At 34.9% G+C, this 57,671-nt stretch carries 68 protein-coding genes, 2 tRNA genes and 1 other annotated feature (1 of these 71 running past the window's edge); of the genes, 60 read left to right on the top strand and 10 right to left on the bottom strand.

Annotation, left to right across the window (positions count from 1 at the left end; genetic code table 11):
* Window positions 1-629: the 3' end of an APC family permease gene (locus FD33_RS12105; protein WP_056956005.1), read on the top strand. Its footprint begins 757 nt before the window's first position; only the last 629 of its 1,386 coding nucleotides appear in the window; the start codon falls outside the window, past its left edge; it ends in the stop codon at window positions 627-629.
* A gap of 71 nt (window positions 630-700) precedes the next feature.
* Here the strand turns inward: FD33_RS12105 and FD33_RS12100 are convergent, their stop codons facing one another.
* Together FD33_RS12100 and FD33_RS12095 are read right to left on the bottom strand one after the other, a co-directional pair.
* Window positions 701-2,026, bottom strand: a complete 1,326-nt coding sequence (locus tag FD33_RS12100; protein ID WP_056956004.1) for a hypothetical protein — start codon at window positions 2,024-2,026, stop codon at window positions 701-703.
* Between the two features lie 81 nt (window positions 2,027-2,107).
* Entirely contained in the window at window positions 2,108-2,548 is a 441-nt protein-coding gene (locus FD33_RS12095) for a MerR family transcriptional regulator (protein WP_025084490.1), read from the bottom strand.
* Between the two features lie 91 nt (window positions 2,549-2,639).
* Between FD33_RS12095 and FD33_RS12090 the strand changes: the two genes are divergently transcribed.
* The 17 genes from FD33_RS12090 (at window position 2,640) to FD33_RS12010 (ending at window position 16,002) form a co-directional block, all read left to right on the top strand.
* Window positions 2,640-3,659 carry an NAD-dependent epimerase/dehydratase family protein gene (locus FD33_RS12090; protein WP_025084491.1) on the top strand — a complete coding sequence of 340 codons (1,020 nt, stop codon included), beginning with the start codon at window positions 2,640-2,642 and terminating at the stop codon, window positions 3,657-3,659.
* A gap of 263 nt (window positions 3,660-3,922) precedes the next feature.
* Window positions 3,923-4,456, top strand: a complete 534-nt coding sequence (gene infC / locus FD33_RS12085; RefSeq protein ID WP_034543788.1) for a translation initiation factor IF-3 — start codon at window positions 3,923-3,925, stop codon at window positions 4,454-4,456.
* 13 nt (window positions 4,457-4,469) lie between these two features.
* The gene (gene rpmI, locus FD33_RS12080) at window positions 4,470-4,667 is read left to right on the top strand and encodes a 50S ribosomal protein L35 (protein WP_025084493.1); all 198 of its coding nucleotides are present in this window, start codon (window positions 4,470-4,472) and stop codon (window positions 4,665-4,667) included.
* 50 nt (window positions 4,668-4,717) lie between these two features.
* The gene (gene rplT / locus FD33_RS12075; RefSeq protein ID WP_025084494.1) at window positions 4,718-5,074 is read left to right on the top strand and encodes a 50S ribosomal protein L20; all 357 of its coding nucleotides are present in this window, start codon (window positions 4,718-4,720) and stop codon (window positions 5,072-5,074) included.
* 73 nt (window positions 5,075-5,147) lie between these two features.
* Entirely contained in the window at window positions 5,148-5,675 is a 528-nt protein-coding gene (locus FD33_RS12070; protein WP_025084495.1) for a YqeG family HAD IIIA-type phosphatase, read from the top strand.
* On the top strand, window positions 5,662-6,777 hold the full coding sequence (gene yqeH, locus FD33_RS12065) for a ribosome biogenesis GTPase YqeH (protein WP_025084496.1): 1,116 nt from the start codon (window positions 5,662-5,664) through the stop codon (window positions 6,775-6,777). The genes FD33_RS12070 and yqeH overlap by 14 nt, the downstream gene beginning before the upstream one ends.
* 10 nt (window positions 6,778-6,787) lie before the next feature.
* On the top strand, window positions 6,788-7,102 hold the full coding sequence (locus FD33_RS12060; RefSeq protein WP_025084497.1) for a YhbY family RNA-binding protein: 315 nt from the start codon (window positions 6,788-6,790) through the stop codon (window positions 7,100-7,102).
* A gap of 14 nt (window positions 7,103-7,116) precedes the next feature.
* Window positions 7,117-7,755 (top strand): nicotinate-nucleotide adenylyltransferase, encoded by a 639-nt coding sequence (locus FD33_RS12055; RefSeq protein ID WP_025084498.1) that lies wholly within the window; start codon window positions 7,117-7,119, stop codon window positions 7,753-7,755.
* Complete coding sequence (yqeK, locus tag FD33_RS12050; protein ID WP_025084499.1) at window positions 7,748-8,350, top strand: bis(5'-nucleosyl)-tetraphosphatase (symmetrical) YqeK; 603 nt, start codon at window positions 7,748-7,750, stop codon at window positions 8,348-8,350. Before FD33_RS12055 ends, yqeK begins: the two co-directional genes overlap by 8 nt.
* A 1-nt stretch (window position 8,351) precedes the next feature.
* The gene (rsfS, locus tag FD33_RS12045; protein WP_025084500.1) at window positions 8,352-8,708 is read left to right on the top strand and encodes a ribosome silencing factor; all 357 of its coding nucleotides are present in this window, start codon (window positions 8,352-8,354) and stop codon (window positions 8,706-8,708) included.
* The gene (locus FD33_RS12040) at window positions 8,708-9,439 is read left to right on the top strand and encodes a class I SAM-dependent DNA methyltransferase (protein WP_025084501.1); all 732 of its coding nucleotides are present in this window, start codon (window positions 8,708-8,710) and stop codon (window positions 9,437-9,439) included. The genes rsfS and FD33_RS12040 overlap by 1 nt, the downstream gene beginning before the upstream one ends.
* Before the next feature lie 8 nt (window positions 9,440-9,447).
* Window positions 9,448-10,548: a nucleotidyltransferase gene (locus tag FD33_RS12035; protein WP_056956003.1), complete on the top strand. Its 1,101-nt coding sequence runs from the start codon at window positions 9,448-9,450 to the stop codon at window positions 10,546-10,548.
* On the top strand, window positions 10,548-11,099 hold the full coding sequence (locus FD33_RS12030; protein WP_025084502.1) for a YceD family protein: 552 nt from the start codon (window positions 10,548-10,550) through the stop codon (window positions 11,097-11,099). The genes FD33_RS12035 and FD33_RS12030 overlap by 1 nt, the downstream gene beginning before the upstream one ends.
* 171 nt (window positions 11,100-11,270) lie before the next feature.
* Complete coding sequence (gndA, locus tag FD33_RS12025; protein ID WP_025084503.1) at window positions 11,271-12,695, top strand: NADP-dependent phosphogluconate dehydrogenase; 1,425 nt, start codon at window positions 11,271-11,273, stop codon at window positions 12,693-12,695.
* A gap of 474 nt (window positions 12,696-13,169) precedes the next feature.
* A complete protein-coding gene (locus FD33_RS12020) occupies window positions 13,170-13,856 on the top strand; it encodes a response regulator transcription factor (RefSeq protein ID WP_025084504.1) in 687 nt (228 codons plus the stop codon).
* Window positions 13,857-13,906: 50 nt separating this feature from the next.
* Entirely contained in the window at window positions 13,907-14,932 is a 1,026-nt protein-coding gene (locus FD33_RS12015) for a sensor histidine kinase (protein ID WP_235806964.1), read from the top strand.
* A gap of 128 nt (window positions 14,933-15,060) precedes the next feature.
* On the top strand, window positions 15,061-16,002 hold the full coding sequence (locus tag FD33_RS12010; RefSeq protein ID WP_025084505.1) for a hypothetical protein: 942 nt from the start codon (window positions 15,061-15,063) through the stop codon (window positions 16,000-16,002).
* 50 nt (window positions 16,003-16,052) lie between these two features.
* Here the strand turns inward: FD33_RS12010 and yidC are convergent, their stop codons facing one another.
* Both yidC and FD33_RS12000 read right to left on the bottom strand, forming a co-directional pair.
* The gene (gene yidC / locus FD33_RS12005; protein ID WP_025084506.1) at window positions 16,053-17,039 is read right to left on the bottom strand and encodes a membrane protein insertase YidC; all 987 of its coding nucleotides are present in this window, start codon (window positions 17,037-17,039) and stop codon (window positions 16,053-16,055) included.
* A 58-nt stretch (window positions 17,040-17,097) separates the two neighbouring features.
* Complete coding sequence (locus FD33_RS12000) at window positions 17,098-17,373, bottom strand: acylphosphatase (RefSeq protein WP_025084507.1); 276 nt, start codon at window positions 17,371-17,373, stop codon at window positions 17,098-17,100.
* 67 nt (window positions 17,374-17,440) lie between these two features.
* On the opposite strand from FD33_RS12000, the gene FD33_RS11995 reads away from it, so the two are divergent.
* From FD33_RS11995 to FD33_RS11940, 13 genes are all read left to right on the top strand, one after another.
* Window positions 17,441-18,202 (top strand): TrmH family RNA methyltransferase, encoded by a 762-nt coding sequence (locus FD33_RS11995; protein ID WP_025084508.1) that lies wholly within the window; start codon window positions 17,441-17,443, stop codon window positions 18,200-18,202.
* A 322-nt stretch (window positions 18,203-18,524) separates the two neighbouring features.
* Complete coding sequence (pheS, locus tag FD33_RS11990; protein WP_025084509.1) at window positions 18,525-19,571, top strand: phenylalanine--tRNA ligase subunit alpha; 1,047 nt, start codon at window positions 18,525-18,527, stop codon at window positions 19,569-19,571.
* A gap of 4 nt (window positions 19,572-19,575) precedes the next feature.
* On the top strand, window positions 19,576-21,981 hold the full coding sequence (gene pheT / locus FD33_RS11985) for a phenylalanine--tRNA ligase subunit beta (protein WP_025084510.1): 2,406 nt from the start codon (window positions 19,576-19,578) through the stop codon (window positions 21,979-21,981).
* Between the two features lie 53 nt (window positions 21,982-22,034).
* Window positions 22,035-23,183, top strand: coding sequence for an endolytic transglycosylase MltG (gene mltG / locus FD33_RS11980; RefSeq protein WP_025084511.1), 1,149 nt, complete (start codon window positions 22,035-22,037; stop codon window positions 23,181-23,183).
* A gap of 104 nt (window positions 23,184-23,287) precedes the next feature.
* The gene (gene greA / locus FD33_RS11975; RefSeq protein WP_025084512.1) at window positions 23,288-23,764 is read left to right on the top strand and encodes a transcription elongation factor GreA; all 477 of its coding nucleotides are present in this window, start codon (window positions 23,288-23,290) and stop codon (window positions 23,762-23,764) included.
* Window positions 23,765-23,814: 50 nt separating this feature from the next.
* The gene (locus FD33_RS11970; RefSeq protein ID WP_025084513.1) at window positions 23,815-24,111 is read left to right on the top strand and encodes a HesB/YadR/YfhF family protein; all 297 of its coding nucleotides are present in this window, start codon (window positions 23,815-23,817) and stop codon (window positions 24,109-24,111) included.
* Between the two features lie 24 nt (window positions 24,112-24,135).
* Entirely contained in the window at window positions 24,136-26,244 is a 2,109-nt protein-coding gene (locus FD33_RS11965) for a peptidoglycan D,D-transpeptidase FtsI family protein (protein WP_025084514.1), read from the top strand.
* Between the two features lie 89 nt (window positions 26,245-26,333).
* Entirely contained in the window at window positions 26,334-26,483 is a 150-nt protein-coding gene (gene rpmG, locus FD33_RS12545; protein WP_075887565.1) for a 50S ribosomal protein L33, read from the top strand.
* 53 nt (window positions 26,484-26,536) lie between these two features.
* The gene (locus tag FD33_RS11960) at window positions 26,537-27,109 is read left to right on the top strand and encodes a 5-formyltetrahydrofolate cyclo-ligase (protein WP_025084515.1); all 573 of its coding nucleotides are present in this window, start codon (window positions 26,537-26,539) and stop codon (window positions 27,107-27,109) included.
* Entirely contained in the window at window positions 27,102-27,773 is a 672-nt protein-coding gene (locus FD33_RS11955) for a rhomboid family intramembrane serine protease (protein ID WP_025084516.1), read from the top strand. Before FD33_RS11960 ends, FD33_RS11955 begins: the two co-directional genes overlap by 8 nt.
* Complete coding sequence (locus FD33_RS11950) at window positions 27,766-27,996, top strand: YqgQ family protein (RefSeq protein WP_025084517.1); 231 nt, start codon at window positions 27,766-27,768, stop codon at window positions 27,994-27,996. Before FD33_RS11955 ends, FD33_RS11950 begins: the two co-directional genes overlap by 8 nt.
* Window positions 27,993-28,955 carry an ROK family glucokinase gene (locus tag FD33_RS11945; protein ID WP_025084518.1) on the top strand — a complete coding sequence of 321 codons (963 nt, stop codon included), beginning with the start codon at window positions 27,993-27,995 and terminating at the stop codon, window positions 28,953-28,955. The genes FD33_RS11950 and FD33_RS11945 overlap by 4 nt, the downstream gene beginning before the upstream one ends.
* Window positions 28,956-28,967: 12 nt before the next feature.
* Entirely contained in the window at window positions 28,968-29,375 is a 408-nt protein-coding gene (locus tag FD33_RS11940; protein WP_034543791.1) for a rhodanese-like domain-containing protein, read from the top strand.
* Window positions 29,376-29,431: 56 nt separating this feature from the next.
* On the opposite strand, the gene FD33_RS11935 is transcribed toward FD33_RS11940, so the two are convergent.
* Entirely contained in the window at window positions 29,432-29,626 is a 195-nt protein-coding gene (locus FD33_RS11935; protein WP_025084520.1) for a DUF3042 family protein, read from the bottom strand.
* A gap of 86 nt (window positions 29,627-29,712) precedes the next feature.
* Here FD33_RS11935 and miaA point away from each other — a divergent pair, with 86 nt between their 5' ends.
* From miaA to FD33_RS11920, 4 genes are all read left to right on the top strand, one after another.
* Window positions 29,713-30,639: a tRNA (adenosine(37)-N6)-dimethylallyltransferase MiaA gene (miaA, locus tag FD33_RS11930; protein WP_025084521.1), complete on the top strand. Its 927-nt coding sequence runs from the start codon at window positions 29,713-29,715 to the stop codon at window positions 30,637-30,639.
* Window positions 30,632-31,885 carry a methionine gamma-lyase family protein gene (locus tag FD33_RS11925; protein ID WP_025084522.1) on the top strand — a complete coding sequence of 418 codons (1,254 nt, stop codon included), beginning with the start codon at window positions 30,632-30,634 and terminating at the stop codon, window positions 31,883-31,885. The genes miaA and FD33_RS11925 overlap by 8 nt, the downstream gene beginning before the upstream one ends.
* A gap of 91 nt (window positions 31,886-31,976) precedes the next feature.
* The gene (locus FD33_RS13065; protein ID WP_264372407.1) at window positions 31,977-32,108 is read left to right on the top strand and encodes a hypothetical protein; all 132 of its coding nucleotides are present in this window, start codon (window positions 31,977-31,979) and stop codon (window positions 32,106-32,108) included.
* 250 nt (window positions 32,109-32,358) lie between these two features.
* The gene (locus FD33_RS11920; RefSeq protein ID WP_056956001.1) at window positions 32,359-33,333 is read left to right on the top strand and encodes a cation diffusion facilitator family transporter; all 975 of its coding nucleotides are present in this window, start codon (window positions 32,359-32,361) and stop codon (window positions 33,331-33,333) included.
* A gap of 46 nt (window positions 33,334-33,379) precedes the next feature.
* Here the strand turns inward: FD33_RS11920 and FD33_RS11915 are convergent.
* The 4 genes from FD33_RS11915 to FD33_RS11905 all read right to left on the bottom strand — a co-directional run bounded on the left by FD33_RS11915 (window position 33,380) and on the right by FD33_RS11905 (window position 34,314).
* Window positions 33,380-33,453 (bottom strand) — tRNA-Arg (locus tag FD33_RS11915).
* 143 nt (window positions 33,454-33,596) lie between these two features.
* Window positions 33,597-33,670: transfer RNA gene (locus tag FD33_RS11910), tRNA-Arg, on the bottom strand.
* 134 nt (window positions 33,671-33,804) lie between these two features.
* A complete protein-coding gene (locus FD33_RS13060) occupies window positions 33,805-33,927 on the bottom strand; it encodes a hypothetical protein (protein WP_264372406.1) in 123 nt (40 codons plus the stop codon).
* A gap of 186 nt (window positions 33,928-34,113) precedes the next feature.
* Window positions 34,114-34,314, bottom strand: coding sequence for a hypothetical protein (locus tag FD33_RS11905; RefSeq protein WP_025084523.1), 201 nt, complete (start codon window positions 34,312-34,314; stop codon window positions 34,114-34,116).
* Between the two features lie 185 nt (window positions 34,315-34,499).
* Between FD33_RS11905 and FD33_RS11900 the strand changes: the two genes are divergently transcribed.
* From FD33_RS11900 to recN, 15 genes are all read left to right on the top strand, one after another.
* Window positions 34,500-35,903 carry a carboxylesterase family protein gene (locus FD33_RS11900; RefSeq protein ID WP_056956000.1) on the top strand — a complete coding sequence of 468 codons (1,404 nt, stop codon included), beginning with the start codon at window positions 34,500-34,502 and terminating at the stop codon, window positions 35,901-35,903.
* A gap of 21 nt (window positions 35,904-35,924) precedes the next feature.
* Entirely contained in the window at window positions 35,925-36,290 is a 366-nt protein-coding gene (locus tag FD33_RS11895) for a hypothetical protein (RefSeq protein WP_193322498.1), read from the top strand.
* 93 nt (window positions 36,291-36,383) lie between these two features.
* Complete coding sequence (locus FD33_RS11890; RefSeq protein ID WP_025085482.1) at window positions 36,384-37,952, top strand: glycosyltransferase family protein; 1,569 nt, start codon at window positions 36,384-36,386, stop codon at window positions 37,950-37,952.
* A 44-nt stretch (window positions 37,953-37,996) separates the two neighbouring features.
* Window positions 37,997-38,064: a sequence feature (ribosomal protein L21 leader region), on the top strand.
* Window positions 38,065-38,073: 9 nt separating this feature from the next.
* Window positions 38,074-38,385, top strand: a complete 312-nt coding sequence (gene rplU, locus FD33_RS11885; protein WP_025085481.1) for a 50S ribosomal protein L21 — start codon at window positions 38,074-38,076, stop codon at window positions 38,383-38,385.
* Between the two features lie 2 nt (window positions 38,386-38,387).
* The gene (locus FD33_RS11880) at window positions 38,388-38,732 is read left to right on the top strand and encodes a ribosomal-processing cysteine protease Prp (protein ID WP_025085480.1); all 345 of its coding nucleotides are present in this window, start codon (window positions 38,388-38,390) and stop codon (window positions 38,730-38,732) included.
* Window positions 38,733-38,744: 12 nt separating this feature from the next.
* The gene (rpmA, locus tag FD33_RS11875) at window positions 38,745-39,017 is read left to right on the top strand and encodes a 50S ribosomal protein L27 (protein ID WP_025085479.1); all 273 of its coding nucleotides are present in this window, start codon (window positions 38,745-38,747) and stop codon (window positions 39,015-39,017) included.
* Between the two features lie 137 nt (window positions 39,018-39,154).
* On the top strand, window positions 39,155-39,718 hold the full coding sequence (gene efp / locus FD33_RS11870) for an elongation factor P (protein ID WP_025085478.1): 564 nt from the start codon (window positions 39,155-39,157) through the stop codon (window positions 39,716-39,718).
* 23 nt (window positions 39,719-39,741) lie between these two features.
* Window positions 39,742-40,161: an Asp23/Gls24 family envelope stress response protein gene (locus FD33_RS11865; RefSeq protein WP_025085477.1), complete on the top strand. Its 420-nt coding sequence runs from the start codon at window positions 39,742-39,744 to the stop codon at window positions 40,159-40,161.
* Window positions 40,162-40,166: 5 nt separating this feature from the next.
* On the top strand, window positions 40,167-40,571 hold the full coding sequence (gene nusB, locus FD33_RS11860) for a transcription antitermination factor NusB (protein WP_025085476.1): 405 nt from the start codon (window positions 40,167-40,169) through the stop codon (window positions 40,569-40,571).
* Window positions 40,572-40,610: 39 nt separating this feature from the next.
* On the top strand, window positions 40,611-41,459 hold the full coding sequence (locus tag FD33_RS11855; protein WP_025085475.1) for a bifunctional 5,10-methylenetetrahydrofolate dehydrogenase/5,10-methenyltetrahydrofolate cyclohydrolase: 849 nt from the start codon (window positions 40,611-40,613) through the stop codon (window positions 41,457-41,459).
* A complete protein-coding gene (gene xseA, locus FD33_RS11850) occupies window positions 41,452-42,801 on the top strand; it encodes an exodeoxyribonuclease VII large subunit (protein WP_025085474.1) in 1,350 nt (449 codons plus the stop codon). The genes FD33_RS11855 and xseA overlap by 8 nt, the downstream gene beginning before the upstream one ends.
* A complete protein-coding gene (locus FD33_RS11845; RefSeq protein WP_025085473.1) occupies window positions 42,794-43,033 on the top strand; it encodes an exodeoxyribonuclease VII small subunit in 240 nt (79 codons plus the stop codon). Before xseA ends, FD33_RS11845 begins: the two co-directional genes overlap by 8 nt.
* A 2-nt stretch (window positions 43,034-43,035) precedes the next feature.
* The gene (locus FD33_RS11840; protein WP_025085472.1) at window positions 43,036-43,884 is read left to right on the top strand and encodes a polyprenyl synthetase family protein; all 849 of its coding nucleotides are present in this window, start codon (window positions 43,036-43,038) and stop codon (window positions 43,882-43,884) included.
* Between the two features lie 10 nt (window positions 43,885-43,894).
* On the top strand, window positions 43,895-44,719 hold the full coding sequence (locus FD33_RS11835; protein WP_025085471.1) for a TlyA family RNA methyltransferase: 825 nt from the start codon (window positions 43,895-43,897) through the stop codon (window positions 44,717-44,719).
* Between the two features lie 8 nt (window positions 44,720-44,727).
* Complete coding sequence (recN, locus tag FD33_RS11830) at window positions 44,728-46,425, top strand: DNA repair protein RecN (RefSeq protein WP_056955999.1); 1,698 nt, start codon at window positions 44,728-44,730, stop codon at window positions 46,423-46,425.
* Here the strand turns inward: recN and FD33_RS11825 are convergent.
* Window positions 46,417-46,737 carry a hypothetical protein gene (locus FD33_RS11825; protein WP_025085470.1) on the bottom strand — a complete coding sequence of 107 codons (321 nt, stop codon included), beginning with the start codon at window positions 46,735-46,737 and terminating at the stop codon, window positions 46,417-46,419. The two genes, recN and FD33_RS11825, sit on opposite strands and share 9 nt — an antisense overlap.
* Window positions 46,738-46,916: 179 nt before the next feature.
* Here FD33_RS11825 and gmk point away from each other — a divergent pair, with 179 nt between their 5' ends.
* The 10 genes from gmk to FD33_RS11775 all read left to right on the top strand — a co-directional run bounded on the left by gmk (window position 46,917) and on the right by FD33_RS11775 (window position 57,524).
* A complete protein-coding gene (gene gmk / locus FD33_RS11820) occupies window positions 46,917-47,528 on the top strand; it encodes a guanylate kinase (RefSeq protein ID WP_025085469.1) in 612 nt (203 codons plus the stop codon).
* Window positions 47,529-47,532: 4 nt separating this feature from the next.
* Window positions 47,533-47,790, top strand: coding sequence for a DNA-directed RNA polymerase subunit omega (rpoZ, locus tag FD33_RS11815; protein ID WP_025085468.1), 258 nt, complete (start codon window positions 47,533-47,535; stop codon window positions 47,788-47,790).
* A gap of 85 nt (window positions 47,791-47,875) precedes the next feature.
* Window positions 47,876-50,284 (top strand): primosomal protein N', encoded by a 2,409-nt coding sequence (priA, locus tag FD33_RS11810; protein ID WP_056955998.1) that lies wholly within the window; start codon window positions 47,876-47,878, stop codon window positions 50,282-50,284.
* A gap of 10 nt (window positions 50,285-50,294) precedes the next feature.
* Window positions 50,295-51,245, top strand: a complete 951-nt coding sequence (gene fmt / locus FD33_RS11805) for a methionyl-tRNA formyltransferase (protein WP_025085467.1) — start codon at window positions 50,295-50,297, stop codon at window positions 51,243-51,245.
* Entirely contained in the window at window positions 51,235-52,557 is a 1,323-nt protein-coding gene (gene rsmB, locus FD33_RS11800; RefSeq protein ID WP_025085466.1) for a 16S rRNA (cytosine(967)-C(5))-methyltransferase RsmB, read from the top strand. The genes fmt and rsmB overlap by 11 nt, the downstream gene beginning before the upstream one ends.
* Before the next feature lie 19 nt (window positions 52,558-52,576).
* Window positions 52,577-53,323: a Stp1/IreP family PP2C-type Ser/Thr phosphatase gene (locus tag FD33_RS11795; protein WP_025085465.1), complete on the top strand. Its 747-nt coding sequence runs from the start codon at window positions 52,577-52,579 to the stop codon at window positions 53,321-53,323.
* Window positions 53,324-55,291 (top strand): Stk1 family PASTA domain-containing Ser/Thr kinase, encoded by a 1,968-nt coding sequence (pknB, locus tag FD33_RS11790; RefSeq protein WP_056955997.1) that lies wholly within the window; start codon window positions 53,324-53,326, stop codon window positions 55,289-55,291.
* Between the two features lie 7 nt (window positions 55,292-55,298).
* Window positions 55,299-56,189: a ribosome small subunit-dependent GTPase A gene (rsgA, locus tag FD33_RS11785; RefSeq protein WP_025085464.1), complete on the top strand. Its 891-nt coding sequence runs from the start codon at window positions 55,299-55,301 to the stop codon at window positions 56,187-56,189.
* A gap of 13 nt (window positions 56,190-56,202) precedes the next feature.
* Window positions 56,203-56,874 (top strand): ribulose-phosphate 3-epimerase, encoded by a 672-nt coding sequence (gene rpe / locus FD33_RS11780; RefSeq protein ID WP_025085463.1) that lies wholly within the window; start codon window positions 56,203-56,205, stop codon window positions 56,872-56,874.
* The gene (locus tag FD33_RS11775; protein WP_025085462.1) at window positions 56,871-57,524 is read left to right on the top strand and encodes a thiamine diphosphokinase; all 654 of its coding nucleotides are present in this window, start codon (window positions 56,871-56,873) and stop codon (window positions 57,522-57,524) included. Before rpe ends, FD33_RS11775 begins: the two co-directional genes overlap by 4 nt.
* Window positions 57,525-57,671: the final 147 nt, after the last annotated feature.

The following is a 57,671-nucleotide window of genomic DNA, read 5'->3' as shown; positions in this document are numbered from 1 at the left end:
TGTATGTACTACCAATTAATCAAATTGCTGGTAATCTTAACGCCGCATCTGATGCATCCACGATGATTTTTGGCGACATGGGCAGTAAATTGGTCACAATTGGAATTCTGATTTCAGTTTATGGTGGTTTAAATGGTTATACAATGACAAGCATGCGTATCCCTTATATTATGGGAAAGGAACACAAATTACCATTTGGTGATACTTTTGCTAAATTGAATAAAGCGGGAATTCCATGGGCTGCCGGTGCAATTCAATTAATTATCGCTTGTTTGATGATGTTAACTGGTGAATTTGATGCCATTACTAATATGCTGATTTTTGTAATTTGGGTATTTTATGTCATGGCCTTCATTGCAGTTATCAAATTACGTCATACTCAACCAGAATTGGAAAGGCCTTATAAAGTTCCTTTATATCCAATTATTCCTATCATTGCTATTTTAGGTGGAGTATTCATTCTGGTATGTACTTTGTTGACCGAATTTGTTACTACGATTATTGGAATTGGTGTCACTGCTATAGGTGTTCCAATATACTTCTACTTAAAGAATAAGTGGAATTTAGATGGACAAAAGACTGATAATGATTCAAAAAAAATATCAAAACTAGAAGTTAATCCTGAATGAAATAATAAGGTCTAGAAATCAATTTCTGATTTCTAGACCTTATTTTGATGGTGCTAAATTTTTCCTACTATCTATATTGTAGTTTTATTATTCGTATCAGTAGAAAAATCAGTTGGCGTTTGGGCACCATCTTGGATATTCAAAGGTTCTGAACCTTCACCAGTAGCACTTACTTTACCCGTAATGGTCATCTTATTAACTAAGGCCTTGGACTCAACATTATAGCTAGCAACACCTTTACCTTTAGTCTGGATATTACCTTTAACAGTGATGCTTGAAACGACACCACCATCCTTGATACTTAAAGCATAGGCAGGAAGGTCAACAATAACACCTTTGACGAGTGAATTACCAATACTTCCGTGTGTGACAATACCACCATCAAAGGTTAAATGACCAACTTTCTTAGAAATTTGTACACCAATTGATCCGTCTCCAAAAGTCATAATGGAAGAAAAGTGACCTTCTTCGAGAGTACCATCATATTGATTGTAACCACGAGCCCCTAATCCAAAGGTCTCTATAGGTGCCTGAGCATTGAATGATTTGACTGTTCCAAAATTAACAAAGCCAATACCAGAAGGACCATATGAGGTAACCGATCCCATAACGTCCCATTCATCAACTTCGCCCCAAGCATCTAGAACCATATCGTTGACGCCATAAGTGGTAGTTTCCCCACGTTGAGTAATCTTTTTAGCATGAGCACCATTGACAATGAAAATAGCACCAGTAATTATATCAGCAACTCCTAAAGGAATCTTGCCAGTAGAATAAACATCATTAGTTGAAAAGTCGTCAATTTCGACACGTCCACCATTATCACCAAATCCAGCGATAAAAACACCTGAACCGATAACAGGAGAATTTTTTTGACCGATAGAGATTTTTTTTGCATTGACTGTGATCAAACTATTCTTATCAGGATTCAAATTATAAATAGTTAAGGCACCTTGAAGTACGTTGACACCATATTTTTGAGGTTGTTCTAGATAGCCTCTAGTATCAGCAGCAATGATGTTGATGTTTTTTAAATTTAAAAAAGTGTTATTTAATTTAGATTTAGATAGGAAAGAAAATTGACCATTCAATTCAAGATTTTCAAAGCCGAATGAACCAAGATCGGTTTCATAATTAGTATTAAAGATGGAACGATGATTGGCTGGAGTATGGATAATTAAGTTTTTAATAGTATTATTGGCTGTTAGACCGATTCCGTCACTATCTTGAAACATCAAAATAGGTAATGCTGAATCTTCCTGTGGTTTACCAGATAGTGAGGTGGCATTCGGTAAGGTGATGGAATGGGTCAGCATCATACTGCGAGTCAGGACGATGGATGCATCTTTTGCAGTAAGAGCTTGAATAAGTTCAGTAGGATTTTTAACTTCTATCATAAGAATCACTCCTTAATTTTGTTTAAACATGTTAACTAAATTAAAGAGCGTCTCGAATCATTTGTCCAAAGTTATGCTTAATTATTTAAATGGGTCCTCAAGGTTTAGAACCTTCTTTTCATTCTTAACAAATTTGATTTGACTTTTGATAATATTAACCGAATCATCACTAGCATAGCGTTGAATTTTGGTAGTGATTTCTTTTAGATTATCATGTAGCACTTGCTGTTGTTTCAAAACGTTTGTCTTATGTTGTTGTAGTAACTCTCCACGCTGTTGAATTGAAGTAGTTCCTTGCATACAAAGGTTAATGTAGGTTCTGATGTCTCGAATAGGCATTCCAGTATCTTTTAAACAACAAATTGTTTTGATAAAACCAAAATCGGATTTTGAGAAAACTCGATACCCGGCCGCATTTTTTGAGACAAAAGGAAGTAATCCCTTTTTATCATAGTAACGGATAGTTGAAATTGGTAATTGAAAATAATCAGCTACTTCTTTAATAGAATAAGTTTTTTTCATAAAATCTCCTTTATATGTTTGCTATGAACCATAGTTTAGGGTTTAAAGTGATAATAATCAATTAATAAAATAAGTATAAGGAAGTTCCTTTATGAAAAAAGTTTTAGTTACAGGTGGCACAGGATTCTTAGGTTTAAGATTAGTTATGCAATTGTTAAACGATGGTTACGATGTTAGAACGACTACTCGAAAACAAAGTGGTCAAACTCGTATAACAAAAGTTTTAGAAGCTTATGGAGTTAAAAATTTACAAAATCTATCTTTTATTGAGGCAGATTTATCCAATGACAATAATTGGTTAGAGGCCATGCAGGATCGGGAATATGTTTTTAGTGTTGCTTCACCAGTTTTCTTTGGCAAAATTAAAAATGAATCAGATGCTATAAAACCGGCTTTGGATGGTATTTTAAGGATTTTAAAGGCCGCCAATGCCAGTAACGTAAAGCGAGTCGTAATGACGTCTAATTTTGGAGCAATTGGATTTAGTAGGAAGCAGGGACTAACCACTGAAGCTGATTGGACTGATTCTAAGGAAAAAGGTTTGTCGATTTATGAGAAGTCTAAATTGTTAGCTGAACAGGCGGCTTGGAAATACGTTAATCAATCAGAAGTAAATTTAGAGTTTGTTACAGTCAATCCAGTTGCCATTTTTGGTCCATCACTAGATCGACATGTATCGGGCAGTTTCGATTTATTAAAGAATCTCTTGGCTGATACAACTAAAAGAATTCCTGATTTACCTTTGAATGTAGTAGATGTTAGGGATGTCGTTGATATTGAGATCAGGGCTATGGAAACACCGGATGCTAAATTTAAAAGATTTATTGCTAGTGCAGATGGACAGATCTCAATGAAGGAGATCGCTGAACTCGTAAAAACTCAGCGTAATTTTTTAAGGGGTAAAGTTACGGATAAAACTATACCTAATTGGCTTATTGATGTTGGAGCAGTGTTCAATTCTAGAGCTAGAGAAGGTAAATTGATGATGCATATGAATCGTAAAATCAGTAATCAACAAGCCAAAAATATTCTGGGCTGGACACCAATTTCTGATAATCAACAGGCCGTTTTAGCGGCAGTCGATAGTTTAGTCAAATATAATTTGATATAAGACTAAAAGCTTGCGCTAAATAAGTTAACGTGATAAATTATTTACATTGAAATTTTTCAGCTTTTCTATAACAAATTTATCGATGTTTATTGACATGTGGCATTTATATTGTTATAGTTTATAACTGTTGAGATTAAGCAGAAGCGCCCGCTTCTCACCTATGCATTCGCCTCTAGGTTAATACGATTACGTAGATAATATAGTGGGCATGCTTGTGCAGCCCGCTTTTTTTGTGGGTCAAATTACTCCGGAGGTGACTACTCATAGCAAGAGAATTATTATTAAATGATCAAATACGTGCGAAAGAAGTTAGATTGATCGCTGAAAATGGGGATCAAGTTGGTGTTAAGCCAACCGCAGAAGCTAGAAGATTAGCTGAAGCAGCTAATATGGACCTAGTTCTAATGTCACCGGGTGCTAAGCCACCTGTTGCCAGAATTATGGATTATGGTAAATATAAGTTCGATCTTCAAAAGAAAGATCGTGAAGCACGTAAAAAACAAAAAACTGTTAGTCTTAAGGAAGTACGTTTAAGTCCAACTATTGAGGCCAACGACTTCAATACAAAACTTAACAATGCTCGTAAGTTCTTAGCTAAAGGTGATAAGGTCAAAGTTTCTCTTCGCTTTAAGGGTAGAGCAATTACTCATAAAGAGATAGGTAAGGAAGTCTTAGACCGTGTCGCTGAACAGACTAAGGATGTTGCTACGGTAACAACTAGACCTAAGATGGACGGTCGTAGTATGTTTTTAATGCTTGATCCAATTAATGCAAAAGATAACAAAAAGAAGAAATAGTGGAGGGATTTTCATGCCTAAACAAAAGACACACCGCGCATCAGCAAAGAGATTTAAGAAAACTGCTAATGGTGGTTGGAAGAGAATGCATGCTTACACAAGTCACCGTTTCCACGGTAAGACAAAGAAGCAACGTCGTCAATTGGCTAAACCAGGTATGGTTAGTTCAAGTGATATGAAACGTATCAAACAAATGTTAGCTACATATTAATTAGCTAATCACTTAAATATTTATTTTCGTAAATTAAAGGAGGAGTCATTATGCCACGTGTAAAAGGTGGAACAGTAACTCGCAAACGTCGTAAAAAGGTTTTAAAATTAGCTAAGGGATATCGTGGTTCAAAACATATCACTTTTAAAGCAGCTCATACTCAAATCATGGTTTCATACCGTTATGCATTCCGTGATCGTCGCCAAGTTAAGCGCGACTTCCGTAAGTTATGGATTGCTAGAATCAATGCTGCTGCAAGAATGAATGAAATCAGCTACAGCAAATTAATGCATGGTTTGAAGTTAGCTAATGTCGACATCAACCGTAAGATGTTGGCCCAAGTTGCTATTGAAGATCCAAAGGCATTCACAAGTTTAGTAGATACAGCTAAGAAAGCTTTAGCTTAATTGTTAAAACAAACGTAATTTGGATAACCCAAATTACGTTTTTTTACTAATTAGCAGATAATGAGGATTAAAAATGTTTAAACCATATATTATGCTTGATAAGATTACTGATATTGAGATTGATGATCTTAAACAATTAGGAATTACTACTATTATGACAGATCTTGATAATACACTTTTGCCATGGAATAGTAATAAATATGACCTCTCATTACGAAAATGGCTCAATCAGATGTCTAAAAATGATATTGAGGTTATGATTGTTTCGAACAATAGTTATGAACGTGTTGAAAAAGCTGTTCATGAATTACCGGTAAGTATTGTTGCTCGTGCAGTTAAACCATTACCATTCGTAATTATTAATCATATTAGAAGTGAAAAAATTAATCCTGCCAACGTCTTATTTGTTGGAGATCAAGTGATGACTGACGTTTTGGCGGGAAATATGGCCGGGTTAAAAACAGTTTTGGTAAAGCCTTTAGTAAAAACTGATGCTAAAAAGACCCGTGTAAATAGATTTTTTGAACGTCCAATTTTAAAAGCTATGCAAAAACGTGATAAGAATTTATACTGGAAGGATTCATTAAATGACAGAAATTGATGATAAGTTGTATTGTATAGGTTGTGGTGCCAGACTTCAGACCGAAGATAAAGATAAGCCCGGCTATGTGCAAGAATCAACTTTAAAGAAATATGTAGAAGACGATTCTAAAGAATTATTGTGCAAGAGATGTTTTAGACTACGTAATTATAATGAAATTACGGATGTTGATGTCTCAGACGATGATTTCTTGAAGTTGTTGGATTCTATTTCAGAAAAAGATGCACTAGTAGTAAACGTAGTCGATGTTTTTGACTACGAGGGTAGTGTCATTCCCGGTTTACAAAGATTTGTTGGTGATAAAAAAATTATTGTTGTTGGTAATAAGGTTGATCTATTGCCAAAATCAGTTAATAAGAATCGTCTATTGAACTGGTTACAACAAAAGAGTAAGGAAAATGGAATCAAGTCAACTGACCAAATTTTAGTTTCAGCTGTTAAGGGAATTAATATTGATGAATTGATGGATATGATTGAAAAATATCGTGATGGCAAAGATGTTTATGTTGTAGGAACAACTAATACTGGTAAATCAACTTTGATTAACCGTATTATTAGTTCTAACTCAGACGTTAAGAATTTGATCACGACATCAAGATTTCCAGGTACAACACTTGATAGAATTGATATTCCTTTGGATGATGGACACAATCTAGTTGATACACCAGGTATTATTCACAATTATCAATTAGCACATTATTTGAATGCCAAAGATTTAAAGACCATTACACCTAAGAAACCATTACGTCCAGTTACTTTCCAACTTCGTGATGGACAAACAATTTTTGTGGCTGGCTTAGCTAGATTCGATTTCTTAGATTATAAGACGAATGTTACTTTCTATGTCAATCAAGGATTGCCACTTCATAGAACTAAGACAATCAATGCGGATGAGTTCTATCAAAAACATTTAGGTGATATTTTAGCTCCACCTACAGAAATTGAATCTTTCCCTAAAATGAAGCAACAAATTTTCTCTGCACATGAGAAATCTGATATTGTTATCTATGGTTTAGGTTGGGTTACAATTCCTGCCGGAAGCAAGGTTAAGGCCTACGTTCCAGATGGTGTCCGTGTCTCAATTCGGAATGCAATTATTTAAGGAGAAACATATGATAATTAAAGGAAAAAAGAATCGTTATTTAAGAAGTCAAGCCGCTACCATGAAACCAGCTATTCAAGTTGGTCGTGATGGTATCAGTGAAAATCTTTTAAATCAATTAGAACTTTTGATTAACAAAGATGAAATAATTAAAGTTTCATTACTACAAAATACAATGGTGGAACCCCAAGATTTGATTGATGCTTTGAATGAATTTGACGAACAAATCGTTCACGTACAAACAATTGGTTCTAAATTAGTCTTTTACAAGAAAGCACCTAAAATTAAAAACCGTAAATATTCTATTGAATTAGAAAATATGTAATTTAAGTGATGAAAATGGATACTCAAAAACAATTATTAACTAAAGCAAAATTAGAATTTCATAGTAATTTGCCCAAAAAGCATGTTGGAATCTTAGGTGGAACTTTTAATCCCATTCATTTGGGACATTTAGTTATTGCCGAACAAGTTTACGAACAATTGTGTTTGGATAAAGTGTTATTTTTGCCTGACAAAGTTCCACCTCATCGTGGAGTACAAAAGACCATTCCTACCATCAATAGTGATGATCGTATCAATATGATCAAATTGGCTATTAGAGATAATATGCATTTTGATCTAGACTTAACTGATATTCATCGTGGTGGAGTGAGTTATACTTATGAAACCATTAAGCTATTGAAAGAATATAATCCTAATACTGAGTATTACTTTATTATTGGTGGAGATATGGTGGAGAATTTACCTAAATGGTCTCACATTGAAGAATTGAGACAGATGGTACATTTTGTAGGAGTATGTCGTAAAGGCTTTGAGAAAAAGTCAAAGTACCCTATACTTTGGGTAAACACGCCTGAATTAGAAATTAGTTCAAGTATGATACGTGAGCGAGTCAGAAAGGGTCAAACAATAAAGTATTTGGTACCTGATGATGTTGCTTGGTATATAAATGACAGGGGGCTTTATAATGACTGAATTTAATTATGATGAAGTTATGCCAGGAATCGATCGAGACAAGATTCTGGAGCGAATGCGTGATACTTTAAGCGACTTTCGCTATAACCATTGTTTACGAGTAGAAAAAGTAAGTCGCGAACTAGCTGCTGAAAATGGTGGCGACGTCGAACGTGCAGGTTTAGCTGGTTTGTTACATGACTATGCTAAAGAGCGCAGTGATGAAGAATTTATTAGTGTTATTAAAGAGAAAAATATGGATCCAGAGTTATTAAAATTTAACAATGCTATTTGGCACGGAATCGTTGGCGCTGAAATTGTTAAAGATGAATTGGGTATTTATGATGAAGATGTCCTGAATGCTATCAGAAGACACACAGTTGGTCATACAACCATGACTACAGTTGATAAATGTGTATTTATTGGTGATTTCATTGAACCTAAGAGAAGTTTCCCAGGAATCGATGAAGCTAGACAATATGCTAAAAAATCATTAGATGCTGGAGTAACTTTTGAATTGAAGCACTCACTGGCATACTTGATTGACCGCAATAGGGTAGTATACCCAGAAACATTTGTAAATTATAACTACTGGATTGCAAAAGGAGAATTATAGTTTGGACTCAAAGAATATAATGGAAATTGCTGTTAAGGCAGCAGATGAAAAACACGCTAACGATATTAAAGTTTTGAATATCAGTGGTGTAAGTATTGTGGCTGATTATTTTGTTATTATGGATGCCGGTTCTCAACGTCAAGTTGATGCTATTGTTCAATCAGTTTTGGATAAAGCTGGCGAAAATGACATTGATGTAAGTCACGTTGAAGGAAATCGTAACTCTGAATGGGTATTGATTGATCTTCACGATGTTATTATTCATGTCTTCACAGCCGAAAAACGTGAATTCTACAATTTGGAAAAACTTTGGTCAGATGCTCCCGAAGTAGATATTTCCAATTTGGTAACTGAATAATGATTTATAACTCATTTGCGCGTGTTTACAGTGAACTAATGGATGATTCACTGTATGCTAAGTGGGCACAATATGTAGAACAACAAGTCTCAGATAAAGCTAAATCTTTGTTAGATGTTGCTTGTGGTACAGGCGATTTAACAATCCAATTGGCTGATCGTTTCCAAGTTACAGGAGCTGATTTATCTGAAGAAATGTTAAAAATTGCAGCGGAAAAAGCAACTAAGGCCAAAAAGAATATTCCATTTGTTCAAAGTAATATGATGGATTTATTTGATTTCAATAAGTTTGATGTCATCACTTGTTTTGATGATTCAATTTGTTACTTAAAAGATGAAGACGAGCTAGCAGTAGCTTTTAATCAAGCGTATGAGCACCTTAACGAAGGTGGCAAGTATTTGTTTGATGCCCATTCTCTATATCAAATGGATGAGGTTTTCCCAGGCTATATGTTCAATCATCGAGCTGAAGATTCAGCTTTTATGTGGAATAGTTATGAGGGTGAATATCCTCACAGTATTGAGCATGAATTGACATTCTTTAATTGGAATGAAAAGATTCAAGGTTATTCAGTTAATACTGAACTTCATAAGGAGAGAACATATCCAGTTGGGACTTTTGAGATGATTCTTAAGGACATCGGCTTTAAGAATGTCCAAGTTACGGCAGAATTTGGTCAATCAGAAATCAAAGATGATTCAACTCGTTGGTTCTTTGCTGCAGAAAAATAGAGGATTCTATGACAAAAGTCTATGGTTTCGTTGCGGAGTTCAATCCGTTTCACAATGGTCATAAATTATTTATAGATAAAATTAAACAAACGTATCACCCCGATGTATTAATTGCCGTAATGTCTGGTAATTTCGTCCAACGGGGTGATTTTGCTATTTTAGATAAATGGAGTCGAGCACAGATTGCTATCGATAATGGGGTTGATCTTGTTGTTGAATTGCCATTCGCATATGCAGTGGAGTCGGCACAATACTTTGCCCGAGGGTCAATGAAATTATTGCAACTTTTAGAAGTCAATGAACTAGTTTTTGGTACTGAACAAAAATTGGATTTTGATAATTTAGCACAAAAAATAATTCATTCTCGGACTGATTTTCAACAGGATTATCGTTTGAGTTCGGCTGAAAATTTAACTCAGTATTATCAGACCTTAGGAATTGATATTGCTAAGTTGCCCAATCAGCTCTTAGGTTTAAATTATGTAACTCAATTGATTGAGCAGGACTATCCAATTCATGTCAATACGATTCAACGTGTTGCAAGTGAATTTAGTGCAACTGAGATTAGAAAACGGAAGTCTCAAGGGCTCTCATTTGCTGATTTGGTTCCGACAGCAACTGTAAATAATTTCGATAAACAAAAGATTGTGACTTGGGATGATTACTTTCCGTATTTAAAATTTCAAATTCTCAGTCATTCAGTAACCGAATTACACTCTAACTATCAGATGGTTGAAGGTTTGGAGTATAAACTAAAAAAAGAAATTAAATGGAGCCATAATTTTACGGAATTAGTTGAACGTGTAAAATCAAAACGGTATACTATGGCTCGAATCAGGCGGCTGATGATGTATACATTATTAAATGTCAAAAAGTCAGAAATTAATAATGTTTATAATAATCCTTATTTAAGAATATTGGGATTTGATGAACGTGGTAAAAATTATTTAAATGGCTTAAAAAAGGGCAATGTCGATCTGATTACACGAGTTGGTAAAAAAGAACAAAAACATTTAAACTTGGAAGTACGAGCGGATGAGGTTCGTCAGCTCATAACTGAGGAAGAACAAAATTTTGGAAAAATACCTTATATGAAAGGGGTAAATTAATGCTAAATTGGGATGTGCAAGAAGTTCGTCGTTACAAAGACAAACCTTTTACATTTAAAGAAACACTCGATTTAACCAAGGAGATGCAAACACGTTCAGAAGATGTGTTAGCCATTTCTCCCGTAGAGGTTGAAGGTCAGTTATTTAATGACCATGGCTTAGTTATTTCAGATATTAAAGTGGAAACAACACTAAAGGTACCTTCAACTAGAAGTTTATTACCAGTTGAGTTGCCACTGAATATTCGAATTAATGAGGCTTATAATATTGATGATGTAGATGAAGAGGAATTAGAAGACTACAATGTCGTTATTCCTGTTGATGATGATAATCCAACCATCAATGTTTACGAATCGATTGTGGATAATATTTTGTTGAGTATTCCTTCAAAAATTTTAACTAAGAAGGAAGAGGAAGAGAATGTTATGCCATCAGGCAAAAATTGGAGTGTTATTTCTGAAGAAGAGTATAAGAAACAACATGAGGAAGAACATGTTAATCCTGAATTTGCTAAATTAAAAAATTTATTTAATGACGACACAAAGGGGTAGTATTGTTACTGCTCTTTTTTATTTGTATTTATTGGAAATTGAAAATAACACATATAAATCTAATCGCTTTTTTTTACAAAAAAATTGCTAAAAAAGTTCTTTTATATACTCCTTTTTTGTTTTTTTGTTAAGATTAGTATGTGTTAACAAAAATCGGAGGTAATTATTATAATGGCAAAACCACAAATTGGTGTTATTGGTATGGCTGTTATGGGTAAAAATCTTGCCCTTAACATTGAGAGCCGCGGATATGAAGTTGCTATCTACAACCGTACTGGTTCAAAGACAAAAGCAGTTGTTGAGGAACATCCTGAAAAGAAATTGGTACCAAGTTATACAATTGAGGACTTTGTAAATTCACTAGAAAAGCCTCGTCGTATTTTGATGATGGTTAAGGCTGGTGCCGGTACTGATGCTGTTATCAATCAATTATTGCCTTTATTAGACAAAGGTGATGTATTGATCGATGGTGGTAATACATTCTTCGAAGATACTATGAAACGTAATGAACTTTTGGATAAATCAGGAATCAACTTTATCGGAATGGGTGTTTCCGGTGGTGAGTTAGGTGCTCTTCAAGGACCTTCATTGATGCCCGGTGGTCAAAAAGAAGCTTATGATTTAGTTGCTCCTATTTTGGAACAAATTTCAGCTAAAGCCGACGAAGATGGTGCTCCATGTGTTACATATATCGGACCTAATGGTGCTGGTCATTATGTAAAGATGGTTCATAATGGTATCGAATATGGCGATATGGAATTGATCTCAGAAAGTTATAACTTGTTGAAGCACTTATTTAACAATGATGTTAATAAGATTGCTGAAGTCTTCCAAGACTGGAACAAGGGTGAACTTTCAAGTTACTTGATCGATATCACATCACAAATTTTAACTAGAAAAGATGATGAAGGCTCAGATGACTACATCGTCAACAAGATCATGGATAAGGCTGGTAACAAAGGTACTGGTAAGTGGAGTTCACAAAGTGCTCTAGAATTAGGTGTTCCACAATCATTGATCACTGAATCAGTTTATTCACGTTACGTTTCTGCATACAAAGATGAACGTGTTAAGGCAAGTAAGGTTCTTCCTGCACCTGCTACAAAGCCAATCGTTAAAGATATGGACGAATTGGTTGAAAAGATCCGTAAGGCTTTGTACTTCAGTAAGTTGATCAGTTATGCTCAAGGATTTGCCCAAATGAAAGCTGCTTCAGATCATTATGATTGGGATCTACAATATGGTAAGATTGCTCAAATTTGGCGTGCTGGTTGTATCATTCGTGCACAATTCCTACAAAAGATTACAGATGCTTACGATAAAGAACCAAAATTAGATAATTTATTGTTGGACGATTACTTCAAGGGTATCGTTGAAGAATATCAATCAGACGTTCGTGACGTTGTAAGTTTTGCTGTTCAAGCAGGAATTCCTGTTTCAGGTTTCATGGCTGCAATTTCATACTACGATCAATATCGTTCAGAAGTTCTTCCTGCAAACTTAATTCAAGCTCAAAGAGATTACTTCGGTGCTCATACTTATGAGAGAAATGACAAACCAGGTGTATTCCATTACACATGGTATGAAGAACAATAATTAATTTAATATAAAAATGTCCTTAGACATAATCGTTGTATGAATAGCGATTAATTGTCTAAGGCTTTTTTATTAAAAAAACTGAATTTGTTAGGATTTGAATACTTATTTGTACTTTGAAAATATGAATTTTTAAAGGGAGAGAATTTTGTGTCAAAAAGAAATAGAAACTAAACAATTATCGTTAGTTGATAAATTAGCAAATAATGTTGTTTTGAAATCTCATTAGTAAATCTACAATTCTAATTTGTTTTCACTATTTATATTTCTATGAATAGTAAATTAAATTATTAAAATTGAGACGAATTATTGTCTCTTTTTTATTTTTCCAAAAAAATAAAAATAAAAGCTTGTCTTCTTTTAATTTTTGCTATATGTTAAAATCATTAGTGCATTGCCAAGAATCTGGCATATTCAAATTAATGATTAAGCTATAATTAAAGACAATTTAATATTTATGTATGGGAGAAATATATGGCTAAAATACTTGTTATTGAAGACGAAGAGAACATGGCAAAATTCGTTCAACTCGAACTTCAACATGAAAACTATGAAGTAACTGTTGAACGTGATGGTAGAACTGGCCTTGAAGCGGCATTGTCTGAAGACTGGGATTTGATTTTATTGGATCTAATGTTGCCTGAATTAAATGGTATTGAAGTTTGTCGTCGTGTCCGTCAAGAAAAGAACACACCAATTATTATGATGACAGCAAGAGATTCAATTATTGATCGTGTATCAGGATTAGATCATGGTGCTGATGATTATATTGTTAAGCCTTTCACTATTGAGGAATTGCTTGCAAGAATTCGTGCTTTGTTAAGACGTATCGATTTAGACATCGATGTAACTAGAAACAATGATCAAGTTCTTAAGTATAAGAATTTGGTAATTGATAAGACAACACAAACCTTGAAGCGTAATGGTGAAGTAATTGATTTAACACGTCGTGAATATGATTTGTTGAGTGTTTTGATGGAAAACGTTGGAACCGTTTTGAGTCGTGATGACTTATTAGAGCGCGTTTGGGGAACAGGTTCTTCAACTGAGACTAACGTTGTAGATGTTTATATTAAATATCTACGTAATAAAATTGATCGTTCAGGTGCACCAAGTTATATTTCAACCGTTCGTGGTAAAGGATATGTGATGAGACGATGAGAATTTCCATTAGATTCAAGTGGACAGCATTGATTTCAATAGTTATTTTAATGGCTTATATTTTTGTAGGCGTTTTAGCTATGCGGACTGTCCAAAATGTTGCATCCGTAAATGAGATTCATTCTTTTACAAATAAATTGTTGATCGGTGGCGTCATCGTTTTCGTTATTGGTGTTCTTTTGAGCTATTTTGCGGTAACGATGGTTTTGAACGACTTGAAGCGAATCAATAAGACTATCGATGATTTAAATAAAAAGCCTGATTCTGATTCTAGAATTAAGTTACGTAAGAGAAATGATGAAATTTACGATTTAACAGTCAATATCAATAAAATGTTAGATCGAATGCAAGCTTACACGAATCAACAAAAGGAATTCGTGGAGGATGTTTCGCATGAATTGAGAACACCAGTGGCTGTTTTGGAGGGACATTTGAGTATGTTACAACGTTGGGGAAAAGATGATCCTCAAGTTTTGAATGACTCAATTAATTCTTCATTACAAGAATTGAAACGTATGCAGTCCTTAATTCAAGAGATGCTTGATTTAACTAGAGTTGAACAAATCGATAGTGCCTATTTGGAGCAAACAACAGAAGTCAAACCATTATTTACCCAAGTTTATAATGATTTTAAAATGTTGCATCCCGATTTTGTTATTAATTTTGATGACGATATTCGTGAGGGTAGCAAAGTTAAAATTTATCGTAATCACTTGGAACAAGTGTTGGTCATCTTACTGGATAATGCCTTCAAATATTCCGCTGATCGAAAAGAAATAAATTTTGCAGCTTCGACTAATTCAGCTTTGCTGGAAGTTGTAGTTCAAGATTATGGCTTAGGAATCGCAAAAAAAGACCTTAAACGTATTTTTAACAGATTCTATAGAGTTGACAAGGCTCGCTCTAGAAAACGCGGAGGAAACGGATTAGGGCTTTCTATCGCCAAAAGATTGATTGAAATCTATCATGGTAGTTTGGAAGTAGAAAGTGTTGTCGGTTCAGGAACAGTTTTCAAGATTGAATTGCCACTTATCCAGGAAACTCCTGTTGAGGATGAAACGTCTAAAGGTGAATAATTATAAATGAATAGACATCTACTAGAGAAATATATCTCTGGTAGGTGCCTTTTTATGTTGCAGGTTATTTCCAAAGTTCAAGTCAAAAGTATATTATTAAGATACAATTCCAAGGGGAGGAAGATATTTTGAGTAAGAAAGCACTGTTAATTGGCGTAATGTGTTTACTACTAATTAGTGCCGGTTGTGCAAATAAGGCCGATGCGGATAAATCAACTTCTAACGTCAGGGCCACGGAAACTACAGAAAAAACAGTAGACTACACGAGCTTATCTCAATCAGAAAAAAATGAATTAACGTTTTTATTCACTAGAAGTAGTCAAGATCCAGTATCAGTGAATTTGAAAATTATTAATCGTACTAATAAAAATATAAGTTTTATCAATTCTGATTTTATCTTATTGCATACGAAAAGCGACAAAGTGAGAGCTGATAAAGATGGTGATAGTACTATTAGTTCTAATAGTACTAAGACAGTAAAGAATTTATTTGAAGATGTTGAATTGAGTGAATTTCAGACAGTAGGTTTATTTGTTTATAAAAATGAGGATAATGAGTTGGCTTATAGTGAAACAGCCAAGTTAAGTTCTCGTTCATCTAATTTGACTAATAGTAGTTTGGAAAATTCATATAAGCAGGCTACTAAAGCAGCTAAGGAAGCTAAACGAGTAACGAAATCAACTAGTTCTGAAACCGAAGATTCTAAGAAAAACAGTACTGATACCAATACTAATGCTAATACTACGGATACGAATGTTAATGATTCAACAAATACAAATACTGATAGTAGCAATAGTACTGATAATAAGACTAACAATAATAATGACTCTTCATCAGTTGGAACTGTTAGTTCTGATCAGGCGATTAATATGGTTAAAAGTCATGATGGTAATACTGATAAGAAATATGCTGTGATCGTTGATCAAAATGGCGGTACAGCTAAGACATATACTGATAGTAATGGTCAATCTGTTTATTGGATTCATTCAAGTGATAGTGACGGATCATCTGGTGATGATTGGACGGTTTATCCAAATGGGACAGTAATGCATGCTAAACCAAATCTATAGAGTAAAAAAAGAGGTTGTAAATTCATTAGAATTTACAACCTCTTTTTTGATTATTTTTTGTTACGATTTTGTTTACCCTTGTTTAATTCACGGATGTTCTTGTGAAGCTCTTTTTCTTCAGCTTGTTGAGCACTACCAGCAGGGGAACTAGGAGCAGCCCCACCGTTTAAGATACTATCAAGCATTTCTTGAGTAACCACGACTTTAACCGGATGCTTAGCTAAATCAGCATCGGTTTGTTTTCTAATTCTTGGAGTTACGATGTAGTTAGTAATCAATTGCTGGATAACGATAACAACACCACCAACCAAGAAGTAAAGAGCAAGTGCGGCAGATAGGAAGATTGAGAAGAAGAAAGTCATCAATGGACTGACCATCATCATTGTTTGCATTTGTTTTCTTTGTTCTGGTGGAACGATTTGTAATGACATCCAACTTTGAATGACATAGAACAAAGTTGCAATAATGGCAATGACGATACTTGGTTTACCAAGTGGAATATTTAAGAAGGTAGCAGAAGCAATTTCTTTAGAATATTGTACGGCCTGATAAATACCCATCAAAATAGGCATTTGTAGCAATAATGGTAAACAACCCATACCTCCAGTCAAGCTAAGATTATTCTTTTTATAAACATCCATCATTAAAGCACTAATTTTTTGTTGTGCAGCTGGATCTTTAGCTTTCTTTTGTGCAGCTTGAATCATCTTCAACTGTGGTTGTACGGCACGCATTTTTTCCTGTTGAGTCGTTGACTTGTATTGTTGATTCAATGATAGAGGAACCAATACTAGACGAACGATAAAGGAAATAATAACAATACCCCATGCGTAGGCATTTTTACCACCAATAGTTTGAGCCGTCTTTAGGATTAACTTTTGGAATGGAGTTCCAATCCATTTGTAAACAATTCCGTAGGGCCCACTAGTAGGGGCATGTAAATTTGCAGCTGTTTGCTGCGCACACCCCGTCAAAACTAGTGTCAGTACTAAAACTAACGAAAGTACTGATAGATATTTGACGTATTTTTTATTCAATTAATAAACCACCCTTTTAGTCGTATATACTGTAATATACGTTAACTCATTTGACGTTTCAACCAATCACAGTAAATTCTTTGTAATGTTGTAAGTCGTCAGAAAAAGTATAGTCCAATTTTCTGACTTTTCCAAAGGGTGATGGCGAAGATTTAACACGATTTAAAAAAACGTAGAGTTCTTTTTGGGGTGCTTCAGCTTCAATGGACACGGAACCGTCGATTTCATTTCGGACAGTTCCAGTTACGCCCAATTCAACTGCAACTTGCAAAGTTGAGTATCGAAAACCCACGCCCTGTACTAAACCATCAACATTAATAGAAAGATGTTTCACAACTAATCACCTCACATCATCTTATGTGTTAATATTTATATTATAGAACAAGAGGGATGAGACACATATGAAATATATTGAATCTAAGAAAAATGATGAAATTAAGCAATTAAAGAAATTAGCATCAACAAAGTACATTAGAAAAACAGGAACTTACATGGTAGAAGGTTTTCACTTAGTACGTGAAGCCGATGAATATGAACAAGATTTTGTTCAAGTATTAGTTACTGAGAAGTATGCTGAGGATCGCTTGGTTAAGAAATACCACGATATCGCTGTGACTGTTTCAGAAGAAGTAGCTAAAGAATTATCTGAGACAAAGACTCCACAGGGAATCTTTGCTATTCTTAAAGTAAATAATACAGAATCATTGTCAGCTATTACCGGAAAATGGGTTATGTTAGACGATGTTCAAGATCCTGGTAATGTAGGAACTATTGTTAGAACTGCTGATGCTGCCGGATATGATGGCGTTATTACTAGCTTGGACTCGGCCGATTTTTATCAACCAAAAGTTCAACGCTCGATGCAAGGTAGTCAATTCCATTTACCAATCTATCGTATGGATATTCATAAGGCTATCGATATGGCTAAAGAATCAGAATTAACAATCTATGGTTCTGAAGTTAATGAGCAAGCTAAACCTTACAACGAATTAGAAAAGCTTGATAACTATGCTTTAATTATGGGTAACGAAGCTCATGGTGTGACACAAGATGTCCTCAATGCTTGTGACGAAAATATTTATATTCCAATTTTAGGAAAAGCTGAATCACTAAATGTGGCTGTAGCAGCTGGGGTATTGATGTACGGACTACAAACACTTTAAAAACTTGCGAAACTTTTTGGTTTTTGTATAATTAGTCATATGAAAATAGTTTAAACTTTGATGAAAAGTAGTAACTCGGGATTTCATAACAGGAAGAGTCGTTGACTGAGAAGACTTGATGAATGAAAGAGTGAATTCACTTTCTGAGTTTATAAGTTGGTTACTATATAACCTTTGAGTGCATGTATTAAACATGAACTAGGGTGGTACCGCGAGTCCTCGTCCCTTATTTGGGATGAGGACTTTTTTTATGCAGAAAGTTCGTTAAAGAGATTGCAAACATTTGAAGATAACAATAAAAAAGTAATGCAGGAGGAAAACTATGTCATTAGATGATAAGCTCAAAAGCTTAAGAGAAAATGGTATCGATGAGGCTAAGCGTGCCCAAAGACTTCAAGAATTAAATGATCTAAGAGTTAACTTATTAGGAAAGAAAGGTCCAATTACTAAAGCCCTACGTGGAATGAAAGACGTTCCAGCTGAGCAACGTCCTGAAATTGGTACTTTAGCTAATAATGTTAAGAAAGATATCCAACAAGCTATTGAAGAAAAAATGACTGAGTTGAATGAAAAATTGGTAGCACATCAACTTGAAGAAGAAAAAATTGATGTTACTTTGCCAGCCGCTAAACAAATTCAGGGAACTAAACATATTTTGAATCAAACAATTGAAGACATCGAACAATTTTTCATCGGTTTAGGCTATGAAGTTGCTCCAGGTTATGAAGTTGAAGAAGATCACTATAATTTTGAAAGATTAAATATTCCTAAGGATCATCCTGCTCGTGATATGCAAGATACATTCTATTTGTCAGATGAATTATTGATGAGAACTCAGACTTCAGCTCAAGAAGGTCGTGACATGGAAGCTCATGATTTTACTAAGGGTCCTTTGAAGATGATCTCACCAGGTGTGGTTTATCGCCGTGATGATGATGACGCTACTCATTCACATCAATTCCATCAAATCGAAGGTTTAGTTGTTGATAAGAATATCAGTATGGCTGATTTAAAGGGTACTTTGGAAGCTTTGTGTCGTCATGTCTTTGGTGCACAGCGTGAAATTCGTTTCCGTCCAAGTTACTTCCCATTTACCGAACCATCAGTTGAAGTCGATGTTTCGTGTTTCAATTGTGATGGTAAAGGCTGTCGTATTTGTAAGTATACTGGTTGGATCGAAGTTTTAGGTGCCGGTTTGACACATCCTAATGTTTTGAAGATGTCAGGGATTGATCCTAACGAATACAGTGGTATGGCTTTTGGTCTTGGACCTGAACGTTTTGCCATGCTTAAATACGGAATCAACGATATTCGTGATTTTTATCTAAATGATGTTAGATTCCTAGAACAATTCAAAGGAGTAAATTAAGATAATGAAAATTTCTGTTAATTGGTTAAAAGAATATATTCCTGTCACACATACTGTTGAAGAAATGGCTAATAAAATTTCTCTAACTGGTATCGAATCAAGTCCTGTTGAATTGGGAACAGAATTAACAGGTTTGGTTGTAGGTCATGTTACAAGTGTTAAACCACACCCTGATTCAGATCACTTAAAAGTTTGCATGGTTGATATTGGTGAAGATGAGGATGTCCAAATCGTTTGTGGTGCTCCTAATGTGGCTGCGGACCAATATGTAATTGTAGCTACACATGGTGCTCATTTACCAGATGGCGTCAGAATTAAGCGTGGTAAATTACGTGGTCAAGAGTCAAATGGAATGATCTGTGGTTTGGATGAAGTTGGTGTGCCTGCTAAATATATGCCTGAAGAATTTGAAAATGGTATTTATGTTTTCGATGAACCACAAAAACCAGGTACTGCTGTGTATGATCTGTTAGGTTTGAAGGACAAAATGGTTGATATCGATATCACACCTAACCGTGCTGATACTTTGGGTATGCGTGGTGCAGCATGGGAAATTGGTGCTACTTATGATGAAAAGCCTAATTTCAAAAAACCAGAATTAAATGCTGATAAAATCAAAGATTTAAATGAAGTTGATGTAGAAGTTGAAGAAAAATCTTTAGTGCCTGATTACTTATTACGTGAATTGAAGGATGTTAAAGTTGGTAAGAGTCCACTTTGGATGCAAAGAAGACTCTGGAATCAAGGTATTCGTCCAGTCAACAGTGTAATTGATGCTGCTAACTACGTTATGATCGAATATGGTCAACCAATTCAAGCTTATGATTTGGATAAACTAGTTGAAAAGAAATTGGTCATTAAAAAGGCTCAAGATGGTGACAAATTAAAATTGGCTGATGAGGATAAGGTCTTAAATCATAATGATCTGATTATTGCATCTGGTGAAGATATTCTTGGAGTTGCTGGGATTGTTAATGGTACAGTTGCTCAAGTAGATGAGAATTCTAAGAATATCTTACTAGAGGCTGGTGTATTTGATGGAGCCAGTGTTCGTAAGACAGCACAAAGACACGACCTACGCGATGATGCTTCAAATCGTTTCGAAAAGGGCGTTGACAATGGTATTGTTTCTGAAGCTTTAGTTCGTGCCACACAATTGGTTGATGAAATTAGTGGTGCTAAAGAGATTTCAAAGGAAATTGTTGGTAATTATACAGAAGCTAAACCAACTGTTATTGAAGGTAGTGTTTCTCACATCAACCACCTGATGGGCTTAGAACTATCGACCGATGAAATGGTGGGTATTTTGGATCGTTTAGGCTTTAGCGTAAAAGTTGATGGCGACAAGATCACTGTCACTATTCCAACTCGTCGTTGGGATATGGCGATTGAAGCCGATCTTGTGGAAGAAGTTAACCGTATTTACGGATATGAAAATTTACCTAACACTTTGCCTGCTGGTATGGAAACACGTGGTGGTTACAGTCAAAAACGTGAATTCAGTAATAAATTACGTGATGTTTTACTCGGTGAGGGAATGGATGAAGTTATCAACTTTTCATTGTTAAGTAAAAAAGAAGTTGACGACTTTAATACGTTGAACACTGAATATACTAAGTTATTGCATCCAATGACTGAAGATCATGAATATTTGAGAAATAGTTTAATTCCAGGATTAGTTCGTAACATTGCATACAATCAAGCTAGAAATAATAATGATTTAAGTATTTTTGAACAAGCTCGTATTTTTGCACGTCCAAAGGGTCAAACCCGTCCTAATGAAATTGAATATCTCTCTGGTGCTATCAGTGGCAATGTGATAAGTGATTCATGGAATACTAAATCTCAAAAAATTGATTTCTATTATCTCAAAGGGATTGTTGACGAAGTATTATCATTTACTAATGCTGATGCTAAATTTGAGTATGAAGCTACGGCCGACTATGCAAATATGCATCCAGGTCAAACTGCCAAGATTTTGGCTAACGGTCAAGTAGTAGGCTTGATTGGTAAATTACATCCTAAGTATCAAAAGGATCATAATGTTGATGAAACATTTGTTTTCGAATTGAATATTGATGCTCTCTTTGAACTAAACGAGAAGAGTATTAAATCTCAAAGCGCTCCAAAATATCCAAGTGTTAGTCGTGATTTAGCTATTCTAGTTAAGAGCGATGTTGAAAATGCCCAAATTATTTCAGACATCTATGAAAATGGTGGCAAGTATTTGAATAATGTAACGATTTTTGATGTTTATGAGGGCAAGAATATTAAGACAAACTATAAGTCATTGGCTTATCATCTAGAGTTTTTGAATCCAAATGATACCTTGACTGATGAAGAAGTTGAAAAGGCATTTTCATTAGTTAAAGATAGTTTGGTTGAAAAATTTAATGTGGAAATTAGATAATTATTCCAAAACTAATGGTATAATTCTAATAAATTAACTCGGGAGGCTGTGTCTTGAGCCAGAAGGACGAAAAAAAAGAAGCATTAAAGCAAGAATCAACTGATAAAATGAAAACTCGCGCTGAGGAACGATCTGTAGCTAATCATATTGCCTATTGGATTGTTGGCGTGATTGCTGTTTTGGCGGTTGTTGTTGCTATTATTGGCTTCAATTATGTAAACAGTTCATTGCAACCATACAATGCGAATAGTAAAGATGATATTGTCGTTAATATTCCTGTTGGTTCATCAAGTAAAGAAATTGCCAAAACACTTGAAAAGGACAAAATCATCAAGAGTGCGACAGTCTTTAATTTCTATATAAAGGCCCAGAACTATAATGATTTTCAAGCTGGATATTATACTTTCAAGCAATCAATGGATATGAATTCTATTGTTAAGCAATTGCAAAAGGGTGGAAGTGCTCAACCAACTGGAACGGCTAAAGATACTGTGTTAGTTCGTGAAGGTGTTACAATCGATCAGATTGGTGATCAAATTCAAAAGAGTACTAGCTTTACGAAAAAGGATTTCTTAAAGTTGATGAAGAATGAAAAATTCATGAAACAACTACAAAAGAAATACCCACAATTGCTAAATTCAACAATGTCCAGAAAGAATGTTAGATATCATCTTGAAGGTTATTTGTTCCCAGCTACATACAGTGTTTACAAAGGATTGAGTTTGAAACAATTAGTTGGTCAAATGGTTGAAAAGGATAATGATATGCTACAGCCATACTTCTCAACAATTAAAGAGAAGGGCTATTCTGTTCAAGAAGTTCTAACCTTAGCATCATTGGTTGAACGTGAAGGTGTTACAAAGGCAGATCGTGGAAAGATTGCTGGTGTCTTCCTTAACCGTTTAGATGTTGACATGCCTATACAATCTGATATTTCTGTTATGTACGCTTTGAATACACATAAGACTAAACTTACGTATAAGGATGTTAGAGTAAAATCACCATATAATTTGTACAAGAATACCGGTTATGGTCCTGGACCATTCAATACTCCAAGTATTCAATCAATAGAATCCGTCTTGAATCCAACTGACAGAGATCAAAATTATCTCTACTTTGTTGCAGATTTGAAGAGTGGTAAGGTATATTATTCACGTACACTTGCAGAACATGAGAAGAAAGTAGCTGCTCTTAACCAGTAGTATTTATAGTGAATTAAGAAATGTCATCTAATCATGGTTGATTAGATGACATTTTAAAATTAGAATATTAATAAATGATTTTTTAGAAATGAGGAAGTTATAAAATGGCAGATAAAAGTTACCCTATGACAGCTGAAGGTAAGAAAAAGCTCGAAGAAGAATTGGAAAATTTAAAGAAGGTTAAACGTCCAGAAGTAATCAACAGAATTAAGATTGCTAGAAGTTTTGGTGATTTATCTGAAAATTCTGAGTATACTTCTGCTAAAGATGAACAAAGTGTTGTTGAATCACGTATTTCACAAATTATTGAAATGCTACAATACGCTAATGTCATTGATACTGATGAAGTTGCTAGTGATGAAATTTCTATTGGTAAAAAGGTTACCGTTCAAGAAGACGGTGAAGAACCTGATGTTTACACGATTGTTGGTGCTGCTGAATCAGATCCTGATAGTGGTAAAATTTCAAATGACTCACCGATTGCTAAAGCTTTGTTAGGTAAGCATACAGGTGACGTTGTTACTGTTGAGACACCTGTTGGCAGTTATGATTTGACTGTTAAGTCCGTAGAAGTTGCTTAGTGAAGACGTTTTCTGTTATGTTTACCTTATAAAATATTGAGGTGACAATAATGAAAATTGAAATAACTGATGAAGCTTCTAAATGGTTCCGTGAGGAACTTGATTTGGTTCCTGGGGATGGAATCCATTTCTATGGTAAAGTATATGGTAAGACAATGGTTCATGATGGTTTTTCAATTGCTATGCGAAAAGAAAAACCAATTGATCCGGAGTCTAGCACTGTAGTTGATGGAATTACATATTTTATTACCGATAGTGATACTTGGTTTTTTGCTAGATATGATCTGTTGGTTGAATATGATCCTAAACTAGATGGACCCAATTACATTTTTAAATCTAATGAATAACTATTCGCTTTTTTGAAGGATAATATGAGAAGAATACTTGATATATTAAAGAAAAGAACAGGTAGTCAAGCGAAGTCTACTATTCCATTTCGTCTAAACCTGCTTTTTTTTATTGTCTTTGTTCTATTTGCCATGTTAGTTGGACAACTTGCATATTTACAAATCGTTTATGGTGGTAAATTTCAAGCTGAAGTTAACCGAACAGACAAGACAGTAATGACAGGCAGTGTACCTCGTGGAATGATCTATGATTCTAAAGGTAGACTATTGGTAGGTAATTCAACACAAAACGCTATTACATACACAAAGAGTGGTAGCGTTAAGTCGACAGATATCTATCAAATCGTTAACAGATTGACTAAATATTTAACCGTTGAGAAAACTAATTTAACTAACCGTGATAAGGCTGATTATATTCTGTCAGCACCAGGTAAATCAGCTAAAGTTATTAAGCAGATGCCTAAATCATATCGTGTTAATTCAAGTGGAGACGCCTTAACATCTACTAAAATTTATGCAAATGAAGTTAAATATGTTGAACAACAAGGTATTCATTTGAATGATAAAGACCTTCAAAGGGCCACTTTATTTAAGAAAATGAGTTCAGCTTATTCACTTTCTACAGTCTTTTTGAAGGATAAGAATTTAACCGCTAAAGAGATCGCTGAAGTTAGTGAACATTTAACAGAGTTGCCTGGAATTAGTATTGGTAGTAACTGGGAACGTGATTATCCACAAGGGACATCTATCGAAAGTATTATCGGTGGAGTTTCTACAGAACAACAAGGTATTCCTGATGATGAATTAAATACTATGTTGGCATCTGGTTATTCTCGTAATGACCGTGTTGGTACGAGTTATTTGGAAAAGAGTTATGAATCAATTCTTTCTGGTACTAAGAGTAAACGTGAAGTACAAGTGGGTTCTAATAACCAGATTAAGAAGAGTAAAGTTGTTTACAAAGGTCAAAAGGGTGGAAACCTTAATTTGACTATTGATTCATCTTTCCAAAAGAAAGTACAAGATGCTTTAAATACGCAATACAGTGCCGCTAAGTCTGCTGGTATTACACAATACTCTGATGGTGCTTATGTTGTTGCTATGAATCCTAAGACCGGAGCTATCTTGGCTATGGCCGGGGTTCACAATAATCCTAAGACTGGTAAAACTAGTGAAGATGCCTTAGGTGTTATCAATCGTACCTTCGTAATGGGTTCTGCCGTTAAGGGTGCAACTGTTTTAGGTGCCATGATGGATGGAGTTATTTCACCATCTAACAATACTTTGGCCGATGAACCAATTTACTTGCCTGGTACTCCAGTTAAGAAGTCTGTTTACCCAATTGGTACCTTCAGTAGCTTGAGTGCTGTACAAGCCCTTCAGTTCTCATCTAATGAGTACATGATGGCTTTGGCAATGAAGGAAGCTAATGCTAAATATACAGCAAATACTTATATTAAAATGGATTCAGATATCTTTTCTAAATTGAGAGGTTATTTCAATCAATTTGGATTAGGTGTGAAGACTGGTATTGATATTTCCGGTGAAACAAAGGGTATCGAAGGTGCTACACTTAATAGTTCTGGTGAATTGAAGACTGGTTCTGCACTGGATTTGTCTTATGGAAACTATGACGCCTATACTTTAATTGAAATGGCTCAATATATTTCAACTATTGCTAATGGTGGCTATAGAATGAAACCATATATTGTACAATCGATTCAAAAGACTAAAGATGATGGTACTAAAGGTGCCTTGACTTCAGTTACACAACCTAAGGTCTTGAACAAAGTTGGATTCACTAATGATGAATTAGACGTTGTTAAGAGAGGTATGTATGCCGCTGTTCACGGTAGTGGTTACTGGACTACTGCTACTCGTTTGGCCAATATTAAGCCAGCTGTAGCCGCTAAGACTGGTACTGCTCAGTCATTCTACTATGACCCTGATAATCCAAGCAGTGATCCTCCTGAAACAATTACTACTAGTTTAGTTAGTTTTGGACCTTATAGTGATCCTAATATTGCGATGGCTATTGTGTTCCCTAATTTAACTAGTGAAAGTGGATCATACCCACAATTACTTGCAAAACAGATATATACGGATTACTATAAGATGACAGGACAGAAATAAATCCTGATTTGACCTTTTAAAATACCGTAAAAAATGATATATTTAATTAGTTGAATTTAGTTAAGTATTTATGAAAGGATGTTCCAAAGATGAGAGTAAACATAACAATGGAATGTACTTCATGTCATGAACGTACATATCTAACAAACAAGAGCAAACGTAACAACCCTGATCGCCTTGAACTTAAGAAGTATTGTCCACGCGAACGTACTGTTACATTGCATCGTGAAACAAAATAAACAACAGGTTAAAATTCCTGTTGTTTTTTTTTACTAGGATTGGGAGTGATTAGTTGGATAAAGTAAGCTTTAGAAAGAAGCAAATTGATCTGGTTAGTGCTTTTATGAAATCTGACAAGGCACAAAAAGAGATCAATAATATTTATTTTCAGCTTTTTAATGATTTAGATTTTCAAAATGCACCAAGTGTTGGAATTACTTTAAGTATGAATGATGAAATTCCGACGTTCCCGATCATCAATCAGTGTTGGGAAATAGGCAAGGAAGTTTATATTCCAAAGACTTTTGCCGATCATTCAATGACTTTTGTTAAGTATACGAAAGATACTGAAATCGAAGAGAGTCCTTTTGGTGTTCGTGAACCAAAGAATTATGAAAATAATTTAATGGATCCTCCTGATCTTTTAATTGTTCCAGGTCTAGCCTTTTCTAAGGATAGGCATAATCGTTTAGGATTTGGTGCAGGATGTTTTGATAGATATCTGGCTAAGTATCCAACTAAGACTATCTCTTTAGCATCTTCACAGCAATATTATGAAAAAGCACAGTGGCTGATTTATGTATTAGATAAACCAATAGATAAAATCATTTTAGCTAAGACAGATAAGGATCAACAAAATGTTTAATCGACAGAGTAATGCATATGTAACATGGACACTCTTGGTATTGACTATCGGAGTTTATCTGGTTGAAGTTCTAGCTGGAGGCTCACAGAATAGCAATACTTTGATGACAATGGGTGCCATGACGAATGCAAGTATTCAGACTGGTGACTGGTGGCGTTTAATTACACCAATATTTTTACACTTAAGTGTCTTCCATATTTTCATGAATGGGTTTACACTATTATATGTTGGTCAAATATTGGAGCCCATGATAGGTCATTGGCGCTTTTTAACAATTTACCTTTTAAGTGGTATCACTGGTAATTTAGCAAGTTTTGCTTTTGGAAGTGATAATGCAATTTCAGTGGGTGCTAGTACTTCGATTTTTGGTCTCTTTGCGGCTTTCTTAGCTTTGGGATTCATATATCGTGAAAATAGATTTATGACTGAAATTGGTAAGAGTTTTCTAGGCTTAATTGTCGTTAATTTACTTTTGGACTTATTAATGCCTAGTATTAATATTTGGGGGCATCTTGGTGGTGCACTTGGGGGATTGTTCTTAGGATATACCTTAGGTTTGCCTGGTATACAACGTCCTAAGATGATTTTTAGAATATTATCTCTAGTTGTTTTAGTCGTAATTTCTTACTTTATGTATACAAAAGGTATGATAGTTTATGGATGAGATGAGTTTTAGAACTCTTTATGACGTTCAACAACTTCTAAAAAGATATGGCACTTTTGTTCACGTTGGTAAAAGAATGTGGGATATAGAGCTTATGTTTATTGAAGTTAAGCGTTTATATGAGAGTCAAATGATCGACAAAAAGACCTTCATTAATGCTCAATTGGTCTTAAAACGTGAGCATAGAATAGAAGAAGAGAAAGAAAAGGACAGATCAAAGTGACAGACAAAAAGTTAATCGGTGTTGACCTTGGTGGTACAACAATTAAATTTGCTATTCTTACTGAAAAAGGTGAGATTCAACAAAAATGGAGTATTGAAACAAATATTCTATCTGACGGACAATTAATTATTCCTGATATTATTGATTCAATCAATCATCATCTTGATATGTACGGCATGAGTGCTGATCAATTTGATGGAATTGGTTTGGGTTCACCTGGTACTATCGATCATGAAAAAGGAACAATCAAGGGTGCCTACAATCTTAACTGGACTAACGAAGTTTATCCAGTTCGCGACATTGAAAAGGGAACAGGTCTTCCTGTAACTATTGAAAATGATGCTAATGTTGCAGCACTTGGTGAAAGATGGCAAGGTGCTGGTAATAATGCTAAAGATGTTGTCTTCGTAACACTTGGTACTGGTGTTGGTGGTGGTATCATCGCCAATGGTCAATTATTACAAGGTGCTAATGGTGCAGCAGGTGAAATCGGTCACGTTACCGTTGATCCTAACGGTTTCATGTGTACATGTGGTAAGAGAGGTTGTTTGGAAACAATCGCTTCTGCTACTGGTATCGTTCGTGTCGCTAGAGATCGTGCTTCAGAGTATGCTGGAGATTCAGAATTGAAGGCTATGCTTGATGATGGTCAAGATATTTCTGCTAAAGATGTTTTCGATTTAGCTAAAAAAGATGATGATCTAGCATTGATCGTTGCTGATTATGTTTGTGATTCACTTGGATTTGTTTTAGGTAATATCGCTAATACTTTGAATCCTAAATATGTAGTTATCGGTGGTGGTGTTTCTGCTGCTGGAGAATTCCTTCTAAACAAAGTAGACAAAGCTATGCGTAAGAATGAATTTGCTACAATCAAGGACTCAACTGAACTAAGACTTGCTAGTCTTGGTAATGGTGCAGGTGTTATCGGTGCTGCTTCATTGATTAAAGTTGGTTAGGGGTTTGTGTTAATGCAAGTATTAAATGCAGTTTTGTACGTTATTGTAATAGGATTTATCATCTATTGGGTCGGCTCATGGCTTTATTATTGGTATAAAGGTAGACAAATGGGTGGCTCACTTGATCAAAAAACCTTTGAAAAAACAATGAGAAAAGCTCAAATTGTTGATTTGAGAGAAAAAAATGCATTCGATGCAAAACATATCCTTGGTGCTAGAAGTCTTCCTTATACGCAGTTAAAATATAATGAGGGCGAATTGAGACCAGATCTTCCTGTATATTTATATGCAGATAGTAAGAATATTTGTGTTCGTGCTGCCATCAAGTTAACAAAAAAATGGGGCTTTACTGACGTTAAGTGGTTAGAGGATCGCCTTTCCGATTGGGAAGGTCAAACTAAAAAAACTACTAAGCTATAAAAAAATGCTGTGCAGAAAAAATTCTGACACAGCATTTTTTATTGTTTAGTAATTAATTAACCTTGATGTGCTTGAAGACTCTTACGATTTGCACGTCTGCGGTTTTCTTCAACTCGTTCGTTTTCTTCGTTTTCAGGTTCGATAACCTTTTTCTTGAATGCATGTAGTGCACCATAAACGGCTGTTGCTGTTGTTAATGAACCAACAAGAAAGCCTTTAACAAAACGAAAATGTTTTTGATTTTTTGCCATAATATAATTCCTCCTGTCTTTAGTTCTCATTATGGCTTATTTCCTTTAAAATATCTATAAAAGACTATATTAAGTGGGGTAATTTTTTGAAAAAAGTTATAGCAATTGTCGGTCCAACGGCAGTGGGAAAAAGTGCGTTGGGGCTAAAATTGGCTCAAAAGTTTCATAGTGAAATAATTTCCGGTGATTCGATGCAAATATATCGTCATCTAGATATTGGTACTGCCAAGGATTCACCAGCTGAATTAAAGGCTGTACCACATCATTTGGTTGATATTTGTGATCCAGATCAACGTTATACAGTTAAAAATTTTCAAGAACGTGCCAAAAAAATAATTATAGATTTAAACGAGCAGGGAAAGGTTCCATTCGTTGTTGGAGGAACTGGGTTTTATTTGAGTTCGTTGATAAATAATCTTAATTTAGGTGGTAGTTCTACTGGAGATGACAAAGTACGACAAGAGTTGCTTGAAATCGAAAAGGACGATGGCGTAAATAAGTTGCAGGCAATTTTGAAATCGGAAGATCCGATTGCTTATCAAAAAATTGATATTGAAAATTCTCGAAGATTAATTCGAGCAATTGAAGTAATACGTACTACTGGCAAATCAATAATCAATCAAAATAATGGTAATAAATGGGCTGATTTTTATTTAGTCGGTTTGACTGATGTTCGTCCTAAGTTATATGAACGAATAAATCAACGAGTTGATAAAATGGTGGAAATGGGACTACTAGATGAAGCAGAATATGTTTTTAATCATCGTGAAACGTTTGTCCAAGCTAAGAATGCTATCGGTTACAAAGAACTATTTCCCTATTTTGAACAGAAAGCCTCTTTAGAGAGTTGCTTAGATGAAATCAAGAAAAATTCTCGTCATTTTGCCAAGCGTCAATTTACATATTTCCGTAATCAAATGGATGTAGATTGGTATAATATTAGTGATGATAATAATTATCAAGAAACAATCGAGAAAAATATCATAAAATTTGTAGGAGGGCACAATGACTAAATGGAACGCAGCATTTCCAGATAAATTAAAAGAGGTTATCAAAGAAACTGATGAGATGATTGCTCCAAAATTAGCTGAAATTGATGAGCAAGTTTTGGATAATCAAAATAAAGTCTTAGAAGCCTTTAGAAAAGAAAGCATTGATGAGAGTAGTTTGCTAGGTACGACTGGTTATGGGGATGACGATCGTGGTCGTGACCAATTGGAAGATGTCTATTGCGATGTTTTCAAGACTGAAGCAGCTTTAGTACGTCCACAATTTGTTTCAGGTACACATACTTTGGCAACGGCACTTTTTGGTATGCTTCGTCCAGGAGATAATTTACTTTACGTTACAGGCGAACCATATGACACAATGCAAGAAGTTATTGGAACTGCTGGTAACAAAAAGGGTTCTTTGATCGATTACAAGATTGGTTTTGATTACGTTGAAATGGATGGCGACAAGGTTAACTTTGATTTGATGAAGAAGAAGATCAAAGAACAGAATCCTAAAGTTATTGCTATTCAAAGATCTCGTGGTTATTCGGTACGTAAGAGTTTGACAGTTAAAGAAATTGCAGAGATTATCAAACAAATTAAAACCGTTTCCGATGCGATTATCTTTGTTGATAATTGTTATGGTGAATTTTCCGAAACAGTTGAACCTACTGAAGTAGGTGCTGATATTATGGCCGGTTCATTAATCAAGAATGCTGGTGGTGGTTTGGCCAAAGTAGGTGGCTATATCGTCGGTAAGAAGGATTTAGTTGAATTAGCAAGTTATTGCCTTACAGCTCCCGGAATTGGTGCTTCTGAAGGTCCTACAGTTGGTCGTTTGTCAGAGATGTTCCAAGGTTTCTTCTTAGCTCCAAGAGTAACTGGTAATGCCATTAAGGGTGCCATTTTTGAAGCAGGTATTTTTGAAAAATTAGGTTTGAACGTATCACCTAAGTGGAATGATGACCGGACAGATTTGATTCAGACTATTGAATTCAACGATCCAGATAAAATGGTTAAATTTGCCGAAATGGTTCAAAAATTCTCACCAATTGATTCAAATGTTTTGCCTGTACCTAGTGAAATGTCAGGTTATGAGGATAAAGTTGTTATGGCGGCCGGAACCTTTGTTTCTGGGGCAAGTATTGAATTTTCTTGTGATGGACCAATGCGTGCACCTTATATTATCTATATTCAAGGTGGATTGACATTTGAACACGTTAAGATTGCTATTGCTAATGCATGTAAAGAATTATTCTTTAAGTAAGATAAGCATAATTATAGATTCTGAATCGCTTTAATTGTATTTTCTGCTTATGAGTGTATAATTAGTGTTCAAATAATTGGAGGTAAGCAATATGAGATATAAAGTTACTTTAGATACTAAGCATCAATTGTTTACCGTATTTGATAAGAAAAACACTCGGGTTTCTGCATGCGGTAAGTCAATTGAAGAAGCTATGAATAAATTATTAAAGTTGAATGCATAGTTTTAGATTAATATGAATCATTTATTACAAAATTCGTAATTAATAATACAATTTCTTTACGGAAATTTTAAAATGGAGAATTTCTGGTTGATAGATGATATATTAAATGAGCAACGAAAGTTGCAATCTATCCTCAACGATAAATAAGGAGGGACCTTTCAACATTGAAAGGTCTCTTTTTTTTGTGATTCTAAAGTTAAAGCGCTAGGATTGCCTAGTAAGTATTTATTTAGTGAGGCAATATTTTATAATGCAAGAAAAACAACAGCATCTTGAGAAGGAAACAAAAGAATGGCATAAGATTCAACATCAAGAACTGAATAAATTACGTAGTGCTCAACATCATTTGCTATTTAATGTAGGAGCTTATTTAGCGATTTCTGTGATTGAATTTTATTTAGCAGAGGTCGGACATTCACAGACTCTACGGGCTGATGCTTTAAATAATTTAGCTGGAATTATTTCTGCCGTCTTATTACTAGTAGGGATTTTTATTGCTCGGGATATTGATGATGATGACTTGATGGGGCAGCCATTGCCAGAGGATATTCAAAAGAATGGTCAACGATTGCAACTGACACGATTTCATTATGAAACAGTCTTTACTCTGATTACCGGAATAGTTATGATTGCTATTTCATTGAATGTTATTTATGGTGGATTCAAAAGCTTAATGCATCCAGAATTTCAAGAAGTACCCCAACCAATCACCTTATTAGGAGCGGGTGTGGCAATGGTAATAATGATAATTGTGTGGTGGATGAATCGTTTGGCTGGTTTGAAATTACAGAACGCGGCTTTGACGGCAGCTTCTCAAGATAGTTTGAGTGATGCTTTGACGAGTTTAGGAACCATGGTAGCTATTGGTGGTGCCTTGTTGTTTAAAGTATCATGGCTCGATGGTGTGGCAAGTATCATTGTTGGTATCTTTATTTTGGTAGCCGGCATCAAGATTTTTAAAGAAAGCAGTTTAAATCTAGCTGATTATTTTGATCCGAAAGCTGAAACACAATTTCGCAAAGCTATTGAGAATAATCCTCAAGTTAAAAAAGTAGAGGATATAAATGCCCATTATAGTGGCAATATGGTCACAATGGATGTGATAATTGCTGTAGATGCCCATATGGAAGTGAAAGACAGTTACCGTTTGGGGGAGGAAATTGAAGCGCAAATGCGTCATCAGTTCGGGATTGTTGATACTGACGTAATGGTTGTTCCAGCATAAAAAAAGCCGTTAGGATTATCCTAACGGCTTTTAACGTATAAAAAAATGTCACAGGTGAGATTCGAACTCACGACCTACGGTTTAGAAGACCGTTGCTCTATCCAACTGAGCCACTGTGACATCACTTGTACTATTATAGAGAAAAGTGATTTGAGTTGCAATAATTAATTTGAATTTTTTTATTATAAATTATGGGTAAAGTGGTAATTAAATATAAAAAAAGCCGTTAGGATTTTACCTAACAGCTTTTAACGTATAAAAAATGTCACAGGTGAGATTCGAACTCACGACCTACGGTTTAGAAGACCGTTGCTCTATCCAACTGAGCCACTGTGACATCACTCGTACTATTATAGTGAAAGTCATGACTTGATGTCAATGTAATTTTGATTAAATATGCGAAAAAAAGCAAAATAAAAGGTTCACTTAATAATAAGTGAACCATCCCTAATAATAATTTACTGAATGACATTACTTACCAAACAAGAAAGGTTTGTTTTCGGCTTCTAGTTCAGAGAGTACCTCTCCATCTTGAGTGGAAACTTCAGTTTTTTCGGCTTTTAATAATGATTTGATCCAAGTTATCAATTTCATGATTTTCATCTCCGAAATAATCACAGCTTTTTATGTCATCAGCATCTGGACAGAACGCTTATAGGACAAGACTTCCTTTAACCTTATCCTTAGCCAAATTATATCAGAAAAAATAAAATTAAGATAAATTAATGTCTTATTTTGAAAAGAATTTTTGTACTTTTCAAATGTAAAGGCATACATTTTTTAAAATTGATTATTTAGGGATTGTGCTAACTCTTTTTTACGACCTTCAATGATATCTTGAAGTTCTTTTAAGTCCTCCAAAGTAGACTTTTTACGAATAAAGCTTCTTGCGGATGAACGCATAGCAATATAATTTGCACGTTCACGATGATTCTTATGCCATTTTTCATTGGCACGTTTTTGTGCATCTGTTAATACCATAAATTACTCTCCCTTTAAAACGTATCCTTGAAATTATATACAAGCTTTATTAACTAAACAAGGCAAATTATGAATAAATTTATATAACTTTCTTGTAAAAATGGTTTCATGAAATTCTTGTACATTAATATTATTAGTTTAGAATGTTAACTAAACCGATATTTTGTTTACTGGGGGTTTATTTGATGAAAAAAATTATAAAAACAACAACTGGTACTTTCCACGGAATTACTGATCATCGGCATGTGGATTTTCTGGGAATTCCTTTTGGTTATGGCCGAAGATTCAAGCGAGCAGAAGAATTTTCAATTGCCAAATTTGGTAAACAAGAAATCAATAAACTCCAATATGCTGTGCATAATGGTACACAACCGATGCAAGATGAAGCTTTGGAACAAAATGAGGATAAAATTGATTTTGGCGAAAATTGTTTGAATTTAGATATTTGTACACCAGATATCGATGGACATTATCCAATTGTCATTGAATTTTATGGCGGTGGATTTACTACAGGTGGAAATTATCAAAAACAGATGTCCTGGTTGGATCATCAAGAAGTAGTACACGTTGTTCCTAATTATCGATTAGGTTTATTTGGTTGGGGAAAAGTTGATGGCGGTGATACTAATGTTGGTTTGTCCGATCAATTAATGGCAATTCAATGGGTAATAGATAATGCACGTAGTTTTGGTGGCGATGTTGATAATATTAATTTGATAGGTTTGTCTGCTGGAGCTAAGTCAATTTCTGCTTTAATGTCATCTAATTCTGAACTGTTGGATCGCATTAAAAAAGTTATTATGTTTTCTGGTGGTGTACAGACAATACGTGACTTAGAAACGGCTCAAAAGGTGATTGATAACATTTGCCGAGTTAATAAAATTAAAACAAGTAAGGATTTATTCAATTTAACCGATGATGGATTGCAATTAGCTCAAAAGACGGCTTTACAAGGTCATTTTGCAACTAATTGGTTTGGTCCTGTGATTGATAATGATTTAATTTCTAACGATTGGCAAGATAAGTTGATTCAACGTGTTAAAAGGACTAATTTTAAAACAATTATTTCAGCTGGTAATAATGAATTGAATTTTTTTGAGGATATGGATTCGAGTCAGATTGAACAGAATGTTTTGCCAGACTTATTTGGTGAAAGTGCTGAACAGTTGAAGCAAGAATTACTGGGTGAAAATTATTCTAAAGCTGAATTAATCCGAATGCTGGGTAATGCAATGTACGCTTTGCCTGCAAGAAGATTAGCTGATTTATTGATTAAAAATAGTGATGCGGAAGTTTATTGTAATTACGCTAAAGTTGATGAAGGGAAGCATGGTGGGATTGTACGTTATTTAAATACACCAACTGCGGATCTAAAAATTGACTATCGCAAAAATCAATTGCACATACTCCGACTATTGAAGGAATTTATTAATAATGGCAAACCTTACGACGAAGAAATTAAATTTGAATGGCCTGTTTATGATACTGATCGACTAGTTCTTGAATTAGATCCTGATGACCTCAAAAGTGTCTCTGTAATAAACCGCCGGAGTCCTGATGATTTACCTTGGCAATCATACAAACTATAGTTTATAAATAAATATTGTGATTTGTATTATAAAAAATATATTGCAATTAATATATCTCAATTTTATACTGTAGATGTTGTGCTTAAGTTTGAGCATCTTTTTGCGGTGCTTAGGATTTTAGAGGTGGGCGATTTGAAAAGAAAGTTTTCATTTGTTATTACAATTGCTTTCATTTTAATTGATGTTGTTGCAGCATTTTTAACGCAACAGGCGATTATTAGTAATTTAATGGGGATTTTAATTGGTGTAGGGCTAATTATTGCTCTTATACTGATAACAAGCTTGATCAGAAGATTGAAACTTAGTAGAGGCAAATTGGTTTTGGCCACACTATTTTTCTTTTTGGTCATCGGACATGTAGTCATGGCAACATTGCCAATATATTAAAACTGAATATTGTAAAAGGATTGTGAAGAATAGAGTCTTCACAGTCCTTTTTTAGTATAATTATTTGGTAAGTCATTTTTTAAGGGGCTAATTATGTCGAGTCGTTCATGGAGAAGAATAATTGTTGGAATTATTTTTCTAATACTAACTATTTTCTATACATTATTATTTTTAAAACACGCATCAGTAACTAATGAACTGATATTCAATATTGCGCATATTAAAAGTCTGTCTAATATTTTTATTTCTCCAATTAATTTTGATTATTGGGGTCATACAGGCAGCCTGATCAACTTTTATAGTCCGTGGTTAACGATACTGCCGGGACTACTCTTTTTGAATCAAAACGTCATTATTGGCTTTGTACTAATTTTTGCATTGGTCACTTATTTAACCTTTACAAGTTCTTATTACTATATGAAAAAGTTTTCAAACGATACCTTGGAAGCTCTACTGTTTTCCGTGATTTATACATTATCTTTTAATCGCTTCATGCTGGTTTTTAGTGAGCAGAGAATCGAAAATTATCTAGTCTTAATTTTCTTGCCAATGGTTTATTATGGAGCATTTCAAATCTTTAATGGTAAATTCCAAGATTGGCTGACGTTAACTTTAGGGCTGACGTTGATTATTTGGACCAGTCCATATATGGCACTCGCGATTATTTTGACTTTAGTACCGATATTACCATTGATGATTTTCTCAAGACTTTCACACCACTGGTCGTATTGGGGGAAAACTTTACTTAACCTAATTAAAGCTGGATTGACAACTGGAATATTGACTGTTGGATATTGGGGTCCACTATTAGAGAATCAATGGACTAAAAAATTGTTGCAACAAAAGCGTTCACGGTTTGACTATTGGGCCTGGTTTAGTAAGGAATTTTTAACGAGAAATAATTGGTATTTCTTTTTAACTCTAATAATCTTATTGGGATTAGTTTTGATCGTGATTTTCTTAAAGAGTTCTTTCAGTTATAAGATTATGATTTTAGAGAGCTTTGTCATAGTAGCCTTATTAGTTACACATCCACAATTACCGGTTGATATAAGTCGTTTAATGTTTGCTCTGATAACAATTGTAGATCTCTTTGCCATTGTCGTTTTGACTAGGGTAATTTTATTACTTTTTCAAGAAGGACCAGTTATTTTACAGTTATTGATCCTACTATTGACCATTGGTGGCTTTGGTTATCTGACATACAGTCAGGCAAATCAACTACATCCGCACAATAAAATTGAAATTGCTCAAAAAATTGATTATAAAAGTTTAGTTGTAAATTATCACGATCAAGCTTTGGAGAGTAAAAATCATTTCCTGATTGATGGTCACAGTAGCCAAGTACAATTCAATACGAAGGGAAATGAATATTGGTTGCAATATTATAATCCCCAAGCTGTAAAGATGGATATTCCGATTCAAAATTACGCCGGTTATAAAGTAACTGTTAATAATGAACAACCTAAAATCTTTAGTTCTAAGTGTCACACATTATTGTTGCAGACAGATCCAAACAAAAATATCATTGAAATTCATGCTCACTATACCGTTTTGGCTATAATTTCTTTATTGATCAATTTATTTAGTTTTATTGGTTTAGGCTATATTTGTTTTAGTGACAAATGGAAAATGAAGAAAAAAATCGTGGCAGAGAGTTGAAAAAGTATGTGAAATTTGCTATATTTTATTAGTTGCAATCACTATTGCATCTACAACCGCTCAAAAATAGGTTTAAGCTTAGTGCACCTAGTTGGCGAGTCTTAGAAGGGAGTGTACGTTTATGTACGCAATTATTAAAACTGGTGGTAAGCAATATAAAGTTGAAGAAAATGCTTCAATTTATGTTGAAAAGCTTGATGTCAAAGAAGGAGACGCAGTTACATTTGATGATGTAATCTTAGTTTCTGATGGCAAGACTGTTAAAGTTGGTAGCCCAGTAGTTGAAGGCGCTAGTGTTTCTGGTAAGGTTGAAAAGCAAGGTAAGGAAAAGAAAGTTGTTACTTACAAGTACAAACCTAAGAAGCATTCACACAAAAAGACAGGTCACCGTCAACCATATACAAAGGTACTTATCGATAGTATCAAGGCTTAATCATGATAAAAGCGAGTTTTCACCAGAATTCAGATAAACAGATTGATTCCTTTTTGATTAAAGGACATGCTGATTCGGGACCTTATGGTCAAGATTTAGTTTGTGCTGCTGTTTCAGCAGTAACAATTGGCACAATCAACAATCTGGAAAAACTTACTGGGGCTAGTCCTCAGGTCGTCATGGATGAAGTTAATGGTGGTCATCTTGGCTGCCAATTTGATAAAGCAGTTTCACATGACACTGCCTTATTATTAGATAATTTATTTTGGATATTGAAAGATATTGAAGGTAGTTATTCTAAAAATATTGAAGTTCAAGTGCAAAAAAATAATATAGATCTTGATTAGGAGGTAAATTTCATGCTTAAGATGAATTTACAATTTTTCTCTCACCATAAGGGTGGTGGATCAACAACTAATGGCCGTAACTCAGCTGGTCGTAGACTAGGTGCAAAGCGTGCTGATGGTCAAGCTATCACTGCTGGTGCAATTATTTATAGACAACGTGGAACAAAGATTCACCCAGGTGCTAATGTTGGCCGTGGAAATGATGATACATTGTTCGCACTTAAAGATGGCGTTGTTAAGTTCGAAAGACTTGGCAGAGACAAGAGAAAAGTTTCAGTATACTAATATATTGAGAAAAAAAGAGGACAATGTTCCTCTTTTTTTTATATAATAAGTATGAGATATTGCCATTAACACCGAAATATTGGTAAGATAATGTATAGTGTTTTATCGGCAAAATTTATGAACCAAGGGAGAAAGAAATGTCAATTTCAGTAAATGAATTTAAAAATGGATTAACAATTGAAGTAAAAGATGGTATCTGGCGTGTTGTAGAATTTCAGCATGTTAAACCAGGTAAGGGTAGTGCCTTTGTTCGTTCAAAGTTAAAGAATTTAAGAACTGGTGCCGTTCAAGAAATGACATTCAGATCAACTGCTAAGGTTGAAAAAGCTAATATTGAAAATAAGAAGATGCAATATCTATATGCAGAAGGTGATAACTACGTCTTCATGGATACTACAACTTATGAACAACTTTCATTACCAGGTGATGAAATTAGAGATGAGTTGAAGTATTTGAAAGAAAACATGGAAGTCAGTGTAGTTATGTATAATGGCGAAACACTTGGTGTTGATGTACCTAATACTGTTGATCTTAAGGTTGTTGAAACTGAAGCTTCAATTAAGGGTGATACACAATCAGGTGGTTCAAAACCAGCTACTATGGAAACAGGCTTAGTTGTGCAAGTACCATTCTTCGTTAATGAAGGCGACATGCTAACTATCAATACTCAAGATGGTACTTACATTTCACGTGCTAATTAATAACTGATTATGGAGATAAGTTTATGGCTGAACAAAAATATGTTTCTCTACAACAAGATAGTGGAAAAATAAACGGTAATGTTGAAATATCACATCAAGTTATTGAGATCCTTCTTGGGATTGCTACGAACCAAGTTGAAGGTGTCTACGAAATGCGTGGCACCATTTCTAGTCGAATAGATTCACTTTTTGGCAGAATCAATCATGGTAAGGGCGTTGATGTGTCGTTCAATGACGATCAAATATCTGCGGATGTTTATGTATATTTGGAATATGGCGTATCAATTCCAAAAGTATCCTTGGAGATCCAAAAATCAGCCATTGAACAACTTGAATTCATGACCGATTTAGACTTAAGTGAAATTAATGTGCATGTTGTAGGTTTGATCGCTAAAAAAGATAGCGGTGAAATAGAACGTGTAACAACTGATAAAAAGGAATAAAACTAGTGATAAGTAGACATAAGATCAGAGAACTCGCAGTTCAATCACTATTTTCTATCGAAACGACTCAGGATACTCCTCAAGATGCTATTTCTTCTACCATGCAATTATGCGATTTAACATCCGAGGCAGTGCCAGATTATTTGACGTTTCTAGTTTCAGGTGTTGTGGAACACCAAGATGATCTTGACAAGAAAATTTCAGAACACTTAAAAAATAAGTGGACTGTTCAGCGTCTATCAAGAATTGACCGCTCAATTTTACGTGTGGGATTATTTGAAATGGAAAATAGTTTAGAAGTACCCAGAAAAGTAGCTATTGATGAAGCAATTGAAATGGCTGGCGATTTTGGTGACAAGGACTCAAAGTCCTTCATTAATGGTATTTTATCTAATTTTGTAGAAGGGTAAGGCTGGTGATTTTTTGCCAGCCTTTTTATGGTGATTAGTGTGAATTTATTAGAAGGTAAAAAAGTAGCAACATCATTAGACGAGACAATGACAAAACGCGTTCAAGTTTTAAAAGAAAAGGGTGTAACTCCTGGTTTGGCAGTTATCTTAGTTGGTGACAACAGTGCCAGTGCTGTTTATGTTCGTAATAAGAAACGTCGCGCTGAAAAATTAGGGATTGACTTCCAACTTATCCATTTCGATACCACCGTTACGGAAAAAGAGTTGTTGAGTAAGATTAATGAATTAAATAATGATCCAGCTATTGATGGATTTATTGTTCAATTACCAGTTCCAGATCATATCGATGAAGATAAAGTTATCGAAGCCATTAGTCCAGCTAAAGATGTTGATGGTTTTACACCAATTAGTGTTGGAAACTTATGGATTGGTACACCACTAACCAAACCAGCTACTGCTTCTGGTATTTTAATGATGTTGGACTATTATAATGTTGATCTTGATGGTAAGAATGTTGTAATAGTCGGACGTAGTAATATTGTAGGTAAACCTACTGCTGCTTTGATGTTGAATCGTAATGCCACTGTAACGATCACACATTCACATACTAAGAACTTAAAAGAAATAACAAGTAAGGCTGATGTGCTAGTAGTTGCCATTGGACAAGCTAAATTTATTAAAAAAGATTATGTCAAAGATCAGGCAATTGTTATCGATGTCGGAATGGACCGCGATGAGAATGGCAAGCTTTGTGGAGACGTTGATTTTGATGATGTCAAAGATCACGTTTCAATGATCACACCAGTACCTGGTGGGGTTGGCCCAATGACGATTACTGCATTAGTAGATCAAGTGATTGAATTAGCCGAAGGCAGGGCAAATGGATAATGAGCAATATTTAACTGTAACAGCTTTAACTCAATATCTGAAAAGAAAATTTGACGTGGACCCTTATTTGGGACACGTTTATTTGATGGGAGAAATTTCTAATTTTAGAATGCGTCCTAATGCCCATCAATATTTTTCTTTAAAAGATGATAAAGCTAAGATTTCAGCTATCATGTTTAAATCAAATTTTAGTAAAGTTAAATTTCAGCCAGAAGAGGGAATGAAAGTCCTCGTCAAAGGTCGAATTTCACTTTATGAACCTAGTGGTTCCTATCAAATTTACGTTGAATCAATGGAACCAGACGGACTGGGAGCTTTGTACTTGGCTTTTGAGCAATTGAAGAAAAAGCTAGCAGCACAAGGTGTTTTTGATTTACCTAAAAAATCTATACCACAATTTCCTAAACGAATAGCAGTAGTAACTAGTCAGTCAGGTGCGGTTATTCATGATATTATGACGACTGTTGCTAGAAGATATCCCATTGTACAAATAGTTTTGTATCCAGCTCAAGTTCAAGGTCAAGAAGCTGCACCAACAATTGTTAAGCAATTAAAACGAATCAATGAAGATGGAAATTACGACACGATTATCATCGGACGTGGTGGTGGGTCTATTGAAGATCTGTGGCCATTCAATGAAGAAGTGGTTGCGCAAGCCATTGTTCAAAGTAAGATTCCGGTAATCAGTTCAGTTGGTCATGAAACTGATACGACAATTGCTGACTTAGTCGCTGATTTAAGGGCTGCGACTCCTACGGCCGCCGCTGAATTAGCTACACCAGTTTTGAGGGATGTCTTAGTACATCTACAAGATCTCAATACGAGACTATATAATGCACAGACAAAGATCATAGGCAATTATAAGGATAAGGTTGATTCGTTAGCTCAGAACGTCTTTTTGCAGCATCCAGAGCGAATCTACGAAGTGTATTTGCAAAAAGTTGATTATCTACAAGACAAATTGCGTCAAAATTTTTCTAATTCATTAAATAGATCAAAAACAGAATTGATCCAATATGCTAATCGACTAGTACAAGCATCACCTAGAGATCAAATTTATAGTTATGCTAATCAAGTTAATCGGTTGTATCAAATTTTGATCAATAATGTGAATAAAATTATCAATAAAAACCGTAATGTATTTAATAGTGAGGTTGCTACATTGGATTCGTTGAGTCCACTAAAAACTTTGAGTCGTGGCTATGCCATTCCTACTAGTAAATCAGGTAAAGTATTAAAGAATGTAACTGATTATCAAGTGGATCAAGAGGTTGACCTAAAAGTTAAAAATGGTAACGTCAAGTTAATAACCAAAGAAGTAAGTGAGGACGGAAATGGCTGAAAAGAAGAAATCATTTGAAGAAAATCTTGCTGATTTAGAAGCAATTGTAACTAATCTTGAGGCGGGAAACGTTCCTCTAGAAGAGGCAATGGAAAAATTCAAAACAGGTGTTACTTTGAGCAAAGAACTTGAAAAGACTCTGAGTGATGCTGAAGAAACTGTGACAAAAGTTATGACCAAAGATGGCGAAGAAATTAATATCAAACAAGATCAAGATAAGGATCAAAAATAATTATGGAAATAAAAAAGTTCTCTGATTTTTGCGATCAAGTCTTACCTGATTTTAATAAGTTTTTGGATGATAAATTGAAATCTGAAATAAAACAAGCTACTTTAAGAGATGCTATGCTTTATTCATTGGATGCCGGTGGTAAGAGAGTTCGTCCGATGCTCTTTTTAGCAGTTGCTTATTCTAGCGGTATCAAGTTAGATAAGCTTTCACAGTTTTATGACATTGCTGGTGCAATCGAGTTAGTGCACACTTATTCATTAATTCATGATGATTTACCTGAAATGGACAATAGCGATTATCGTCGTGGTAAATTGGCAAATCATAAGCAATTCGGTGTTGGACCTGCTGTTTTGGCTGGAGATGGCTTGTTAACTCAAGCCTTCTATTGGATCGCCAAGTCAGATTTGAGCACTGATAAACGTATGGCTGTTGTAAGAATCTTAGCTCATAATGCTGGTCCCATGGGAATGGTAGCAGGTCAGATGACTGATATCACTATGGAAAATAAAATTTTAACTGAAGATGAATTAACAACATTACATAAGGAAAAAACAGCTGATTTAATTACTGCAGCTGTGACAACTGGAGCCTTTTGCGCTGGTCATGAGCTATCAAAGAACTTGGTTCAATATGCGAATGATATTGGCCTGGCCTTTCAGTTGAAAGATGATTTGAACGATGCCGACGATGGTGAGGATAGTAATAAGAATACTTTCCCTAATTTGATTGGCAAAGAGGCAACGGAGGCTAAATTGAAGGATTTAGTTAAGGATGCATTGAACGCAGTTTTAAAGGAAAATGAGTTTGACAAGAATCTATTGGTAAGCTTCTTAGATTATTTCAAAGAATAGGTGACACATATTGGCAAAAAAAAGAATTGATGTTTTATTAGTTGAACAAAATTTATTTGAATCCAGAGAACAAGCTAAACGTTCGGTTATGGCTGGTGAAGTTTATAATCAAGACAATTTGCGTTTTGATAAGCCTGGTGAAAAAGTTGATCCAGATACTGTTTTTCACTTAGCTAAAAATGCCCACAGCAAATATGTCAGTCGTGGTGGCTACAAGCTTGAAAAAGCCTTAAAATCCTTTGACATTGATTTGTCTGATCGTATCTGTCTAGATATTGGTTCCTCAACTGGTGGTTTTACAGATGTGGCTTTGCAAAATGGCGCACAGAAGGTTTATGCGTTGGATGTTGGGTATAATCAATTGGCTTGGAAATTGAGAAAAGATGAACGTGTAATTGTAATGGAACGAGTTAATTTCCGTTACAGTAAGCCAGATGACTTTCATGAAGGGCTACCTAGTTTTGCAATGACAGACGTTTCCTTTATTTCTTTGGAATTAATTTTGCCACCAATGTTTAACATCATTTTGCCAGGTTCTGACGCAGTTTGTTTGATCAAACCACAATTTGAGGCTGGTCCTGAAAATGTTGGTAAGCACGGAATTGTGCGTGATCACAAAGTCCACAAGATGGTATTAGAGAAAATTACTAATTTTGCTAAAGAGGCGGGATTCATTGTTTCTGGTTTAGATTTTTCACCTATTAAGGGTGGAGAAGGTAATATTGAATTCTTGATGCACATTCAAAAGCCACAAGAAGAACAACCTGGCGAAATTTTAGATAATGTTTCCGTTGAAAGTACAATGGAAGCTGCATACGCAAATCTTAATAAATAGGTGAGATAATGCTAAAAAAACTAATAATCAATAACTTTGCGATTATTAATAAGCTGCAGATTGATTTTAAAAGTGGGATGACTGCTTTAACTGGTGAGACCGGAGCTGGTAAGTCAATTATTATTGACGCTTTGGGTTTATTAGTTGGAAGTAGATCATCAATTGATTTTATTAGAACAGGACAAGAGCAATTAAATGTGCAAGGACTATTTGAGGTAAAAGCAAGTAGTCCTATTTTTGCTATTTTGGCGGAGTATGGGATTGCTCACGATGATAATCAAATTATTATTAAACGAGAAATCAATCGCAAGGGTCGGAATGTCTGTCGCATCAACAATGAACTAGTTAAAACAAATGTTTTACGACAAGTTGGTAAATTTTTGGTTGAGATTCATGGTCAAAATCAGCAACAAGAGTTATTAGATGAAGATAATCACATCAATATTCTAGATCGTTTTGCTGATGATGATTTTCAGCGTGATTTACTGAGATATGCTCAACTTTTTGAAGAATATCAATCTAAACGTAGTCGTTTAAGAACGATTCAAAAAAATTCTCAAAATTTAGTACAAAGAATTGATATGCTCAAGTTCCAAATTGAAGATATTGATAGTGCTCAATTACAAGCTGGTGAAGACGATAAGTTGGAAGATGAAAAAAATCAGTTATCTAACTTCGAGAAAATCAGTTCAGCTCTTCAAGATAGTTACCGTGGTTTATCTGAAAATAATGTGGGTGTTGTAGATGTCTTAGGTAATGTACGTGATAATTTAGAAGAAATCATGGATTACGACTCTTCTTATAAAGAACTCTATGATTCAATCAATGGAGCTTATTATCAATTGCAGGATAATGCCGCTACGATTGCTGATCAGTTGGAGAATCTTGATTTTGATGAGAATCGTTTAGATGAAATTCAAAAACGATTGATTACTTTGGATAATTTGAAGAAAAAGTATGGTCCAACTTTAGATGAAGTTATTGAGTTTAGTAAAAATGCTCATGATGAGTTATCTAAGATCAATATTGATGATGATACTGAAGCCCAATTGACGGAAGAGATTGATCAATATCAAACTAAATTACTTAATTTAGGCAAAGATTTATCTAAGCAACGTCACAGAACTGCTACTGCTTTAGAAAAATCAATCAATCGTCAATTAAAGGATTTATATATGCCTAATGCTAAGTTTGGTGTGGCCTTCAAATCATTGGACGATGATAATTTATCGTCCAAAGGAATTGATCAAATTCAATTCAACTTGAAGACAAACGTGGGTGAAGATTACAAGCCATTAGTTAGAGTTGCTTCTGGTGGTGAGTTGTCACGTGTTATTTTGGCTTTTGAAGCCATTATTGCTGAGAAAATGAATGTAGAGACAATTGTTTTTGATGAAATTGATACAGGTGTTAGTGGTCGAGTCGCCCAAGCTATTGGTGATAAGATCTATAAGGTTTCACAATTCTTGCAAGTTCTTTGTATTACACATTTACCACAGGTCGCAGCTATGAGTGATATTCAATTTGAAATAAAAAAAGAGACCGTTAAGGATAAAACAGAAACAAAAGTTTCTATACTTAACGATCTCCAAAGAATTGAAGCTATTTCTCTAATGTTGGCTGGGACTAAGGTAACTGATTTAACTAGAAAACATGCTCAAGAGTTATTGGAATTAGCTCAAGGAGAGCAACAAAGATTAGACTAGGTTGATGGATTTGATTTGGTCGAGCATTGCAATTTTAAAGAAGGCCGAATTTATTTTGAATACATATTTATTTTTAGTAACTTGTGAAATAAATTTGCCTTGGAACTGTTCATCGTTTAACATTGTAATAACGACAGAATAATGTCTTTGAAAACTCTGTTCTGCGAAAAGTTCTATTTGCATAAAAGGCATTTGTTTAATTTGAAGATTCTGATTACTTTCAATATTGAAATCAAAGTTATTATTAATAAAATTAGCGGTATGGTTGATTAGATTTGTAGTGAAATGATTGTATGCTTGTTTTGCTTGCATTTTTAAACCCCCGAACACTTGTTTGTGTCTTCATTATACGAACCTTTGTTCGAAAGAGCAACTCTATTTTTTTATTTCTTTGGTAATTTTTGTATTGACAAGTCGGAAAACCTTGAAAATCAAATGATTTTATTGCATGATAGATACCATATTATATAGATAGTAGGGATAACTTAATTATGTCAACAAGGGGAATGTTAATCGTTTTATCAGGTCCATCTGGAGTAGGTAAAGGAACTGTTAGAAAAGCTATGCTTAAGAATTCATCAATCAAATTTGATTATTCTGTTTCGATGACCACTCGTCAAATGCGTCCTGGAGAAGTCGATGGAGTCGATTACTATTTCCGAACAAATGAAGAATTTGAAGAAGAAATAAACAATGGTGGCATGCTTGAATATGCTAAATATGTCGATCATTATTATGGAACACCATTAAAGTACGTCAATCAAAAGCTAGATGCTGGAATTGATGTCTTATTGGAAATTGAAGTGAATGGTGCAATGCAGGTTCGTGAAAAGATGCCTGATGGTGTCTTTATTTTCCTTACACCACCTGATTTGACCAGCTTACGCGATCGTATTACTCATCGTGGGACAGATGATGAGAAGACAATCGATAAACGCATGGTTCAGGCTAAAAAGGAAATTGAAATGATGACAAGCTATGACTATGCCGTCGTAAATGATAAAATACCTAATGCAGTCGAAAAAATTGAAGGTATAATTAGAGCCGAACACTTGAGAGTGCCACGCGTAATTGATAAATACAAAAAGATAATAGGAGATTGATAATATGATTATTTATCCATCAATTGATAAACTTTTAGATCGAGTTGATTCTCGATACTCATTGGCAGTTCTAGCCGCTAAGCGTGCTCACCAATTGGAGAATGGTGATATTGAATTATTGAACAAATATGAATCACCAAGAACTGTTGGTCGCGCACTTGAAGAAATTGCTGACGACAAAATCGAAATTGATCCTAATTCAATTCTTCTTGAAAAAGAAGCTGAAAAGATTGAAGAAGAGAAAAAAGAAGAAGACAAATAAACCATTCCTTCACTGATTGTTGAATTAGTGGAGGCTTTTTTATTTAAAAAAACTTTTTAAGAAATTTATTTACTGGGTGGTTTTTATGGCAGTAGCAGAGATAATTGTAGATGTACCTACTATGCAAACTAATCGACCGTTTGAATATTTGATACCTGATTCGTTGACTGAAGTTGTTGTACCAGGGATGCGAGTTGAGGTACCTTTTGGCCGTGGGAAAAGAAAAATTCAAGGTTTTGTTATGCAGGTCAAGGAAACAAGTGACTTTCAAGGTAAATTAAAACCCATTTCAAGAGTGATTGATTTGAAACCAGTTTTATCAAATGAGATGTTGCAATTATCTTATTGTTTGGCCGATCGAACATACTCATTTCAAATCTCATGTCTACAAACAATGCTTCCTAGTGTCATGAGAGCAAAGTATAAGCAATATGTTATTCCCTTGGATAAAGAGGATGAGGAAGTTCAATCACTCTTAAATGGCAAGGAAACATTGGAGATTACTAATCAGCTGGATGATATCACTATTAGACTAATTAATAGATTGCGTCAGAATAATAAAATTGACATTCAATATGTTGTTGAGAATCAAGCTTTACAAATCAAACGTCAAGCAGTGACAACAGATCTAAATGTTATTCAATTACATGAAGCTAAAAGTAAATTACGTGCTAATGCTAAATCACAAATTAAATTATTGGACTTTTTAGCTCATCATTTAGAGGAACTGCCAGTAGAATTGAATGTTTTGCAAAAAGAGTTTGGAATTTCACGTTCGGCTATTAAGACAGCTGAAAAAAATGAATTATTGCAGATAATCGAAGTTACTAAATTACGTAAACCAGTTGGGATTGATCCTGAAAAAACAACTAAACTTAAATTAACAGAGGAACAACACGTTGCTGTATCTGAAATTAGTGCTGCCATTCAAAGCGAAACACCTCAAACTTTCTTAGTTGAAGGTGTTACTGGTAGTGGTAAGACTGAAGTTTACTTGCAGACAATTGAAAAAGCCTTACAACAAGAAAAGACTGCTTTAATGCTCGTGCCAGAAATTTCTTTGACTCCACAAATGGTCAATCGAGTTGTTGGCCGTTTTGGTAATCAGGTGGCTGTTTTACATAGTGGCTTATCAAGTGGTGAACGATATGATGAGTGGACTCGAATTGAAAGTCATGATGTTAAAGTAGTTGTTGGCGCCAGAAGTGCTGTTTTTGCACCTTTAGATAAAATTGGTCTGATTATTATTGATGAGGAACATGAGGCCAGTTATAAACAGGATGATAATCCTCGTTATAATGCACGTGATGTGGCTTTGTGGCGAGCACAAATGAATCATTGCCCAGTTGTTTTAGGAAGTGCAACTCCATCGTTAGAATCGCGAGCACGAGCTGAAAAGGGTGTTTACAGATTGATTCGGATGAAAAAAAGAATCAATAATCAAAGTTTGCCTCATGTAAAAATCGTGGATATGCGAGATTCTGAAAATTCAGCAATCAAAGGTGATTTTTCTCCAGCATTAAAAGAAAGCTTACAGACGACTCTTCAAAGACATGAACAAGCAATTGTTTTATTGAACCGTCGAGGGTATTCTTCATTCATGATGTGTCGGGAGTGTGGATTTGTTCTGAAATGTCCCAATTGTGATGTTTCACTGACATATCACAAGGATTTGGGTAAAATGAAATGTCATTATTGTGGACATGAAGAACCTGTACCACGAATTTGTCCTAATTGTAAAAGCAAAAAAATTGGTTTTTATGGTACAGGAACACAAAACATTGAACAACAATTGAATACACTCTTCCCAGAAGCACGTGTTTTGAGAATGGATGTTGATACTACACGTCGCAAGGGTTCACATGCTAAAATTTTACAAAAATTTGGACAACATCAGGCTGATATATTACTGGGAACACAGATGATTGCCAAAGGACTGGATTTTCCGGATGTTACTTTAGTTGGAGTCATTAATGCGGATACAACCTTAAGTTTGGCTGATTTTAGAGCTAGTGAAAGAACCTTTCAATTGCTAACTCAAGTCAGCGGTCGTGCAGGTCGAGCTGATAAAACTGGCCATGTTGTGATCCAGACCTTTAATCCAGATCACTATGCGATTAAAGATGCTGCTAAACAGGACTACGAAACTTTCTTTAAACAAGAAATGTATATCAGACATCAAGCTAATTACACACCATATTATTTCACGACTTTAATTAGTGTAGCTAACAAGGATGAAGGACAGACTTTAAAACAAAGTTATTGGCTAAAAAAGCAGCTTGAAACCTCGCTATCAAAGGATGCCATCCTATTGGGACCTAGTCCAACGATGATTTCGCGTAAACAAAACAAATATTATTATCAAATTATTGTAAAATATAAACATGAACCTCAATTGCATCAAAAATTATTAGAAATTTTAAATGAGACCCAAGCTGATGCAAAAAAAGGTTTTACAATTGCGATTGATAATGAACCACAACATATAGATTAAAGGTGATTGAATGACAAAAGTTATATTTTTAGGAACACCAGAATTTTCTGCAACAGTTTTAAGGGGACTTCTAAAAGAAGGCTATGATGTGATTGCTGCTGTAACTCAACCAGATAAACCGGTTGGTCGAAAACAAAAATTACAAAAAAGTCCGGTAAAACTAATCGCTGAAGAAGAGAATATTAAACTCTATCAACCAGCTAAGTTACCAAAGAGTCCAGAACTAGAAGAATTGAAAGCATTGCAAGCTGATTTGATTATCACAGCGGCTTATGGCCAATTTTTACCAACTTCTTTCTTGAATTCAGCTAAAGTAGCGGCTATTAACGTTCATGGTTCCTTACTGCCTAAATATCGTGGTGGCGCTCCTATTCAGTGGTCATTGCTTAACGGTGATAAAGAAACAGGAATTACTATCATGTACATGGTTAAAGGAATGGATGCTGGAGACATCATCAGTCAAGAAAAATTACCAATTGAAAAAGACGATGATAATGGAAGTTTATTTGAAAAATTAGCAATTGTCGGTCGTGAATTATTGTTAGATACAATTCCTAAAATTTTGAGTGGCGACATCCAACCTATTCAACAGGATCCTGACAAGGTGGTTTTCTCACCAAATATTTCTAAGGACCAAGAACATATTGATTTCACACAACCAGCTGAAAAAGTCTTTAATCAAATCAGAGCACTAAGTCCTGATCCTGGTGCTTGGACGATGCTTAATGGTCAAAGAACTAAACTTTATAAGACTGAAGTCGAAGAAATTAATTCCGATTTACCTGTAGGTAGTGTTTATGACCTAGGGAAGAAACGTCTAGTTATTGTTGCCGGTGACAAACAGGGCGTTTCAATCAAGAAAATTCAACCTGCCGGTAAAAAAATTATGGATATTGCCAACTATATGAATGGTTTAGGCAAAGGTCTAGAAAAAGGACAACAAGTAATAGATGAAAAATAATCCACGTGAATTAGCAGTGATTGCTTTAACAAAGGTTTTTCAAAATAAGGCCTACTCAAATATTGAAATCAGTAATTTATTGAAAAATTCTGACTTGTCAGATGCTGATAGTCGTTTGATGACAAATATCATTTATGGTGTAATTCAAAATAAATATGTTTTGGAATATGAATTGAAGCCATATTTACAGGATAAAAAAGTTGAGTTATGGTTGGATCTTTTATTGATGAGTGCCGTATATCAATTGCACTTTTTAGATAAAATTCCAGACCATGCCGTTTTAAATGAATCAACTGAAATTGCTAAACAAAAGGCTGGTCGTGGTGCTAGTAATTTGGTCAATGCAGTTTTAAGAAATTATCAAAGACATGGTTATAAGGAATTACCTAAGAGTAATTCTGTCTATGATTTGAGTTTGCGTAACAGTGTTCCTCGTTGGTTAGTTGATCTCTTTATTGATCAGCAAGGTCTTGATAAAACTAAAGAAATCCTCAGTTCAATCAATCAACCATCACATGTTTCTATCCGTGTGAATACTAATAAAACAACAGTTAAGGATTTACAAGAAGCTTTGGATAAACAAGGTTTCGACGTTCATCCCAGCAAAATTTCCTCAGTCGGTTTAATCTGTAAGAGTGGTAATTTAGTTAATACCCAAGAATTCCGTGATGGTTTATACACTATTCAAGATGAAAGTTCAATGCTAGTTGCTCCAGCATTGGATGTTCAACCTGACAGTAAAGTACTAGACGCTTGTTCAGCTCCTGGTGGTAAGACAACCCATATTGCTAGTTATTTAAAAGATGGAGAAGTTTTTGCTCTAGATATTCACAAACATAAGACTAAGTTAGTTCGTGAAAATGGTGAAAGAATGGGTTATGGCGATCTTATTAGCACCGGAGCAGTTGATGCTCGTAAAGCTAAGGACGTTTTGAATACTAAGTTTGATCGTATTTTAGTGGATGCTCCATGTTCTGGACTTGGTTTAATTCGTAGAAAACCAGAATTAAGGTTTTTCCGTAAAGAAGAAGATTTAAAGAATTTACAACGTGTTCAACTAGAAATCCTCGATAGTATGGTAGATTTACTAGAAGTTAACGGGAAATTAGTTTTCAGTACTTGTACTTTTGATGATGAAGAAAACGAACTAGTTGTAAAGAAGTTCCTCGATAAACATTTGAATTTTGATTTGATTCCAGTTAAACATGATCCTGCATTAGATGGATCAATGACTCATGGAATGCTAAAAATCTTCCCAAGTGATTACTTCACCGATGGATTCTTTATAGCAGCGTTTGTTAGAAAAAACTAGATAGGTAAGGTTGAGACTAATGAAGTATGCGTTATTAACTGATGTTGGAAAACTCAGAGAAAATAATCAGGATTACGTCAATGTTTTCAAAAATAAAAAAAATATTGTTTTTGGCATCGTAGCCGATGGTATGGGCGGTCATCGTGGCGGGGATGTCGCTTCAGATATGGCAGTTTCACATTTGGGACATAATTTTGAAGAATCCGAAGTTGATAATATTACTGAACTTCGCGAATGGATCATTAGAGAATTGAGTAAAGAAAATGACCGAATTGTTTCTGTCTCTAACCAATTTGATGATTTAAATGGTATGGGAACAACGATGGTCGGCGTTTTCTTTATCGATAAAAAAATGATGGTTGTTAATGTCGGTGATTCGCGATGCTATATTTATACAGATGATGAATTAAAACAATTGAGTGTAGATCATTCGTTGGTTCACGAACTGTTAGAGACTGGTCAGATCAGTCCTGAAGAAGCTGAAAATCATCCACAGAAAAATATCATTACTCAAACTTTGGGTGTTTCACAGACTGTTCAACCACGAGTAAAAAATTTTGATCTAGTGCCCGATTCAATTATTTTGTTGTGTACCGATGGATTAACTAATATGGTTCCTGAGAATGAAATCAAAGGTATCTTGTCTCAAGAATTAAGTTTGGAAGCCAAGTGTCATCTTTTGATTGATAAAGCTAATACCGCCGGGGGAAGAGATAATATTACCGCCTTGCTCTTTTCTACAAATGAAGACGGAGGTAAGCATTAAATGGAGAAGGGTTACCTAGTAGATGGTCGTTATGAGATTCTAGGTACACTTGGCGAAGGTGGAATGGCCAATGTTTATTTGGCTAATGACACGCTTTTAAATCGAAAGGTTGCTGTAAAAGCTTTAAGATATGATCTTCAAGATGACGAATCGGTCAAAAGAAGATTTGCTCGTGAAGCTAAGGCAACTAGTGGACTCTCCAATCCTAATATCGTAAATGTCCTAGATGTCGGAAATGATAAAGGCGTTCAATATATTGTTATAGAGTATGTTGATGGTCCGAATCTTAAGAAGTATATAAGAACACATTTCCCAATTCCATATCATGAAGTTGTCGACATTATGAAACAGATATGTATGGCCGTTTCAGATGCGCATGAGCATGGAATTATTCATCGTGATTTAAAACCGGAAAATATTTTGGTTGATGAATCTAAGGATCCAATACAAGTTAAAGTTTCTGACTTTGGAATAGCTTTGGCTTTGAGCGAACGTTCGATTACTCGAACTAATTCACTCTTGGGTTCTGTACATTACATGTCGCCAGAACAGATCAAAGGTCGTTCGGCTACAGTTTTGTCGGATATTTATGCTTTAGGGATCATTTTGTTCGAATTATTAACTAAACATGTTCCCTTCACAGGAGATACAGCAGTAACAGTCGCTCTGAAGCATTCTAAAGAAGATATGCCGGACCTGCGTAAGATTGACCCTAATATTCCGCAACCACTGGAGAACGCCGTTTTGAAAGCTACAGCTAAGGATCCGGATCAACGTTATCAATCAGTTAAAGAAATGTGCGAAGATCTGAATACTTGCTTGATGCCTGAACGTGCTGATGAACCAAAATTTATACCGACCCCAATCAATAATTTAGAAGAAACACGTGTAATGGAGCCTTTGAATAGCGTTAGTGATGATACGCCAGCTCCTAAACACCAAGCAAAAAAATTAAGTAAAAAGAAAAAAATAATCTTGTTAGCGTCGCTCGTTCCTTTGGTTTTGATTTTGTTCATTATTGCGATGATCATCAAGAGCAATCAGGAGACGACAGTACCAGACTTGTACAATTTAACAGTTAAACAAGCAACAGTTATGTTGAAGAGCTCTAATCTTCAAGTTGGTGACTTATCTAGAGAAAATGATGATGATGTCGAAGCGGGCCACGTTATCAAATCGATTCCAGCTAAAGGGCTAAAATTAAAGAACGGTGCGCAAGTCAATTTGGTTGTAAGTTTAGGAGCCACGTACTATAAAATGCCAAAACTAGTTGGTAAACAGTATGAAGACGTTTCTGATAATCTAAAGAAACGAGGCTTTAAAGTTAAAGTTGAATACAAAGCAACGAATGATTACGTGGCCGGAACAATTCTGAAACAAAGTATTCCGAAGGGTAAAAAGGTTGTTACGAAAAACAAATCTCTAACTTTGACTTTGGCTAAAATCAAGACAGTTAAACCTAAGATGGTCAAAGTACGTGATCTTGATGGATACAATTTGAAGAGTATTCAGGATTATGCCAGTGAGACCGGATTGACTTTGAATGTTTCTTATCAATATTCAGACGACGTTGAAAGTGGCCTTTTGATTAGTCAAAATCCAGCCGCTAATAGTACAATTAATCAAGGCGGTACGTTAGCAGTTGTTATCTCTAAAGGTAAGGACCCTGACAAGTCAACAAGTACAGATAAGGATGACAGTGATAGTAATAGCAGCGATAATGATAGTAGTTCTTCATCGACAAATACCGTTACTAAGGACATCACGATTCCTTATGATACTGGTGGGAATAATAGTGTAACGATTTATATTTCTGATGCGACACATAACATTGGCACAGTCTATAAAACGATGACAATTACACAAGATACTCCCATAACATTGAGCTTTAATTTAAAAGATGGACAAACTGGATCATATGTAGTTGAACGAGATAATAAGACCGTTCTTGGCGGTTCAGTTAAATAGGTGATTTATGGAAAAAACAGGAAGAATCATAAAATCAATCAGTGGTTTTTATGATGTTTTTGATGATGAAAGCAAGGAGATAATCCGAACCAGAGCACGAGGCAACTTTCGTAAACGTAAGATCAAACCTTTGGTTGGTGATAAAGTCACTTTTGATGCAACAGGCGATTTAGGATATATCCTAGAGATCTTGCCACGTGAAAATAGTTTGGTTCGACCACCAATAGCTAATATTGATCAAGCCATTGTAGTTACTTCAGCAGCGGAACCGAATTTTTCAAGTAATTTATTGGATAAGATCTTGATCAATATTGAACATAACGGTATTGAACCAGTAATTTATTTGACGAAATCAGATCTTTTAAACGATGAAAAGTATCAAACTTTAAAAGAGACTTTAGAGGGATATCATCGAGCTGGTTATTTAGTTTTTGATGACCGTGATAGTTACAATGACCAACAGGTTGGTAAATTAGAGGCAACATTTGCGGGAAAAGTTACAGTCTTTACTGGTCAATCTGGTGCTGGTAAGTCGACCTTGTTAAATCATATTGATACAGAACTAGGTTTAGCTACAGCGGCTATTTCTCAGACTTTAAATCGTGGTAAACATACAACTAGACAGGTATCATTGTTTGATATTGCGGATGGTTTGGTCGCTGATACCCCTGGATTCTCATCGATTGATTTGATGAATGTTACTCCAGAAGAATTGCCTACTTTATTCCCAGAGTTTTTGGAATATAGTTCTGAATGTCAATTTAGAGGTTGCCGTCACGTCAATGAACCAAACTGTAAGGTTAAAGAAGAATTGGCTGAAGGTAACATAATGCAGAGTCGTTACGACAATTATCTGTATTTTTTAAATGAAATTAATTCATACAAAAAAAGATATTGAGGAGTTGATTTAAATGACAGTAAAAATTGCACCTTCAATTTTGTCTGCAGATATTATGAATCTAGAACGAGATGTGAAAGTAGCTGAACAGGCTGGAGCAGATTTGTTCCATATTGATATTATGGATGGTCACTTTGTACCTAATATGTCCTTTAGTCCTAGCGTGGTTGAAGGGATGCGTCGTGTGACTGATAAGCCATTGGATGTTCATTTGATGATTGATAATCCTGATGCTTATATCAAGCCAATTGTTGATGCTGGTGCAGATACCATTCTGGTTCATGCTGAAAGTACACAACACATTTATCGTTCAATTGATTTGATCAAGAGTTTAGGTGTTAAGGCTGGGGTAGTTGTTAATCCTGGAACACCCTTGGAAACAGTTAAGGAACTTTTCCCAGTTATCGATCAAATTCTAGTTATGACAGTTAATCCTGGTTTTGGTGGTCAAAAATTCATTCCAGGTATGACTAAGAAAATTCAACGTCTAGATCAATTACGTCAAACAGCTGCCGATGATGATTTTCAAATCGAAGTCGATGGTGGAATCAATAATGAAACTATTGCTCAATGTGCCCACGCTGGTGCTGATATCTTTGTTGCCGGTTCATACCTTTATGGTCATGATGATATTAAAGATCGTGTCGATAATCTTAAATCGTTAGCAGTGAATGCTAAACAATGAAACGAGTAAATATCCTTTTGGGTGGCCCCAAATCCGAGTACCCAGATGAGTTAAGTAAGAGTATCAAGGGTATTCCAGGTCCATGGATTGGAGCAGACCGTGGTAGTTTGTATTTGTTAGAACAAGGTATCATTCCTGATATTGCTATTGGTGATTTTGATTCCATTAACAAGAAGGAACAACGTTTATTAAAAGATAATATTGCTGATTTTAAAAAGTTCCCACCTGAAAAAGATGATACCGATTCAGAATTATGTCTTTTAGCAGCTAGGGAAAAATATAATGCTCAAGAATATTATGTTTATGGTGCAACGGGTGGCCGTATCGATCATTTCTTAGTTAATTTGTTTTTACCATTTGATCCAAGATTCTTGGATTTTTACGATAAGTTGTATTACAAGTCGGCTACGAATACGATTAGATTCTGCAAACCAGGCCGCTACAAGATTTATCATGAGAACGGCATGAAATACATTGCCTTTGTCAATTTAGGCCCTGTAACGCATTTAAACATCTATGATGCTAAATACAAGTTGAAGGATTTTAATGCTGGACATCCGGTCAGCTGGGCAAGCAATGAGTTTTTAGGAGAAACTATTGATTTTGGCTTTGAAAGTGGAATTGTTGCTGTTATTCAAAGTAAAGATTAAGTTAATTATAATTATAAAAAAGAGCAGACGCTTATTGTTAGTAAGTGCCTGCTCTTTTTTTATAGTTTAAGAAATATAAATATTTCGATAATAAAAGGCTGTTCGTCAAATCAAGTTGATGGCGGTTCAAGTTAACAGTTAGACCAT

Origin of the sequence: Companilactobacillus paralimentarius DSM 13238 = JCM 10415, from assembly GCF_001434985.1 — a bacterium.
GTDB classification, from domain to species: Bacteria; Bacillota; Bacilli; order Lactobacillales; family Lactobacillaceae; genus Companilactobacillus; species Companilactobacillus paralimentarius.
The sequence above is the reverse complement of the archived record's forward strand: the minus strand, read 5'-3'. Positions and strand labels throughout refer to the sequence as shown.

Coding starts and splice junctions, on each gene's coding strand:
- FD33_RS13065 (WP_264372407.1), top strand. CDS start 31,977: ATGAGATATAAAGTTACTTTAGATACTAAGCATCAATTGTTTACCGTA.
- rplT (WP_025084494.1), top strand. CDS start 4,718: ATGCCACGTGTAAAAGGTGGAACAGTAACTCGCAAACGTCGTAAAAAG.
- FD33_RS12030 (WP_025084502.1), top strand. CDS start 10,548: ATGCTAAATTGGGATGTGCAAGAAGTTCGTCGTTACAAAGACAAACCT.
- rpmG (WP_075887565.1), top strand. CDS start 26,334: ATGAGAGTAAACATAACAATGGAATGTACTTCATGTCATGAACGTACA.
- rplU (WP_025085481.1), top strand. CDS start 38,074: ATGTACGCAATTATTAAAACTGGTGGTAAGCAATATAAAGTTGAAGAA.
- rpmI (WP_025084493.1), top strand. CDS start 4,470: ATGCCTAAACAAAAGACACACCGCGCATCAGCAAAGAGATTTAAGAAA.
- FD33_RS12020 (WP_025084504.1), top strand. CDS start 13,170: ATGGCTAAAATACTTGTTATTGAAGACGAAGAGAACATGGCAAAATTC.
- greA (WP_025084512.1), top strand. CDS start 23,288: ATGGCAGATAAAAGTTACCCTATGACAGCTGAAGGTAAGAAAAAGCTC.
- gndA (WP_025084503.1), top strand. CDS start 11,271: ATGGCAAAACCACAAATTGGTGTTATTGGTATGGCTGTTATGGGTAAA.
- FD33_RS11955 (WP_025084516.1), top strand. CDS start 27,102: ATGTTTAATCGACAGAGTAATGCATATGTAACATGGACACTCTTGGTA.
- rpe (WP_025085463.1), top strand. CDS start 56,203: ATGACAGTAAAAATTGCACCTTCAATTTTGTCTGCAGATATTATGAAT.
- FD33_RS12070 (WP_025084495.1), top strand. CDS start 5,148: ATGTTTAAACCATATATTATGCTTGATAAGATTACTGATATTGAGATT.
- FD33_RS11965 (WP_025084514.1), top strand. CDS start 24,136: ATGAGAAGAATACTTGATATATTAAAGAAAAGAACAGGTAGTCAAGCG.
- priA (WP_056955998.1), top strand. CDS start 47,876: ATGGCAGTAGCAGAGATAATTGTAGATGTACCTACTATGCAAACTAAT.
- FD33_RS11950 (WP_025084517.1), top strand. CDS start 27,766: ATGGATGAGATGAGTTTTAGAACTCTTTATGACGTTCAACAACTTCTA.
- FD33_RS12090 (WP_025084491.1), top strand. CDS start 2,640: ATGAAAAAAGTTTTAGTTACAGGTGGCACAGGATTCTTAGGTTTAAGA.
- FD33_RS11900 (WP_056956000.1), top strand. CDS start 34,500: ATGAAAAAAATTATAAAAACAACAACTGGTACTTTCCACGGAATTACT.
- FD33_RS11925 (WP_025084522.1), top strand. CDS start 30,632: ATGACTAAATGGAACGCAGCATTTCCAGATAAATTAAAAGAGGTTATC.
- FD33_RS12035 (WP_056956003.1), top strand. CDS start 9,448: ATGACAAAAGTCTATGGTTTCGTTGCGGAGTTCAATCCGTTTCACAAT.
- xseA (WP_025085474.1), top strand. CDS start 41,452: ATGGATAATGAGCAATATTTAACTGTAACAGCTTTAACTCAATATCTG.
- FD33_RS11890 (WP_025085482.1), top strand. CDS start 36,384: ATGTCGAGTCGTTCATGGAGAAGAATAATTGTTGGAATTATTTTTCTA.
- rpoZ (WP_025085468.1), top strand. CDS start 47,533: ATGATTATTTATCCATCAATTGATAAACTTTTAGATCGAGTTGATTCT.
- FD33_RS11840 (WP_025085472.1), top strand. CDS start 43,036: ATGGAAATAAAAAAGTTCTCTGATTTTTGCGATCAAGTCTTACCTGAT.
- FD33_RS11920 (WP_056956001.1), top strand. CDS start 32,359: ATGCAAGAAAAACAACAGCATCTTGAGAAGGAAACAAAAGAATGGCAT.
- FD33_RS12040 (WP_025084501.1), top strand. CDS start 8,708: ATGATTTATAACTCATTTGCGCGTGTTTACAGTGAACTAATGGATGAT.
- pknB (WP_056955997.1), top strand. CDS start 53,324: ATGGAGAAGGGTTACCTAGTAGATGGTCGTTATGAGATTCTAGGTACA.
- FD33_RS12095 (WP_025084490.1), bottom strand. CDS start 2,548: ATGAAAAAAACTTATTCTATTAAAGAAGTAGCTGATTATTTTCAATTA.
- fmt (WP_025085467.1), top strand. CDS start 50,295: ATGACAAAAGTTATATTTTTAGGAACACCAGAATTTTCTGCAACAGTT.
- FD33_RS12015 (WP_235806964.1), top strand. CDS start 13,907: ATGGCTTATATTTTTGTAGGCGTTTTAGCTATGCGGACTGTCCAAAAT.
- FD33_RS12055 (WP_025084498.1), top strand. CDS start 7,117: ATGGATACTCAAAAACAATTATTAACTAAAGCAAAATTAGAATTTCAT.
- FD33_RS11970 (WP_025084513.1), top strand. CDS start 23,815: ATGAAAATTGAAATAACTGATGAAGCTTCTAAATGGTTCCGTGAGGAA.
- FD33_RS11880 (WP_025085480.1), top strand. CDS start 38,388: ATGATAAAAGCGAGTTTTCACCAGAATTCAGATAAACAGATTGATTCC.
- pheS (WP_025084509.1), top strand. CDS start 18,525: ATGTCATTAGATGATAAGCTCAAAAGCTTAAGAGAAAATGGTATCGAT.
- FD33_RS12060 (WP_025084497.1), top strand. CDS start 6,788: ATGATAATTAAAGGAAAAAAGAATCGTTATTTAAGAAGTCAAGCCGCT.
- FD33_RS11940 (WP_034543791.1), top strand. CDS start 28,968: ATGCAAGTATTAAATGCAGTTTTGTACGTTATTGTAATAGGATTTATC.
- yqeK (WP_025084499.1), top strand. CDS start 7,748: ATGACTGAATTTAATTATGATGAAGTTATGCCAGGAATCGATCGAGAC.
- FD33_RS11825 (WP_025085470.1), bottom strand. CDS start 46,737: ATGCAAGCAAAACAAGCATACAATCATTTCACTACAAATCTAATCAAC.
- FD33_RS11775 (WP_025085462.1), top strand. CDS start 56,871: ATGAAACGAGTAAATATCCTTTTGGGTGGCCCCAAATCCGAGTACCCA.
- FD33_RS13060 (WP_264372406.1), bottom strand. CDS start 33,927: ATGAAATTGATAACTTGGATCAAATCATTATTAAAAGCCGAAAAAACT.
- recN (WP_056955999.1), top strand. CDS start 44,728: ATGCTAAAAAAACTAATAATCAATAACTTTGCGATTATTAATAAGCTG.
- FD33_RS11845 (WP_025085473.1), top strand. CDS start 42,794: ATGGCTGAAAAGAAGAAATCATTTGAAGAAAATCTTGCTGATTTAGAA.
- FD33_RS12100 (WP_056956004.1), bottom strand. CDS start 2,026: ATGATAGAAGTTAAAAATCCTACTGAACTTATTCAAGCTCTTACTGCA.
- FD33_RS11865 (WP_025085477.1), top strand. CDS start 39,742: ATGGCTGAACAAAAATATGTTTCTCTACAACAAGATAGTGGAAAAATA.
- FD33_RS11995 (WP_025084508.1), top strand. CDS start 17,441: ATGAAATATATTGAATCTAAGAAAAATGATGAAATTAAGCAATTAAAG.
- rpmA (WP_025085479.1), top strand. CDS start 38,745: ATGCTTAAGATGAATTTACAATTTTTCTCTCACCATAAGGGTGGTGGA.
- gmk (WP_025085469.1), top strand. CDS start 46,917: ATGTCAACAAGGGGAATGTTAATCGTTTTATCAGGTCCATCTGGAGTA.
- yqeH (WP_025084496.1), top strand. CDS start 5,662: ATGACAGAAATTGATGATAAGTTGTATTGTATAGGTTGTGGTGCCAGA.
- FD33_RS11795 (WP_025085465.1), top strand. CDS start 52,577: ATGAAGTATGCGTTATTAACTGATGTTGGAAAACTCAGAGAAAATAAT.
- efp (WP_025085478.1), top strand. CDS start 39,155: ATGTCAATTTCAGTAAATGAATTTAAAAATGGATTAACAATTGAAGTA.
- pheT (WP_025084510.1), top strand. CDS start 19,576: ATGAAAATTTCTGTTAATTGGTTAAAAGAATATATTCCTGTCACACAT.
- FD33_RS11905 (WP_025084523.1), bottom strand. CDS start 34,314: ATGGTATTAACAGATGCACAAAAACGTGCCAATGAAAAATGGCATAAG.
- rsmB (WP_025085466.1), top strand. CDS start 51,235: ATGAAAAATAATCCACGTGAATTAGCAGTGATTGCTTTAACAAAGGTT.
- FD33_RS11935 (WP_025084520.1), bottom strand. CDS start 29,626: ATGGCAAAAAATCAAAAACATTTTCGTTTTGTTAAAGGCTTTCTTGTT.
- rsgA (WP_025085464.1), top strand. CDS start 55,299: ATGGAAAAAACAGGAAGAATCATAAAATCAATCAGTGGTTTTTATGAT.